The organism is Legionellales bacterium (assembly GCA_026125385.1).
Lineage (GTDB): Bacteria > Pseudomonadota > Gammaproteobacteria > JAHCLG01 > JAHCLG01 > JAHCLG01.
On the sequence record JAHCLG010000008.1, the window covers coordinates 57425 to 102016 of the forward strand.

At 40.3% G+C, this 44592-nt stretch carries 46 protein-coding genes (1 of these 46 running past the window's edge); 13 read left to right on the plus strand and 33 right to left on the minus strand.

Annotated elements, in window-relative coordinates; genetic code table 11:
- Nucleotides 1-946: the 5' portion of a uroporphyrinogen decarboxylase gene (hemE, locus tag KIT27_04740; GenBank protein MCW5588953.1), read on the minus strand. The gene continues 95 nt to the left of window position 1, outside the view; the window shows 946 of its 1041 coding nt (coding positions 1-946); it begins with the start codon at nt 944-946; its stop codon lies beyond the left edge, outside the window.
- 152 nt (nt 947-1098) lie between these two features.
- On the opposite strand from hemE, the gene KIT27_04745 reads away from it, so the two are divergent.
- Nucleotides 1099-2292: a multidrug effflux MFS transporter gene (locus KIT27_04745; GenBank protein MCW5588954.1), complete on the plus strand. Its 1194-nt coding sequence runs from the start codon at nt 1099-1101 to the stop codon at nt 2290-2292.
- Nucleotides 2293-2359: 67 nt separating this feature from the next.
- On the opposite strand, the gene KIT27_04750 is transcribed toward KIT27_04745, so the two are convergent.
- The 4 genes from KIT27_04750 to KIT27_04765 form a co-directional block, all read right to left on the minus strand.
- Nucleotides 2360-3895, minus strand: coding sequence for a hypothetical protein (locus KIT27_04750; GenBank protein MCW5588955.1), 1536 nt, complete (start codon nt 3893-3895; stop codon nt 2360-2362).
- Nucleotides 3896-4123: 228 nt separating this feature from the next.
- Nucleotides 4124-4612 carry a hypothetical protein gene (locus tag KIT27_04755; GenBank protein MCW5588956.1) on the minus strand — a complete coding sequence of 163 codons (489 nt, stop codon included), beginning with the start codon at nt 4610-4612 and terminating at the stop codon, nt 4124-4126.
- 172 nt (nt 4613-4784) lie between these two features.
- Nucleotides 4785-6620, minus strand: a complete 1836-nt coding sequence (locus KIT27_04760) for an AAA family ATPase (GenBank protein ID MCW5588957.1) — start codon at nt 6618-6620, stop codon at nt 4785-4787.
- Between the two features lie 39 nt (nt 6621-6659).
- On the minus strand, nt 6660-6839 hold the full coding sequence (locus tag KIT27_04765; GenBank protein ID MCW5588958.1) for a hypothetical protein: 180 nt from the start codon (nt 6837-6839) through the stop codon (nt 6660-6662).
- 138 nt (nt 6840-6977) lie between these two features.
- Between KIT27_04765 and KIT27_04770 the strand changes: the two genes are divergently transcribed.
- Nucleotides 6978-8117 (plus strand): ATP-binding protein, encoded by a 1140-nt coding sequence (locus tag KIT27_04770; GenBank protein MCW5588959.1) that lies wholly within the window; start codon nt 6978-6980, stop codon nt 8115-8117.
- Here the strand turns inward: KIT27_04770 and KIT27_04775 are convergent.
- From KIT27_04775 to KIT27_04810, 8 genes are all read right to left on the minus strand, one after another.
- Nucleotides 8114-8485, minus strand: a complete 372-nt coding sequence (locus KIT27_04775; protein ID MCW5588960.1) for a nucleoside triphosphate hydrolase — start codon at nt 8483-8485, stop codon at nt 8114-8116. The genes KIT27_04770 and KIT27_04775 overlap by 4 nt on opposite strands.
- A complete protein-coding gene (gene aroB / locus KIT27_04780) occupies nt 8485-9570 on the minus strand; it encodes a 3-dehydroquinate synthase (GenBank protein ID MCW5588961.1) in 1086 nt (361 codons plus the stop codon). Before aroB ends, KIT27_04775 begins: the two co-directional genes overlap by 1 nt.
- Before the next feature lies 1 nt (nt 9571).
- The gene (aroK, locus tag KIT27_04785) at nt 9572-10105 is read right to left on the minus strand and encodes a shikimate kinase AroK (protein MCW5588962.1); all 534 of its coding nucleotides are present in this window, start codon (nt 10103-10105) and stop codon (nt 9572-9574) included.
- Nucleotides 10106-10452: 347 nt separating this feature from the next.
- Nucleotides 10453-12519 (minus strand): type IV pilus secretin PilQ family protein, encoded by a 2067-nt coding sequence (locus tag KIT27_04790; protein MCW5588963.1) that lies wholly within the window; start codon nt 12517-12519, stop codon nt 10453-10455.
- A gap of 50 nt (nt 12520-12569) precedes the next feature.
- The gene (locus KIT27_04795; protein MCW5588964.1) at nt 12570-13124 is read right to left on the minus strand and encodes a pilus assembly protein PilP; all 555 of its coding nucleotides are present in this window, start codon (nt 13122-13124) and stop codon (nt 12570-12572) included.
- A 1-nt stretch (nt 13125) separates the two neighbouring features.
- Nucleotides 13126-13746: a type 4a pilus biogenesis protein PilO gene (locus KIT27_04800; protein MCW5588965.1), complete on the minus strand. Its 621-nt coding sequence runs from the start codon at nt 13744-13746 to the stop codon at nt 13126-13128.
- On the minus strand, nt 13746-14318 hold the full coding sequence (locus KIT27_04805; protein MCW5588966.1) for a PilN domain-containing protein: 573 nt from the start codon (nt 14316-14318) through the stop codon (nt 13746-13748). Before KIT27_04805 ends, KIT27_04800 begins: the two co-directional genes overlap by 1 nt.
- A complete protein-coding gene (locus KIT27_04810) occupies nt 14315-15379 on the minus strand; it encodes a pilus assembly protein PilM (protein ID MCW5588967.1) in 1065 nt (354 codons plus the stop codon). The genes KIT27_04805 and KIT27_04810 overlap by 4 nt, the downstream gene beginning before the upstream one ends.
- A gap of 315 nt (nt 15380-15694) precedes the next feature.
- On the opposite strand from KIT27_04810, the gene KIT27_04815 reads away from it, so the two are divergent.
- Nucleotides 15695-18061, plus strand: a complete 2367-nt coding sequence (locus KIT27_04815; protein ID MCW5588968.1) for a penicillin-binding protein 1A — start codon at nt 15695-15697, stop codon at nt 18059-18061.
- Between the two features lie 52 nt (nt 18062-18113).
- Here KIT27_04815 and KIT27_04820 read toward each other — a convergent pair whose 3' ends face one another.
- Genes KIT27_04820 through KIT27_04830 form a run of 3 tightly spaced genes read right to left on the minus strand, consistent with a single transcriptional unit; the run spans nt 18114 to nt 20691 of the window.
- Nucleotides 18114-18644 carry a chorismate lyase gene (locus tag KIT27_04820; protein ID MCW5588969.1) on the minus strand — a complete coding sequence of 177 codons (531 nt, stop codon included), beginning with the start codon at nt 18642-18644 and terminating at the stop codon, nt 18114-18116.
- A 30-nt stretch (nt 18645-18674) separates the two neighbouring features.
- Nucleotides 18675-19871 (minus strand): ornithine--oxo-acid transaminase, encoded by a 1197-nt coding sequence (gene rocD / locus KIT27_04825; protein MCW5588970.1) that lies wholly within the window; start codon nt 19869-19871, stop codon nt 18675-18677.
- Nucleotides 19872-19878: 7 nt separating this feature from the next.
- A complete protein-coding gene (locus KIT27_04830) occupies nt 19879-20691 on the minus strand; it encodes an amidinotransferase (protein ID MCW5588971.1) in 813 nt (270 codons plus the stop codon).
- Between the two features lie 162 nt (nt 20692-20853).
- On the opposite strand from KIT27_04830, the gene KIT27_04835 reads away from it, so the two are divergent.
- Both KIT27_04835 and KIT27_04840 read left to right on the plus strand, forming a co-directional pair.
- On the plus strand, nt 20854-21129 hold the full coding sequence (locus KIT27_04835) for a hypothetical protein (GenBank protein ID MCW5588972.1): 276 nt from the start codon (nt 20854-20856) through the stop codon (nt 21127-21129).
- Nucleotides 21129-21422 (plus strand): hypothetical protein, encoded by a 294-nt coding sequence (locus KIT27_04840; GenBank protein ID MCW5588973.1) that lies wholly within the window; start codon nt 21129-21131, stop codon nt 21420-21422. The genes KIT27_04835 and KIT27_04840 overlap by 1 nt, the downstream gene beginning before the upstream one ends.
- 156 nt (nt 21423-21578) lie before the next feature.
- Here KIT27_04840 and KIT27_04845 read toward each other — a convergent pair whose 3' ends face one another.
- Nucleotides 21579-23384 carry a hypothetical protein gene (locus KIT27_04845; protein ID MCW5588974.1) on the minus strand — a complete coding sequence of 602 codons (1806 nt, stop codon included), beginning with the start codon at nt 23382-23384 and terminating at the stop codon, nt 21579-21581.
- Nucleotides 23385-23692: 308 nt separating this feature from the next.
- Nucleotides 23693-24037: a dihydroneopterin aldolase gene (folB, locus tag KIT27_04850; protein ID MCW5588975.1), complete on the minus strand. Its 345-nt coding sequence runs from the start codon at nt 24035-24037 to the stop codon at nt 23693-23695.
- Nucleotides 24038-24212: 175 nt separating this feature from the next.
- On the opposite strand from folB, the gene KIT27_04855 reads away from it, so the two are divergent.
- Nucleotides 24213-25007, plus strand: coding sequence for a thymidylate synthase (locus KIT27_04855; protein MCW5588976.1), 795 nt, complete (start codon nt 24213-24215; stop codon nt 25005-25007).
- A gap of 11 nt (nt 25008-25018) precedes the next feature.
- Nucleotides 25019-25444, plus strand: a complete 426-nt coding sequence (locus tag KIT27_04860) for a CBS domain-containing protein (GenBank protein ID MCW5588977.1) — start codon at nt 25019-25021, stop codon at nt 25442-25444.
- A gap of 24 nt (nt 25445-25468) precedes the next feature.
- Here the strand turns inward: KIT27_04860 and lgt are convergent, their stop codons facing one another.
- The 4 genes from lgt to KIT27_04880 are packed head-to-tail and all read right to left on the minus strand — an operon-like array spanning nt 25469 to nt 29867.
- Nucleotides 25469-26263, minus strand: a complete 795-nt coding sequence (gene lgt, locus KIT27_04865) for a prolipoprotein diacylglyceryl transferase (protein ID MCW5588978.1) — start codon at nt 26261-26263, stop codon at nt 25469-25471.
- Nucleotides 26264-26308: 45 nt separating this feature from the next.
- Nucleotides 26309-27103 (minus strand): sulfite exporter TauE/SafE family protein, encoded by a 795-nt coding sequence (locus tag KIT27_04870; GenBank protein ID MCW5588979.1) that lies wholly within the window; start codon nt 27101-27103, stop codon nt 26309-26311.
- Nucleotides 27090-29378, minus strand: a complete 2289-nt coding sequence (gene ptsP, locus KIT27_04875) for a phosphoenolpyruvate--protein phosphotransferase (GenBank protein ID MCW5588980.1) — start codon at nt 29376-29378, stop codon at nt 27090-27092. Before ptsP ends, KIT27_04870 begins: the two co-directional genes overlap by 14 nt.
- Before the next feature lie 9 nt (nt 29379-29387).
- A complete protein-coding gene (locus KIT27_04880; GenBank protein MCW5588981.1) occupies nt 29388-29867 on the minus strand; it encodes an RNA pyrophosphohydrolase in 480 nt (159 codons plus the stop codon).
- A 162-nt stretch (nt 29868-30029) separates the two neighbouring features.
- On the opposite strand from KIT27_04880, the gene KIT27_04885 reads away from it, so the two are divergent.
- The 3 genes from KIT27_04885 to ubiA are packed head-to-tail and all read left to right on the plus strand — an operon-like array spanning nt 30030 to nt 32621.
- Nucleotides 30030-31016, plus strand: a complete 987-nt coding sequence (locus tag KIT27_04885) for an iron ABC transporter permease (GenBank protein ID MCW5588982.1) — start codon at nt 30030-30032, stop codon at nt 31014-31016.
- Nucleotides 31013-31771: an ABC transporter ATP-binding protein gene (locus KIT27_04890; protein MCW5588983.1), complete on the plus strand. Its 759-nt coding sequence runs from the start codon at nt 31013-31015 to the stop codon at nt 31769-31771. The genes KIT27_04885 and KIT27_04890 overlap by 4 nt, the downstream gene beginning before the upstream one ends.
- Before the next feature lie 4 nt (nt 31772-31775).
- On the plus strand, nt 31776-32621 hold the full coding sequence (gene ubiA / locus KIT27_04895; protein MCW5588984.1) for a 4-hydroxybenzoate octaprenyltransferase: 846 nt from the start codon (nt 31776-31778) through the stop codon (nt 32619-32621).
- Here the strand turns inward: ubiA and KIT27_04900 are convergent.
- Nucleotides 32618-34000 carry an amino acid permease gene (locus KIT27_04900; GenBank protein MCW5588985.1) on the minus strand — a complete coding sequence of 461 codons (1383 nt, stop codon included), beginning with the start codon at nt 33998-34000 and terminating at the stop codon, nt 32618-32620. The two genes, ubiA and KIT27_04900, sit on opposite strands and share 4 nt — an antisense overlap.
- 103 nt (nt 34001-34103) lie before the next feature.
- On the opposite strand from KIT27_04900, the gene dapB reads away from it, so the two are divergent.
- The gene (gene dapB / locus KIT27_04905) at nt 34104-34838 is read left to right on the plus strand and encodes a 4-hydroxy-tetrahydrodipicolinate reductase (protein MCW5588986.1); all 735 of its coding nucleotides are present in this window, start codon (nt 34104-34106) and stop codon (nt 34836-34838) included.
- Nucleotides 34839-35051: 213 nt separating this feature from the next.
- Nucleotides 35052-35333 carry a hypothetical protein gene (locus KIT27_04910; GenBank protein MCW5588987.1) on the plus strand — a complete coding sequence of 94 codons (282 nt, stop codon included), beginning with the start codon at nt 35052-35054 and terminating at the stop codon, nt 35331-35333.
- A gap of 46 nt (nt 35334-35379) precedes the next feature.
- On the opposite strand, the gene KIT27_04915 is transcribed toward KIT27_04910, so the two are convergent.
- From KIT27_04915 to KIT27_04960, 10 genes are all read right to left on the minus strand, one after another.
- Entirely contained in the window at nt 35380-36423 is a 1044-nt protein-coding gene (locus KIT27_04915) for an NAD(P)-dependent alcohol dehydrogenase (protein MCW5588988.1), read from the minus strand.
- A gap of 387 nt (nt 36424-36810) precedes the next feature.
- Nucleotides 36811-37662: a lysophospholipid acyltransferase family protein gene (locus KIT27_04920; protein ID MCW5588989.1), complete on the minus strand. Its 852-nt coding sequence runs from the start codon at nt 37660-37662 to the stop codon at nt 36811-36813.
- The gene (locus tag KIT27_04925) at nt 37659-38924 is read right to left on the minus strand and encodes a 3-oxoacyl-ACP synthase (GenBank protein ID MCW5588990.1); all 1266 of its coding nucleotides are present in this window, start codon (nt 38922-38924) and stop codon (nt 37659-37661) included. The genes KIT27_04920 and KIT27_04925 overlap by 4 nt, the downstream gene beginning before the upstream one ends.
- A gap of 3 nt (nt 38925-38927) precedes the next feature.
- A complete protein-coding gene (locus KIT27_04930) occupies nt 38928-40226 on the minus strand; it encodes a beta-ketoacyl-[acyl-carrier-protein] synthase family protein (protein MCW5588991.1) in 1299 nt (432 codons plus the stop codon).
- A 2-nt stretch (nt 40227-40228) separates the two neighbouring features.
- A complete protein-coding gene (locus KIT27_04935) occupies nt 40229-41125 on the minus strand; it encodes a hydroxymyristoyl-ACP dehydratase (GenBank protein ID MCW5588992.1) in 897 nt (298 codons plus the stop codon).
- A complete protein-coding gene (locus KIT27_04940; GenBank protein MCW5588993.1) occupies nt 41125-41514 on the minus strand; it encodes an acyl carrier protein in 390 nt (129 codons plus the stop codon). The genes KIT27_04935 and KIT27_04940 overlap by 1 nt, the downstream gene beginning before the upstream one ends.
- A gap of 19 nt (nt 41515-41533) precedes the next feature.
- Nucleotides 41534-42283 (minus strand): 3-oxoacyl-ACP reductase FabG, encoded by a 750-nt coding sequence (locus KIT27_04945; GenBank protein MCW5588994.1) that lies wholly within the window; start codon nt 42281-42283, stop codon nt 41534-41536.
- Between the two features lie 3 nt (nt 42284-42286).
- On the minus strand, nt 42287-43042 hold the full coding sequence (gene fabL / locus KIT27_04950; GenBank protein MCW5588995.1) for an enoyl-[acyl-carrier-protein] reductase FabL: 756 nt from the start codon (nt 43040-43042) through the stop codon (nt 42287-42289).
- Nucleotides 43043-43231: 189 nt separating this feature from the next.
- A complete protein-coding gene (locus tag KIT27_04955; protein ID MCW5588996.1) occupies nt 43232-43378 on the minus strand; it encodes a hypothetical protein in 147 nt (48 codons plus the stop codon).
- Entirely contained in the window at nt 43371-43658 is a 288-nt protein-coding gene (locus tag KIT27_04960; GenBank protein ID MCW5588997.1) for a hypothetical protein, read from the minus strand. The genes KIT27_04955 and KIT27_04960 overlap by 8 nt, the downstream gene beginning before the upstream one ends.
- A gap of 89 nt (nt 43659-43747) precedes the next feature.
- On the opposite strand from KIT27_04960, the gene KIT27_04965 reads away from it, so the two are divergent.
- Nucleotides 43748-44592, plus strand: an 845-nt coding sequence (locus KIT27_04965) for a class I SAM-dependent methyltransferase (protein MCW5588998.1), incomplete at its 3' end; no start/stop codon positions are given.

Consider the following 44592-nt stretch of genomic DNA (forward strand, 5'->3'; position numbering starts at 1 on the left):
GGCGCTGATAACGTTGAATAATGTCGCGTGCTGCCTGCTGAATAATGCTGGGCTTAGCGTATAACATCGCCGGATCTAAATTGCCTTGTAATGCGACGTGTTCACCGACACGATCACGAGCCTCAGCAATATCGATTGTCCAATCTAAACCTACAGCATCCACACCGGTGGCGGCAATGGACTCTAAATGCAATCCACAATTTTTGCTAAAAATAATTTTAGGAATGCGTTTGCCATTTAATGCCGTAGGCAGGCGCGTTAAAATATCTTGCATATAGTGTAGCGAAAATCCACCGTAATCCTTAGCACTTAATACTCCGCCCCAGGTATCGAAAATCATCATCACATCAACCCCGGCGTTTAATTGCGCCTGACAATATAAAATCGTCGCTTGGGTTATTTTACGAAGTAATTTCTTTAGTAATTCGGGTTCGTTATAGAGAAGCCGTTTTATCGTACTAAAATTTTTACTGCTACCCCCTTCCACCATATACGTGGCTACCGTCCACGGACTGCCGGCAAAACCAATCAGCGGGATTTGCTGATTTAATTCCTGTTTAATTAATTTCACAGCTTGCATGACATAACCCAAATCCAGATCAGGATCGGGGATTGGCAATTCATCAATAGCTTTTGCATCCCGTACAGGTTTTGCAAATACGGGCCCTTCGTGGGTTTTAAATTGTAAGCCCAATTGCATCGCATGAGGGATCATTAAAATATCGGAAAATAAAATCGCTGCATCCAGGGGAAAACGACGGATGGGTTGTAACGTGATTTCTGTAGCAATTTCAGGATGGGTCGCCATAGCTAAAAAACTTCCGGCACGTTCGCGCAAGGCACGATATTCTGGTAGATAACGTCCTGCTTGACGCATTAACCAAATGGGAGTGTAATCTACCGGTTTGCGCAATAAGGCACGGATTAGATTATCATTTTTTAACATCGACGATTCCTACGATTGCTGAAAATTTAACAATATACCGATTTCATCTGCAAAAAGCGATATTAGATATGGAGTGGATACCTTAATAAAATCGCTTGATCACCATTTTACTATCGTTATAATCTCTTTTTTTTAGCCAGCAGCTATCTTCCATGAATAAATCGATTGTCCGTTTGATTTTAATCTTGTCTCCCATGGCGTTGAGTCTGCCCTTGGCCATGGATATTTATGTGCCCGCTGTTCCGCAGATTGCACAACTGTTTGCAGTCAGTGCCGGTAAAATGCAAATCACGCTGACGTTATTTATGTTAACCGCCGGCATCATGCAATTAATTGTTGGCCCCCTCTCTGATCAATGCGGACGAAAAAAAATTAGTTTATTCATGATTGTTTTTTTTGCATTAGGCACATTGTTGTGTTCAACGGCACAATCGCTCACGGCCTTAATGTTTTATCGAATCGTGCAAGCGATTGGATCGTGTGGAATGATGATTTTAGCGTTTGCCATTGTGCGTGATCGTTATCACGGTGAACAAAGCGCACAGATTTATAGTTTTTTAAATGGCATTATTTCATTTTCACCGATGTTTGCACCCTTTATTGGCGGTTATCTTGATGTCCATTTTAGTTGGCCTGCTACCTTTTTAAGTTTATTAGTCATTGCGGTGATTGCATTTATCACTATCCAATGGGGCTTAACAGAAAGCCATCCCATGGAAAAACGCCAGGTATTTGATCATACGATTTTCAAACAGTATTTTACGATTAGCCAAAATCGTATTTTTATTTGTTATACGTTAGCCACCAGTATGGGTTTATCCTATCTTTATTTGTTCTGCTCCATTTCACCGTATATTATTATCCGCCAACTGCATATTCCCATTCTTCATTATGGTTATTATTTTTGTTTTATGGGTATTTCATTTTTCATAGGCAGTTTTTTATCGAGTTATATCGTCACCAAGATTGGAATTTATCAGACCGTAGTAACCGGATTTATACTGTCCTTCATCGGTGGGCTGATGATGACAATATGGTTTTTCATCACGGGATTAACCATTAATAATTTTATTTGGCCGATGATATTAATTGGGATTGGTGGCACATTTTGCATGGGTGCCGGCAATGGCGGCAGCATGGAACCCTTTTCACAGCAAGTAGGACGCGCAGCCGCTCTCGGTGGTGCCTGTCGCTTTATGTTTTCCGCGTTAGTAGGCAGCATCGTTATTACTCAAAATGTCACTTCCACTCTACCACTGGCACTACCTGCAATTGTGTTTAGTATCATTGGCTTAATTTTTTTCATGCGCGGGCACCAATACCTAAATTTTCGCCGTAAGTTATGAAAAATTGCGCTAGTTTTCGGAAAGAACTATCAATTGTAATGTGTATTTCAATTGATGTTTTTATTATCTAAATCTTACACACCGATGACGCTGTGTTCTGGAGATTTTGATTTTCACTTTCGAGGGATTGTCTTTTCTTGAATAATTCCTCTGATTTTTCCGTTAATTTTTTCATTATCTCCAGTACTTGCCATTGCTCCCTTGTTTCTGCCCAATTAGGCAACTCAGCATTGATAAGTTGATTATATTCATCTGATGTAAAAAGCGTAGTTAACATGTTAGATATAAATTGGGGCTGATTTAGCTCAGTAGAAAGTGACAGTGCTGGGACTGCTGTTGGTAAATCTTCCTGACAGATTAATGCTACCGAAGAAATGGAAGGACTAGTATCACTCATCTGGATGTTGCTTGGGGAATGAATTAAACTTACTCCGCTCATAAAATGAATAAGTCTACTCCGTGGCGATAACATCGATTCATTAATAATCTCAGGCAGAATATCCATGCTATCTTTTCGCTTATTTCTCTCTAGGGGTTTAGCAGAGCTTAGAGTTATTCTTCCATCATTTTCAATTACAATAGCTACATTATTGAGTAATTCATTTAATTTTTTCAATGTTGTTCCGCTATTCTCGGTTAGACAGCCTAATAAAAAATTCACCAGTTCATTTTTTTTAACAAGGCTCATCCGATGATTTGACAAAAAAGCTTGTTTCATATTATTAAAGAAGCTTCCACGGGCTTCAGAATTTTTTCTCACTTTTTCACTTATTATAGGAATAGCCTTTGCGACTTTTATTAACGGATTATCATTATTATTATTAAAAATTTGACATGCAGAAAAAATACTATTCGACACTCTAATGGCAATCTCTTGATCGGAGTTATCAACCGTCACTTTTATCACACAATCCTTACCGCCATTGCCAGTGAATCGTTGTTCTTCTTCCTCGAGGATAGATAATCGAATGTGAAAAAGGTCAATTTTTTTCTGAGCATCATTCACGCAATTTTGAAAAAAATCAGGGAAATCATCTAATTGATTTACATCAGCAAATAACCCGCTTTCGATATTTTCTTTGAGTAAAAATTTTTCTTGTAAATAAAGCTGAATTATTTTATTAACTTCCGTAACCCAATCTGCATATTCCAATTTATCTGTAACCACATGACGAATGCTGGCACTAGCGATTGAATATAAATAATAATATCCCAGCCAATTTTTAATTACCGGCGTATCGTTCAATTTAGGATCGCCCTGATATTTTTCACTCATTGTTTTTAAAATTGCTTCCAAGTTGTCTTTAAATATAGTATCTAGCCCAAATTGCCATAACCTTTTTAAGTGAGATAAAATGGCATTAGCATCATCAAGATGGGCATAATCTAGATCTATTTTACCGAAAGTGGATAATTGAATTAGGGCAAGCCAGCGCCTCATGAAGTTATCAACTGCGGTAAAATTTTCTAGACGTGTTGAATCTTCGGTACTAGAAAATGCACTACTGGCCAGTTCAGCGATATTATTGGTGGGAATGGTTTCTTCTAACGCATTAGCGATGGTGGTGAGTACGGTTTCTTTTGAGTTAGATAACATCATCATCTTCCTTACTTATTTCTTTTTATTTCACTATAAGGAAAGCGTTGTGCAAGAGATAGTATAGGATTACTCATTTATGTTTTTAATTGAATGCTCAAATTGCAGAATAATCTTCATTCATACGTAGTGACTGATTGATTTTATTCGTATTCTATTAAATCGCTTTTCGCAGAACTATCTTAATTCTCATTTTATTATTTTACATTCATTACAGAAAAATACAGAAATCACTTACTTGCTTTTGGTATTTTTAACCGTATTCTCCAGTGGGACACTAAGATGAAAATCCATATTAAGATTATTTTTTTCAAGCACGCAGCGGTTGGCATACGCTTGCCAATGTTGTTGATATTTAGTGCAAATATAAGGCGGAACCTGATAAATGATAATGTCTAAAGCAGTGGCATTTCGCCGATAAAAAAATTCGTGATCTTGCACAGCATTACATAACGTTAAAGGCAATTGCTTTTTTTGGCAAAGATCTTCACTCGCCGCCCACGACGATGATTGACTTTTTTCGATGAGCATCCCAATCCACTGATTTTTTTCTCGCCAAATTTGCGCCTGCTCATATGCTTGCCAATGACGAATGATCATGACTCCAATTACGACTAACATGGCCATCACTAATAAAAACTGGATGGTACTAAATCCGTGTTGTGTGGTGGGATCTTTTTCTGCAATAGGTGAGGATAAGACCGTCAAGTTTGTTATTATCATTCTACAATTACCCATATTCTTCTTATTACATTAAGTATAGACGCATTTAAAAATTTGCTGAGCTATTTAGCGTAGCATCCTAAAATTGAAAACCCAGGAAAATAGTCTATTTTTCTCCTGGGTTAACGTAATTTACCTTTTCTCTGCCAACTGACCGAATTCGAATACGCTATTAGCGGCTTTTAATCGCTTCATGAACACTTGCCATGGAGCGTATCCACGGTTTTTGTTGGCGTACCACTTGCGGCAAAGTTTTGATAGCGCGCTCTGCGGCAGCGCGAGTGGGATAAGTGCCATAAACTAACACATACCAATCGCCTCCCGCGTGATGCGTTACAAAATATTTAGCATTTTTCAACCCTGCGCGTTGTGAGTAGCGTTTTAATTTGTCCAAATTGCGCAAGCCAACGAGTTGCAACGTATACTCTTTGGCAGGCGCTTTCAATAATTCGCGCTCGTCTAAGGTATAGCGTGTGGCATGGCTTAATTTGCTCGCATGATGGAGATTTGTAGAGGATGCTTTTTTAGCAACAACTGCATGATTTTTGTGTGTCGTTTTTTGCTGAGAAGATTGCACGACTGCTTTTTCTTCGGAGTGAGGAGCAGCACTAGGTTGCGGTTGAGGCGCGGCTATTTGTTTCTCTGCAACTGTTGCGGGTTTTTTGTTATCTTGATGAGCAGGCGTTAGCTTTGCCTCTGCTGGTGCAGGAAGCGATGGGGCAACATGCGCTGGCTTTGCGGTATCATCCGTCGTGGTTGCCGGAGAGGATTGAGTTTCCGCATAATTTTGCAACGTTGAATTATTCTCTGCCACTTGCTTAGCGACAGGGGGTGGATTTTGCAAGGCTTGAGTCATCTGCTGCTGAGCTTGCGTGACTTGTGCCAAACTTTCTTGTTTTAACGCGCCCGTGGTGACTTCATGATCCATGACTGGTTTAATTGCTGCAACCGTTTTAACAGGTGTCGTGGTGGGTGCAGGAGTAGTGGAGGCGCTATTTTCAGCCACATTGCCTAATTGATTCGATGCCTCAGAGTTATTGTTTTGAACGTTCGCGGAAGGTGGTATCGCCAGTGTTTGCGATGGTGAATAATTAAAATTTTGTTGGGTATTCCAGATATAAAATCCTGCAATCAATACGGCGAATAACACCGCACCACCAATAAATTTAGCCTGATGTTGTTGCCAAAATGGCAGGGTCTGCTCGGCGAATTCATCGTGAGTTTGTAAATCCACCATCACTTTGCGAGCAACATTATTAATACGTCCTGGTAATCCTCCCGACCATTGTTGAATGTGGATAACATCTTCACGTTCCATGGGTAAATTACCTTGCAAACCGGCTTGATGAAAACGATGTTGCAAATAGGCTTCGGATTCAGCCAATTCCAATGGCATTACCCGAATGATTTTAAGATGAGAACGATCTAAATACTGATTCATTAACGCTTGCACGCGTTCTTCATTTTGTGTGTCTAAAGCCCAAACCATGGCAAGGGGTACTTGCTTTTCGAGACGCTGTTGTTGCAAATAAAACAAGGCAGATAACGTATCGTTATTGAATTTATGGGCGTCATCGATCACTAACATGCTACGTTCATTGCGTTGATTGATGGCATCCACTAAGGCATTGACCATCACGCGCACAGTTTGCTGTTCATCGAAATGAATATTCAATCCCAGTGAAACGTTTATCGTTTCCAATAATTCCAGCATATTCAAATGCGGAGTGGCTTTAATGCGACAAACGGTGAGTGAATCATCGAGTTGCTCGAGGAAATAGTTGAGTAATGTGGTTTTACCACTGCCAATATCGCCATATACTAATAATAATTCGAAGCTATGACGCACGAGTAATTGCATTAAATCGACATATTGTTCCCAACTATTGGGAAGATAAATCGCATTATGCGGAATATCAGCAGCAAATGGGTCGTGACTTAAACCATAATTTTCCCACCAAGAATTATTATCTACGAAAATTCCAGTATCAGTTGTTGCATCCGCCATCGTTGCCTCCCGCATATTGGCTTATCAAATAAGCTTCGATTATACCGTTGAAAATAGAAATTTGGAAATATCCAGGCGTTTCGCACCAGTACGAAATTCTGATATACCCAGCACATGGCCAAATGCCGTGAGCCGCTTAAAGTGCCACTCATCGCGATGGAAGTTTCCACTGGAGGAAATCGCAATTTTTCCGCTGGGTAAAGAATGATATCTTGCCATGCTTCACCACTTTCATAACGTTAAGCTGGCCGTGATGCAACCTGCGTGACGCAAGTTGCGTCACGCAGGTTGCATCACGCAGTAAACTATGGTAATTTTAATCATGAGGCAATTTCATGTGATAATTAGGATAATTTTGTGTCGCAAAAAATAGAAGTTTACTTCCCCACTGGGATTGTTACCGGCAGTGCATTTTGTAATAGAGAGGAAGAACGTGCGTATTTAAAAAAACGTTTAGATCAAAATGCTCATGTCGTCTTGATGTCACCTAGGCGATACGGAAAAAGTAGCCTGATTGCTCAATTCACCTCCGAGCATAACACACCTTTTAGCGCAGTTGATCTCTTGCCAGCGACCTCTGGAAAATACGTTAAAAATGCAATTATCGATGGTGTTACACAATTGCTTGATAACATCATGCCTAGCTCTAAAAAAGCAAAGCAAAAAATCATGGGCTATTTTGCTAAAATGAATCCTACCATTGAACTTTCTGCATTTGGTCAAAAAATTAAATTAGCACCAGAAGAAAAAACACCGGAAGAAACTATTATGAAACTTCTGATTGATCTCGATCATGCAGCTAAAGAAATAAACAAAAAACTTATTTTTGTTATGGATGAATTTCAGCAAATTGCCACTTTAGAACACTCTCATGCTTTAGAAGCAAGTATCAGGCATGCCGTTGAACGAAGCCGACATGTATTCTATATATTTTCTGGCAGTAACCGAACACTACTCGAAGAAATGTTTAGCAATAAAGATCGACCATTGTATCATCTCTGTGATGAGATGAAACTCAACCGAATTGATCCATTACATTATCGGCCATTTATCGAAAAAGCATCAAAAAAAACTTGGAAATCTCCAATCAGCAAAATGAGTATTGATAAAATCCTGAGTTTAACTGAATGTCATCCGTATTATGTGAATCGTCTTTGTCGTGCACTGTGGGATCTCAATCAAGCCCCTGTTGAAACACAAATAGAAGCGACCTGGCAACATTATGTAAATAGTCAAAAGTCGGATTGGATATTAGACATGCTCAGTCGACTCACGGCAAATCAACGTGCAATTTTAACAGGTTTAGCGAAATCTCCAGAAAAAAAACCAAGAGGTAAAGATTTTTCAACCCGTATTGGGCTTTCACCATCCAGTATTCAACGAACGCTGAGCACCTTGCTAAAACAAGATTTAATTTACTCCGATCGCCACGGGGATTATCATGTATTAAATCCTGTCATAAAATCCGTTTTGGCCAAAGATAAGTATTTTGATTAATCGCTATTGCGCTTAGCTTCATCCCAAAATTTCATGAGTGTATTGAAAGGTTGATCTTTTAAGTCAGTCAATCCGGCTTGTTGCACTAAGCGTTTAACTTCGCGTAAACGCCGCTGAAATTTTTTAAGGCTAATTTCCAGTGTCGCTTGTGGATCGTAGTGGCAAAACACACATAATGAGAGTGCGGCATGAATTAAATCACTGATTTCATTTTGGAGTTTTGCTTGATTATCAGCAGCATTTAACTCTGCTTTAATTTCCTGACACTCGCTTTCAATTTGACTGAGTATTTGCCAGGGATCAGACCAGCTAAATCCAAATGCGTCGGCTTCTTTTTCAAGTAATTTAAATTCCTCAAATACATTCATTATTCACCTAGCATAATTTCTTTTAATACGGTTAAGACGTCAATTTCTGGGATATTTTCTTGAATAACACAAGTTTGCTGATCCGTTGGGAGAATATAGCGCAGAGATTGGCGCAAGATTTTTTTATCCATCAACATAAATTGCAGGATTTCCTCGGGATTTTTATGACTTTTTAATTGGGTGGGTAATTTATAGCGTTTAATAATGTTGTGTATTCGATCGTGTTTTTCACGATGTAAAAGTCCCAATCGATGAGCTAACTTTGCGGCACAGATGATCCCTAATCCCACGGCTTCGCCATGTAAATAACGACGATACCGATGAGCAGCTTCAATACCATGGGCAAAGGTATGACCTAAATTTAATAGTGCACGCTCGGCATGTTCGCGTTCATCGTGTTCGACGAGTTTAATTTTAATCTGACAACTGCGCGTAATGGCGTGAGTTAATGCGTCGGTGTCGCGCGCTAGCAGCAAAGTAGCATTAAGCTCAAGCCATTGAAAAAATTCAGGGGAAGCAATCAATGCGGCTTTAATAATTTCAGCAAACCCCGAGCGCAGGTGACGATCGGGTAATGAGGATAACACGGTTATATCGCAAATTACCGCTTGCGGCTGATGAAAAGCACCCAACATATTTTTGTGTTCATGGAAATTAATGGCGGTTTTTCCGCCAATGGCCGCATCCACTTGCGCGAGTAAAGTCGTAGGGATTTGAATATAGTTGACGCCGCGTTGGTAACACGCCGCAGCAAAACCTGTCATATCTCCAATCACACCACCCCCTAAAGCGATTAAAGTCGTATCACGATGGTGGCGCTGATTAATCAGCGTTTCCATAATTCTTGACACACTCGACCAAGTCTTATGCGCTTCACCATCCGGCAAAATCACGGTATCGCCGCTATAATCGCGCAATTGCTGTTTTAAAAAATCTAAATATAACGGCGCAACGGTTTCATTGCTCACCATCACAAGTTGTTGACCGTGAATATGAGCGGTGAATAAATGGGTCTCTGACAACAAACCTTGACCAATATAAACAGGATATTGCCTCTGTGGTGTTTGCAGCGTCAGCGAATTCACGTTAAATTGCATCATCCTTGCATAAAGCATTCAATACTTCAGTGGCGACAGCACGAACATTGCGCTCATTGGTATCGAAGACTAAATCCGCAATTTCTTCGTAGAGAGGTTGACGCTCATCACGCAATTTATGCAAAACTTCGGCACGATCCCCGTCATGAATTAAGGGACGTTTACGATCATGTTCGACACGTTGCATTTGTTGATCCAGCGTTGCGGTTAAATAGATGACCAAACCGCGAGCAGCCAAATGTTGACGATTAAGCGGCTCTAAAATTGAGCCCCCTCCGGTTGCTAAAACAATTCCGCGCATAGATGTCAGTTCATCGATCACTTCAATTTCTCGACGCCGAAAACCTTCTTCGCCTTCTACATCAAAAATCCAGGGAATATCCACCCCGGTTCGCTCTTCGATGACCTGATCGCTATCGTAGAATTTCTTTTTTAGTTCTCTGGCAAGATAGGTGCCTATGGTGGTTTTACCAGCACCCATCGGACCGATGAGAAATATATTCTGATGATCTAATATTCTCATGGTTGATTTGAACTCTCTTGCTTAAAAATTAACAAACTTATCTAGACCGTTATCCAGATAATCTGTATAAAATGTTTACGGATCTACTATACCCAACGTATCTCGTTGATTTTTTACTTCGCTACCTATTAACTCCAGGCAACCTGTTTAATGCTTTTTCTAAAATCAATGAGTTACACCGAAACATTGCGAATTGTAAACGTGCCTAACTCTTCTTTCAATGATTATGCCACTTCGTGCGCTAGCCGCGCTGGCAAACGCGTTGCCGATTTTAATATGCGTTCGCACAAAATTCCACTCTTGATTAACAGAAAATCAAAAGAATTCACTGATTGGCTGTTTTACTCTTAGTGAAGATACGTCAAAGACTGCTTAATTATCTTCGGCGTAATAAAAATCAAGAGCTCACGACGATCATCTTGCTTGGTGGTATGACGGAATAACCGTCCAACCACCGGCAAATCGCCCAAGAAGGGAACCCGTGAGACTTGATTACGAGTTGTTTGCTCATAAATACCACCCAACACGATGGTTTCGCCATTATTCACCAAAACTTGCGTTTGCACTTCTCGCGTATTCACCGCCGGAACTCCCAGCACTTCTTCACCAGGGGTATCTTGATTCACTTGTAAAGTTAAGATGATCCGATTATCGGGCGTAATTTGTGGCGTCACGTTTAAACTCAACACCGCTTTTTTGAACGCCACTACAGTCGCACCACTGGAGGATGCTTGTTGATAGGGAATTTCCACACCTTGTTCAATCGTGGCATCTTTTTGATTGGAGGTAATCAAGGTTGGGCTGGAAATAATTTCACCACCACCTTCGCTCTCGAGTGCGGATAATTCTAGATCGAGTAAGGTGTTACTTCCCAACCGCGCTAAGGCAACACCAATCGACGCAGCACCTCCTGGTGTTCCCACACCTGCTGAAGGTAAATTAAGATTTAAGCGCTGAGAAATCGGCACTTCTTGCGTTCCAACCGCATCGTCTCCCGTTTGTTGCATGGCGTTTGAGCCCGCCAGCGTTCCCGTTACCGGACGACGCGTAATTCCAAATTGCACACCAATATCACGACTGAAGGTCGATTCGACATTCACCACGCGCGCTTTAATCATCACTTGACGAACAGGGACATCGAGACGACGAATAAAATCGCGCACTTCTGAAAGTTTTGCTGAGGTATCTTGCACCCACAGCGTATTAGTGCGTTCATCTACACTCACCGTGCCACGATCTGATAAAATAGAAGCCCCTTCAGATTGTAATAATTTCGCAATCTCATCGGCTTTGGCATAATTAATTTGAATCAATTCACCATGCAGTGGCGCTAAATCGGCGACTTGCTGATTGGTTTCTAATTCTTGGCGCTCTCTTGCCGCTAATTCTTCCGCAGGTGCAATTAAAATCACATTACCCATGCGACGTTCCGCTAACCCTTGTGTTTTTAAAATAATATCGAGTGCCTGATCCCAAGGCACATCTTTTAAGCGTAAAGTAATATTACCATTCACCGTATCACTCACAACGACATTTAATCCGGTGAATTCAGCTAATAATTGTAATACGGATCGCACGGGAATATTTTGGAAATTTAACGAAATACGTTCGCCGGTATAATTACGATTTTTTTCCTGCATTTTTTGTTTTTGTTCAGGCGTTAATGGTGTCACCGTAATAATGAATTGTTTGCCAAGTTGATAAACCAAATGTTGATACAATCCTTTATTTTCAATCGTGATCCGCGCATCACTGCCTAATGGATTTAAACTAATATCTTGTACGGGAGTATTAAAATCGGTAACGTCTAAACGTCGTTGCAAACGGTGGGGAATTGAAGTTTTGAGAAAGGTTAAAATAATACGTCCTGCTTGATCTTCAACATTTAAATTAACACCAGCATTTGAAGCATCAATTACAATTTTACCACCGCCATTTTCTGCGCGACGAAAATCAATTCCGTTTAAGGCAAAAGGTTGTACGACGGGTGGAATTTTTCCGCGATAACGGATACTAGATTTAGTTTCTTCAGGAAGAATGCCATTAATCGTTAATGCAATTTTACGATCGCTTAGGCGTTTAATTTGATAATCGCTTTTACTTAATAATTTATTGAGTGCTACTACCACTCGTGTACGACCATCGGCTTGCACAATGCTAAAATCGTCTACCGCACCCTTAGCTACTGTAACATTCGAATTTTTTAAACTATTTGTAGCCGCAGGAAAATCCATGACTATACTCGGATTTTTCCCTTGTAAAATAAAACTCGCAGGTTCTGCAACTTTAGCATTAAAATCGAAAATTAAACGCACATTTGAATTCGCTTTGGCTTCAACTTCTGTGTTAATTAATGCTGCTGCTTGTGCGATCCCCAGCAGGAATATACTGCATAGGCAACACAATTTAATCATGATATTTCGCCCCATTGTTGGCATAGTGCTCTCCGCTATTTTGCAATCATCTATTCTCGGGATTCTAGCTTCAACTCACGTTGGCGATGAATCCATCCCCCTTGGCCATCTGATATCGTTTCGATGATGACCATTTTTTTAGATTCTATGCTTTGAATTTTCCCATAATCTTTACCTAAATAATTTCCGGCACGCACTCGATAAATAGTGCCATTGGGTGCTGAAATTAATGCCCAGGTTTGATTGTTTTGTGAAAACGTTCCCACCATTGCCATTGAATCGAGTGAAAATTGTTCTAACTCTTCTTTAGGACGATTAACATCGGGCCGAATTTCACTGGCATTTTTATCGTTGACTTTAGGTTTGGGTGGTTGAAAAGGACTGCGTTTACTGCTGGAAGAATATTCGTGGGCTTGATAATCATCCATTTTTGGTAAAGGTTCAATTTTAGTACCCGGACGTGCTAAGGTGTCGTTGACATATTTTTTTAAATCTTTATGTTCGTGATCGGCGCATGCCGATAATAAACCACATAATACTAAGCAGGATAACATCACTATCCATTGATAATTGCGAATGAATGTAAATTGTTTGCCCCTGCTCAATTTAATCACCTTCTTCTAAATAGCGATAAGTTTTTGCAATTAGCACCATCGTGAGATCTTCATTTTGAATATTTTTGTCTTTATCTTTACTGTCCACGGGCGGTACTGTAATGCGAAAATCGTGTACGGTGACGATGCGATCTAAGGCGGATAATTTACTAACAAATTCACCTAATTGATGAAATGATCCTGAAACGGTCATTTCAATGGGTAATTCAGCATAAAACCCTAATTCTTTTTCTGGTAACGGCTTGAAATTAATGACCCGTAAGCCACTGGTACGACCAGCGGCAGAAATATCTTCGAGTAATCCAGGAACTTCGGTTTTATTTGGTAATTTTCGTAATAATGTTCCAAAACGTTTTTTAATTTCGACAATCTGATCGCGATAGGCTTGCACATTTGCCGCTTTAATTTGTTTACTGTCTAATTCTGTTTTTAATTCACGTTCTTTGCGTTGTTCTTGTTTTAATTGATCTAGCTGCGGCAGATTTAAAAAATAAAATCCTAGGCCAATAATCAGTGCAAAAATAATGGCTAAGATGCCACCTTTTATGGGTAATGGCCAATCTCCGATATTATTGATGTCTAAATTATTTAAATCATTAATATTCAGCGCCATTAAAAATCACTCCCACTGTCTTGCACGGCGGTGATTATCCGTTGAAACATTTGAATATCAAAGTGGTGAGAACTCACACCCGCGGTTTGCTTAGAATCGATGTTAACCAAAACGGCGTGAGCAAGCCAGGTGGAATTATCAATTTTTCTTAACATTTCAGAGATACTTTGATTCGCATCGGCCACACCTATGACCGCAAATTTAGGTCCTGTTTTTTCAATTTTAGTAATATAAACTCCTGCGGGAATAACGTTGACAATTTCATCGAAAATATGAACGGTCATTGTGCGACTTTCTTGCAATTGCCGGATCACATTCATGCGGGCGATTAAATCTTCACGTTGACGTTGTAGCTGTTTAATTTCCGCAATTTGCGCATCAAGCTTAGTAATTTCACTTTGCAAATAGGTGTTACGACTTTTTTGTGTTTCTACTAAACTGTGAATAATTAAATACACTGGGATTAATACTAATACGGCAACACTAGCGCTGACAGCTAAAGCAATTAAAAAGTGGCGTAAGCGTTCTTTTCGCGCGGCTACACGCCAGGGTAGTAAGTTAATTGAGGTCATGCTTCAAAACTCCGCATGGCTAAACCACAACACACTAACAAAGAAGATGCGTCACTGGTTAATATTTCCTGATTAATGCGTTTACCCACATCCATATTGCTAAAGGGATTGGCAAGACTGGTTTCGATCCCAGTACGATCGCGAATTAAATCGATTACACCTGGAATAGAAGCGACTCCTCCCGCTAATAACAAATGATCAATGTTTTCTTCGTCTGTAGAAGAATAATAAAATTGCAACGCATTAAATACTTGCATCGCAATAGTTTCTTTAAAAGGTTGTAACACGTCAGTTTCGTATTCTGGCGGTAATGTGCCAGATGATTTGGCGCGTTCTGCTTGTTCATAATCCATATCATAATGATTACGAATACTTTCGGTTAATTGCCGCCCGCCAAAAGCTTCTTCGCGCGTATACACCAATTGTAAATTTTCAAACACAGAAAGTGAGCTTACCGAACCGCCAATATTGACCATTGCAATTAACCTATCTTCGCCGCCATCTGGTAATTGTGGTGCTAATAATTTTAAAGAGCGTTCCAGCGCATAGGATTCAACATCGACCACATCTACAATTAGACTTGCATCCTGTACGGCATCGACTCGCGCATCAACTTGTTCTTTGCGTGAGGCTGCTAATAAAATATCGTTTTTAGTGTTATCTTTTGCATTCAACCCTAACACGGTAAAATCCAGGCTGACTTCTTCCAGCGGATAGGGAATATAGCGATTGGCATCTAGTTCGATTTGTGGTTCAAGATCAATTTCACTAAGACTTGCGTCCATTTGAATGATTTTAGTGATGACCAAAGAACTGGGCATTGCTAATGCTGTATGATTCGTGGAAAAGCGTCCGTGGGCAAATGCGGTTTTGATGGCTTCTGTAACCCCTTCGATATCACGAATTTCTTTTTCTAATACCGCATCTTCAGGAAAGGGAGCTACCGCATAATTTTCTAAGCAATAACGGGAATTACTATAGCTCAACTCGACTATTTTCACCGAGCTAGTGCCGATATCTAAACCCAATAATTTTTTCTTGCGTTTGAATTTCGTGAACACGAGTTTAATTCCCTTTAAGTACAGATGTTAAGTATATGATATTCATCATAAAACAACAAACACATTTAATCGTATCTATGCTATAACTACTAAAACAAGAAATGCAAGAAGTTTACTTTGGCCGTGGCATTAAAATTTAGCGCGATCTATCGCGCTCACCAATGAAGTTACGAGATAAAATGATGGCAAGCGGCACGAGCAAAGCTCATGCTCGCACACTGAAAATGTGTATGCCGCGAAAGTTTTGATTATGCGTAAAAATTCAGGGATAATGCGTAAACATTCAGCCTTTAATCAACTGGCAATACAGACATCATGAAATATTTTCAAATACTCATCGTTAATTTATTCCGACTCGCCATGGTGGTATTTGTTCTTGGCGTTATTTTAGTGTGCTATTGTTATTTTTACATGCAATATAAATTACCCGATGTTGCTGTTTTAAAAGACATGCATTTGCAAGTTCCCATGAAAATATACACTTCCGATGGAAAATTAATTGCAGAATTCGGTGAAAAACGTCGTATTCCAGTTGAACTTCCCCAAATCCCTAAATTATTACAAGAAGCATTTTTATCTACCGAAGATCAACGTTTTTATGAACACAGTGGCGTCGATTTTATTGGATTAATTCGTGCGGCCAAACAATTATTTTTAACCGGACGCAAAGAACAAGGTGCTAGCACCATCACTATGCAAGTCGCACGAAATTTCTTTTTATCACGCGAAAAAACTTACAGCCGTAAATTTAATGAAATTTTATTGGCTTTGCGAATTGATCATGAATTTTCCAAAGAAAAAATTTTAGAACTTTACTTAAATAAAATTTATCTTGGTAATCGCGCGTATGGCGTGGGCGCTGCCGCGAAAGTGTATTACAACAAAACTCTCGATCAACTCACTCTTGCCGAAATGGCCATGATTGGCGGACTCGCACAAGCACCTTCTGCCAATAATCCCGTGTCCAATCCTGTCAGTGCCAAGAATCGTCGTGATCATGTTTTAAAACGCATGTATGAATTACATTACATCGATAAAAAAGCTTATGAACAAGCTATTCTCGAACCCATCAAGGCACGTTATCACGGGCCTCAAATCCAAGTAGAAGCTATGTATCTCGCTGAAATGGTGCGCCAAGCATTATTCGCTAAATACGGAGAAGACGCTTATACCGAAGGTTTTAGTGTGTATACGACCGTGAGCAGTAAAAATCAAACGGCTGCCATCAAGGCCGTGCAAAAGGGTTTGTTGGCCTACACCATTCGTCGCGCCTACCCCTATCCTCTACCAACCAAAAATCTCGGGAATTATTCTCCCGACCAAAAAGAAACGTGGATTAAAGCATTACGAAAAACATCGCGAATTGGTGCTTTATTACCTGGCGCGGTAATCCATTCTGAAAAACAAACTTCGCAAATTTTATTAGCCAATGGCAAAATCGTAACGATTTCATGGAAAGGCTTGGCGTGGACAAGACGTCCACTCCAAAAGATTTTTACTGAAGGCAACGTGGTAAGAGTTTGGGAAAAATCTCCCGATGAATGGACGTTAGGCGAAGTTCCACGCGCCGAAAGTGCTTTAGTTTCATTAAATCCTGGTAATGGTGCTATTCTCGCTATTATTGGTGGCTACGATTATTATAAAAGTAAATTTAATCGCGCGACTCAAGGTGAGTTACAACCAGGATCTAGCTTTAAACCGTTTATTTATTCCGCCGCCCTAGCACAAGGCTTTACTCTGGCAAGCATTGTCAATGACGCCCCCATTGTTATCACCATTCCAGGCCAAAAACCCTGGCGTCCACAAAACTCCGATCGCAAATTTTACGGCCCGATGCGCTTGCGCGTGGCATTAATGCAATCGCGAAATTTAGTCTCTATTCGTTTGTTAGAGGCGATTGGTATCCCCAATGCCATCGATTATATTTCTCGGTTTGGATTTGATCCAAAACGTTTACCTCCTAATCTAACCTTAGCCTTAGGCACCGCCCAGGTTACGCCGTTAGAATTAGCCACAGGTTATGCCACTTTTGCGAATGGGGGTTACCGAATTACGCCTTATTTTATCGATAGAATTGATGATCTCGATGGTAAAACAATTTATCAAGCTCATCCTAAAATCGCTTGCACGGCCTGCAATGATATCGATGCACTTTCACCGAATTTACCACCACCCGATCAAATCGCCCCACAAGTTATTTCTCCACAAAATGCTTTTATTATTAATTCTGCGCTACAAGACGTTATAAAACGAGGAACTGCGCGACGCGCCTTGGACATGAAACGCAGTGATATTGCCGGAAAAACGGGAACCACTAACGATAAATTCGACGCGTGGTTTTCAGGATTTAATGCCGATGTGATCACGACTGTGTGGGTGGGGTTTGATAATCCGCAATCATTGCGTGAATATGGCGCGCAAGCAGCTTTACCTATCTGGATTGATTACATGTCGGTGGCATTAAAAGATAAACCGGAGCACACACTACCTGAACCTCCTGGGTTAGTCTACGTACGAATTGATCCGCGAACTGGTCAACGCACAGCGCCGGGATCAAATTATGGTGAATTTGAAGTATTCCGCAAACAATATGAGCCACAATTTGAACCCTATTCCGATCAATTTAATTACGATAATAATCCGTCTTATCAGGAGCAACAAACGGATCAACATATTTTCTAATGAGTGTTTAGAGCCTTTTCAAAATCTCACGAATGAATATTCTTATGAGGGTTTAACGACAACATTTCAATTTAAGACTTGGCAAAAATATTTCGTATAATGCCAACGGTTTTTTATCCAAATAAAACTGCGAACGCCGCGCCCAAATGGACTGGGTTTTATCGATCGCCATGAACTCTAATGAACTGCGCTGCATACTGGGATGTTGAAATAAATAGTAGCCTAACGGCGTATCACCGAGTTTTCCTAACGCATTATTATTATCATCCCACGTTGGCAAAGGGATCACCGTGCGAGCATACATGAAAATGATATTTTCAGAGTATAATTTCACTTCGCGCACATGAGCGGTAGCATGATGGGGTAAATTAAGATAATTTGCTTCAGCCGCCGCGATGATAGCTTGTTTTTCAGTTAACACTTCCACTTGCAGCGGATAATTAAATAACTGATTAAACGCTTGCGTGAAAGAACCCGCGTGAGTTAGCCATGAGAATAAATTGTTATCATGGCATTCGGCTGCAAGCGCTTCGGCATTTATCCAACGGTTTGTTGTTAATAATCTATGTTTGAAACCTTGCATGGCTCACTTAATGATAATATTGTTTTTAACCTAAAAGCTCTCGATGACCTCACGAATGAGGTTTATCGCTTCATCAATTTGTGGTTCATTAATAATTAATGGTGGCGCCAAACGCACCACCGTATCGTGCGTTTCTTTGCTTAAAATGCCTTTCTCTAGCAGACGTAAACAAAATTCACGACCACTCGCAATGTGCGGATCAATTTCCAAACCAATCAGTAATCCTTTGCCGCGAATCTGTGTTATCGGTGATCGAGAAATGCTGTGTAACCGCGCAATAAAATAATCCCCCATGATTTGCGCATTTTCACATAACTGGCATTCTTCAATTAATTCGAGTGCTCGCAGGGCGACGGCAGAGGCTAAAGGATTACCTCCAAACGTACTACCATGATCGCCGGGCGTAAACACATTCATCACTTCTCGTTTAGCTAAAAATAACGAGACAGGCAACATGCCTCCTCCTAACGCTTTACCTAAAATAACCGCATCGGGAATAATATTTTCATGTTGGCACGCTAATACTTTTCCGGTACGGCCTAATCCCGTTTGAATTTCATCGCAGATTAATAATACATTATTTTCCCGACAAATTTGCTGGGCGGCTTGTAAAAATCCCGGAGGGGGTAAAATAATTCCGCCTTCACCTTGAATAGGCTCCACTAAAAATGCCGCGGTGTTGGGCGTGATAGCTTGACGCAACGCTTCCGCATCGCCATAGGGAATTAATTTAAAGCCACTGGGAAAAGGGCCAAATCCGGCTTGGTATTGTGGCTCAGAAGACATTGCCACAATACTAATTGTGCGACCATGAAAATTGCCCTGACAAGCAATAATTTCAGCCGTATTTCCTGGAATTTTTTTGACGGTATAGGCCCATTTTCGTGCGGCTTTTAAAGCAGTTTCTACCGCTTCTGCCCCCGAATTCATCGGCAATGCCATATCAAACCCCATCATGGTGCAGGCTTTTTGCAAAAACGGAGCTAGTTTATCGCTGTAATACGCGCGTGAAATAACATTTAATTGGTGTGCTTGCGCGGTTAACGTTTTAATTAATTCTTCATTACAATGCCCGTGACTCACGGCTGAATACGCACTCATCATATCGATATAACGTTTACCCTGAACATCCCAGGCAAAAATTCCTTGCGCTTTCGTTAAAACAACCGGTAAAGGTTTGTAGTGATGCGCCCCAAATTGATTTTCTATTTCGATAAAATTCATCATTCACCTTTTATAACGCTAAGGTTAAACATTTACACGCGCCACCCGCTTTAATAAATTCACTCATATCACAAAAATAAACTTCACAGCCTAATTGCTCGAGTATTTTCTGGGTTTCTACGCAACCACTGGGAATAATCACCTTGTTTGCTATCACTACCGCATTACAAGCAAATAATTTTGCCTCGTGTTCTGGCACACTGAACAATTCCATTTGATGTTGCATCATTTCTTGAGATTCTAAACTAAACGCCTGCGGCCACCAAATCGCTTGACGATCGTTAAGTGGGCAAAAACAGGTATCGAGATGATAATAATAGGAGTCAATTAATTCGCATAATACCATTTTTTTAATGTTCATTTTTTCAAGAATATCTTGATACACTTTTTTATCGCTACGAAAGCCATGGGCTACAAATAAAATCTCACCCGCAAATAACGCATCACCTGCCCCTTCAAAATAGGATCCTTGAAAATTCTTTTCATGATAAAAAGATAAATCGTCACCTAAGATTTCATAGCCCTGCGCTAAAAACCATTCTTTAAAAAAACCGCGTTCACCTTGACGTTCTGGAAATCGAAAATGGGTTAAATACACTTGACGATGATGAACTAACGCTGCATTGGCAGTGAACACCATATCCGGCCATTGTGGTTGCGGCGGGATTAATTCCACACGCGCACCACATTGTTGAATAGTTTCGTACAACGCTTGCCATTGTTGTTGAGCTAAGGTGCGATTAACCTGCGTGGTTTTTTTCATCCAAGGATTAATTTCATAGACAACATCGTAATAATCCGGTTGACACATTAAAATTTGCATTGAGTTTCCTATTGTTAACTAGGTCTTGTTTCAAAAAGACAGTGATAACGCAAAATTGGCAAAACTGCAACTATTTCGGTCGGGTGGGAAAATAAGCAATTATAGATGTTCCCACTTTGTGCTATACTTTTATCATGTACTCAAACAATAACAGGTGAAATTATGGTCCGCCCGCTAAAAACACTTAAACCCGACGCCAAAGGCAGGATCTATCTCGGAGAATTAGCCGAAGGTATTAGCAGCTTTGCCGTGCACGTTGATAAACATCACCGCATTATTTTAGATCCGCTGGTAGAAATTCCTGCTCGCGAAAAGTGGCTATTTGATAATAAATCTGCATTACAAGCAGTAAAACAAGGTCTTGAGGAAGCCAAAGAGGGAAAGCTGCATGACTTGGGTAGTTTTGCAAAATATGCTAACAAAGATGAAACGGAATAATGTTTAAGCTGCAATTTACGCCTGTTGCAAAATCACAACTAGCACTGCTACAACAAGATAAAAGCTTAGCAAAACGATTAAAAGCCGTCTTAAAAGCGCTCGATTACTTGGAAAAAAATCCGCGACACCCAGGTTTAAATACCCATAAATATACTGCAATTACTGGCCACAATGGCGAGGAAGTGTTTGAGGCTTACGCAGAAAATAACACACCTGCTGCTTATCGCATATTCTGGTGCTATGGCCCTGGAAAAGAAAAAATCACTATCATTGCCATCACCCCTCATCCATAAAATAACAATAAATCCAACCATAGTCGGATCATAACTCACAAAGGCTTAACCATTTTAGCGGTTTAATCGATCAAGTTTCTTATTATTAACTAACTCTTATTTCAAACAGACAGTGATAACGCAAAACTCACAAAACTGCAACTATGTCGTTGGCGATTACGGTCGCAAAAATAGGCCTAACGTACTATTAGAAACAGTATAATCTGTGGGGAAACCATCCTCGGAAGGTAACCCCGTATTATTATCATCAGGCTTGGGTTGCTGCTGCATAAGTTGAGCTAATTGATACATTTGTTGGTCAGTCATTGCAATAGTTGATGCTGGATTAGTATGAATAACATGTTGCGGATCTGGAGTAGCGGGCTTTGGAGGTAATGGTTTTGCTTGTGCTGCTGGTGCGCTATCAGCTGTTATTACTATTGGATTTCCAGCATTATTTCCAGAAAATAGAGAATAGGGGGACGGAAATACATTGGTTGATTCCGAGCAAGGTGGTTGTGAAGAAGTATTACTTGTCACAGCCGAGGATGATATTAAATGCAGGCAAGACGCTTGTGAAGAAGTAGCCCCTAAGACTGCGCTAGCTTGTGAGTTTGATGATGAGGGTAATAATTGATCTGAAGTTGCTAAATGCGGACAATCTGATTGACCCACTGCGGTAACAACCTCACAATCAACTGCTGAGTAATTAGTTTGCTTCGCCGATTTAGGGTCACGTGGATTGGGTATTTCAGTCGTTGCTGCACGCTTTTGTCTGGATGAATGCTTTACTGATGACTGGGTGATTGCAGAGAAACGTAAATCAACGGCTGATTTTAACAACGAACTTTCATTTTTCTTTAATTCCGCTTGATGAGATTCCTCATCATAATCTTGCTCCTCAACGTCATCATCATCATCGTCATCATCATCGTCATCATCATCGTCATCATCATCGTCATCATCATCGTCATCATCAAAATCACTATCTGAAAAACTCAAATCATCATTTGATTGAGAAGCTTTCTTTAATTCCGCTTGATAATTCTGATTAAAGCTCATGAGAAATTTTCTTAATGCAATAGATGCGTTTTCAAACCAGTTCATAGAGTACAGTGATTCCAAAAAGATAACTGTATCACCATCGTTTATAAAAAACTGTGAAAACCAATAACAGATATGAAAAAATTCATTCATTGTGTAGTCGCTGGCGTTTGGTGTAAAAATTTTTTTATACCAAGTCTTAATGAAACTTCCAGAAATTTCACTGATATTTTTTAAGATAGATTTTAACGGAGCATAAAATGATTGATAAATTAAGTTTGATAAAATTTCGGCGTACGATTCTGAAGGTATTCCAGAAAAAAATGCTTTTACAGCGTTAATATCATCTTTCGAAAAATGATCTTCCGCGATATTAGATGTTTCAATATTGATTTCCGCTATTTTTTTGAGCAAAGATTCTGGGAGAGAATTATCTGGAATATATTTTTGGCATGCCAAATAAAAACCATAAAATTCCATTATGTCTTTTGGTAAAACGGGGTTGCTTATAATAAGCTCGCTCTTGTCACTCTCCATTTTCGCCAAAAAATTATTTTGATAATTTTTGATAACCGCATCCGTTAACTTGCCCAAGAAACTTCTTTGAAACTTATCGCACTTATCTATAAATTCTAACCGATATTTCCGTATTGTTTGAGGTGAGCTACTGCTGGATGTGGTTCCAGTATTTCTAATGATTTGATTTCTAAATTGAAATAAAACATACCTTGAAATTTTAACATGGTTTTCAAAAAAAACATTCTGGTTTCTTAGCGGATAATTAATGCAACCAACAATCAAAGCCAGCATTAAATGCTGAGGCCAACTGAATTTATTGCTATCACGGTTCGAATTATTTATAAGATTTTCATACTGCTTGTAAATATGCTGAGCTGTGCTATTTAAATCTCTTAGCCTGTTAACTTCTTCGCTAAACATCCTCTTACCTTTTTATTATTGGTGAACTGCCAAGGATTATAATATCGTATTATTAACACATTATGTAAATATACCGCTCGCCAATGAAGATGCGGGATAAAAAGATGGCGAGCGGTATATCTTTTTATTGATGAGCGGCACGAGCAAAGCTCGTGCTCGCTCACCAAGGGGGAAAATCGCGATTTTCCCCCTTGGAAACCCCCATCGCGATGAGTGGCGCTTCAAGATGCTCACCGCATCTTGAAGCTCGTTGGGTATATACTCAAAACGATGGGATTTTGGGCATGAAGAGTATATTCGTTTAATCGCTATCGCTCCAAAATCACCCCCACTTCTTGCACATTACTCAGCACATGAGGTTTGCGTAAATAAAGTTTGTAATGTGTCACAGCATATTTTTCTTCTAATACTTGCCCTAGAATTAGGATCAACCGCTCTAATAATTGGGTTTGGTGGTTTTCAATAGTAGTGGTTAAGGATTCTGCGATACTGGCATAATCTAACGACTGAGTGAGATCATCACTCTGCGCGGCATTACCAATGTCCCACTCCATTTCAACATCTAACACCACAGTTTGTTTAATCTTGCGTTCAAACGCATGCACGCCAATTGTAGTTTGTGCTTTCAATTCTTTAATCACGATTTTTGCCATAACATTTCCTCGATCCGGCATCCTACTCTTTTATTAGCGTGCATTGTACTGGAATTACCCTTTCACGAAAATGAACTTATAGCACTTTCGCTACTCCAATTTAAGATAAACAATCAGTTTGTTTACCGAATGACTTCGAGTAGAATAATCTTTATTTAGCTTACGGGACATCAACATGCGCCAGTATTTAGATTTTTTGCGTCACATTTTAAATTATGGAGTGGAAAAAGCTGATCGGACAAATACGGGCACGTTGGCCTATTTTGGCTACCAAATGCGCTTTAATTTACAAGAAGGTTTTCCCTTAGTGACCACGAAACAATTGCATTTGCGCAGTATTATCCATGAATTACTGTGGTTTTTGCGTGGCGACACCAATATTCGCTATTTAAACGATAATAAAGTCACCATTTGGAATGAATGGGCAGATGATAAAGGCAATTTAGGTCCGATTTATGGAAAACAATGGCGCGCGTGGGAAGGTGCAAATGGAGAAATTATCGATCAAATCGAACAAGTCATTCATTCCATTCAGCGCAACCCCGATTCCAGACGCCACATTGTTTCTGCCTGGAATGTTGGACAACTCGATAAAATGGCGCTGCCACCTTGCCATTTATTATTTCAATTTTTTGTTTCTGGTAAACAATTATCATGTTTACTCACCCAACGTTCTGCCGATGCCTTTTTAGGCGTGCCCTTTAATATTGCTTCTTACGCCTTGCTGACGCATCTGATCGCACACATTTGTCGTTTGGAGGTGGGTGAATTTATTTGGAGTGGTGGGGATTGCCATATTTATAGTAATCATATCGAACAAGTGCTTACCCAATTATCCCGCGAGCCATTACCTTTACCCACATTAAATATTAAACGTCAACTGACTGATATTAACGAAGTTAAATTCGACGACATTGAAATTCTTAATTATCAATTCCATCCCAAAATCGATGCCCCCATTGCTGTTTAAGGAGAAACATCATGAGTCATATTCGTTCATTATTAAAACCCCAAACCGTACAGATTTTATCGAGTGAGGATACGGTGGCAAAAGCGGCTGAAGTCATGGCTGCTAAAAAAATTGGTAGTGTAGTGATTATGGAAAATAATCAACTCGCTGGCATTTTTACCGAGCGTGACTTATTAACCAAGATTATCGCGAATAAACAAGATCCCGATGTCGTGAAATTATGCGATGTGATGACGCGTCGGGTAAAAACGGTGACTCCAGATACCACAGTGGGTGAATGTTTTGAATTAATGCGCGATATTGGTTGCCGTCATTTACCGGTGATGAATGAGGATAATACAGTTTATGCAATTGTCTCGATCCGCCATGTCTTAGGCTGGACGATTGATGAATTACAATACGAACGCGATCAACTAGCTCGCTACATTCAAAGTTAATGATAGCGCGTATCTTAACCCGATTCAAAATGATGGGCGTCGATCGCAACGATAACTAAAATAAAATAATCCACCCCCCAGCAAAATCATGGGAATTGATAATAATTGCCCTTGAGTCAGCCAGCCAAACGCAATAAAGCCCAGTTGCGGATCGGGTTGACGGAAAAATTCGCATAAAAATCGCAAGCAACCGTAGCCTACTAAAAATAATGCGGAAGTCGCCATGCGTGGACGTGGTTGACGTTGAAACAACCAGAGAATAATAAATAATAAAACGCCCTCCAATAAAAATTCATAAATTTCTGAAGGATGACGCGGTAACATTCCTGCTTGTGGATAGATCATGCCCCAAGGCACAGTGGTTACTCGCCCCCATAATTCACCATTAATAAAATTGCCAATTCGGCCAGCGCCCAAACCAATCGGCACCACGGGAGCAATGAAATCCGTCAAGGCGAAAAAAGCGATACCATGACGTTTAGCAAACCAATACATTGTCAAAATCACACCGATTAATCCACCATGAAATGACATGCCGCCATCCCATACGCGAATAATGATCCAGGGTTGATGAATAAATTGCGTAAAATCGTAAAATAGCATGTAGCCAATGCGACCGCCCAATACCACGCCTAAGGCACCATAAAAAATTAAATCCCCCACTTGTTCCGTCGATAATCCCAAACGTTCGCGTCGATACGCTGGCAAACATAATAACCAGGCACCTAAAAAGCCAATCAAATACATAATGCCATACCAATGAATTTTAAATTCGCCAATTTGTAAAGCAACTGGATTAATTTGAGGATACATCAACATCGTGTTATTCCTAATGTTAGCCATTAATTGAATTTTCAATATGCCCTAGTAAATAATTAAACGGAGTGCGACAAATAATAATAAAACCGCAAAAATACGTTTGGTGATATTAACAGGTAATACTTGTGCTAAATACGTTCCTAAAGGCGTGCTGAGTAAACTGCCCAGCGCCACACCAAAAAATGCCGGCCAATAAATATATCCGGTGAAACCCGCTTGCTGCGCTGGATGACGCAACCCCGAAATAATAAAGCCCAGTGTTCCAACGAGAGCGATGGTAAAACTACAAATAGTAGAAGTACCCGAGGCTTGTCGCATGGGAACATTACAACGCGTTAAAAAAGGCACTGTCAGTGTGCCACCGCCCACACCAAACATGCCGGATTTTAATCCCACCCCATAACCAAACAAACTTAATCCTAAGCGTCCAGGTAACGTGCGAGTGGGTTTAGGTTGAATTAATAACGACATGCGCACGGCGACAAATAATAAAAAGAATCCGAAGAGAATTTTAATGATTGAGCCCTCTAAAAAATTAGCGATCACAACACCACTGAGAGTGCCCAATACCATAGCGGGTAATAATTTTTGATATAAGGGCCAAATCACACCACCGTATCGTTGATGATGCCACGTCGATGAAATAGAGGTAATGATCATAATCGCAAATGACGTGCCAGCGGCCATGTGAACGGGATACGCTAATTGAGGAGTAAAATGTTGAAAAAGAAAGAGTAATGCTGGAACCACAATCAGCCCACCACCAATGCCAAGTAAACCCGATAAAAGTCCGGTTAAAATTCCCGTGAGAAAAAAACATAATAATTCAATGAAGGTCACTTTTTCTTCCCATATTAATTAAATTACCTAAGCCCATTTCATCTAAAAATAATTCTAAATGGCAACGTATTATAGCAGGATCGTCCATAGTCAAAACTTCTTCTAATAATTGTTTGGCACGCGCAAGAGTTAATTTACGAATAACCCATTTTATTCGCGGTAAATTACTGGAATTCATACTTAAACTATCGTAACCCATCGCTAATAATAAAATGGCGCAAACGGGATCGCCCGCCATTTCACCACACACACTCGCCACTTTCCCTTCTTTATGAGCGCTTTCCGCAATATATAATAAAGCGCGCAAAACGGCTGGGTGCAATGAATCGTATAAATTTGCCACTCGAGGATTATTGCGATCGACCGCTAATAAATATTGAGTTAAGTCGTTAGAACCTACCGATAAAAAATCCACACGTTGCGCTAATTGTCTGGCCTGATAAACGGCAGCAGGGACTTCAATCATAGCACCGACGGGAGGCAATTCAATATCAATGCCCTCTTCTAAAACTTCTTGATGCGCCTGATGCAATAACCGTAACGCATCGGTAACTTCCGTTAAATTGGTGATCATGGGAAATAAAATGCGTAAATTACGGTGGCGCTGATTGGCGCGTAACATCGCGCGCAATTGCACTAAAAATACTTCGGGATGATCGAGCGTTAAGCGAATACCGCGCCATCCTAGAAAGGGATTATCTTCCTCAATCGGCATATAAGGCAACGCTTTATCACCGCCCACATCAAGGGTGCGCATGATCACTGGGCGAGGTGAAAATGCCGCGAGTAATTGTTGGTAAATAATACTTTGTTCTTTTTCAGTGGGAAAGCGCTCACGGATCATAAAAGGAATTTCTGTGCGATATAAACCCACACCTTCTGCTCCCACCGATAATGATTGACTGATATCGGCGACTAATCCGGTGTTAACAGATAATGCGAGATGATAGCCATCCAAGGTTTGCGCTGGCAGATCGGTTAATTCGGCTAATTCTTCATCGAGCGCGCGCGTTTGCGTGAGTAAGGCTAAAAATTCATTTTTTACTGTCGCAGAAGGCGCAACATGAACTTGCCCCATGAAGCCATTCACAATCATTTCTTGATTGTCTAATTGTTGAGGTTTTAAACCCGTGACACCCATGACCGTTGGAATATTCAATGCCCGCGCTAAAATCGCCACGTGTGAATTACGCGAGCCACGCCCTGAAATAATCCCAACAATTTTTTCTTGTGGGGCTTCTGCAATATTAGCCGCCGTAATTTCTTCGCCAATTAAAATGGTGTGATCGGGATAATCTTGTTGTTCTTGTTCGTCGCTTTGCAAATGCGATAACACGCGCTTGCCTAAATCTTCAATATCATCCGCGCGTTCTTTTAAATAATTATCTTCCATACTTGAAAATTGACGAATATGTCGATTAATAACTTGGCATAACGCCGATTGTGCCCAAATATTTTTTTCTTGAATAAGTTTTATGACTTCAGCGCCGAGACTGGCATTATCTAAAATACGTTCATAGACATCGAATAAGGCTTGTTCTTCAGGAGGCAAAGTGGTGGCTAAACGTTTTGCTAATTGACGAATTTCTTGCCGCGAACGTTCAAGTGCCGCGTTAAATAATTCAATCTCTTCTCCAATATTTTGCGCGGGACGTTCTGGCACAGCATCTAAATCGGCAGCGGGATACACTACTAATCCTTGCCCAATCCCGATGCCATCGCAACCACTCACACCGATTAAGGTGCTTTCATGCAGAGTGGCTAATCCTGTTTTAGAGTGAGTGTCTGCTTCGATGGCGACATCCGCTTGAATAATAACACCCGCTAATTGCGTGGCGAGCGTAATTAAAAATGCTTCTTCTGCTTCATCAAAGCGACGTTGTTCTTCTTGTTGAACAGTCAACACCCCTAACACTTTGCGTTGGCGGATAATGGGTACACCTAGAAAAGCACGCATGCGCTCTTCACCTAACTCTGGCACCACTCGAAATTGAGGATGTTCTCCGGCGTCGTCTAAATTAATCGGTTCGCCGCGTTTAGCAACTAAACCCACCAAACTATCATCGACATTAATTTTTAATAAACCGATTAAGTTAGGATTTAAGCCATCAGTTGCCATTAAAATAAAATTATCCGTCGTGCGTTCGCGTAAAAAAATACTACAGGCATCGGCTTCAATGGCTTCACAAATGCGTTCTGCCATCAAACGCAATGCATCAGCTAGCGTTTCTACGCTACTGACTTCTTGCACGATGCGACGCAATAATTCCAACATGGCCTGGCCCTATCGATAAATTACGGGTGAAAATTCTTCTAACACTTGGCGGTAAACTTCACGTTTAAATTTAATAACGTGATTGACGGGGTACCAATATTTTACCCAACGCCAACTATCAAACTCGGGTGAATCGTTTAAATCTAAACGGAGTTTTTGATCGCTGGTAATTAAGCGTAGTAAAAACCATCGTTGTTTTTGTCCGATACATAAGGGCTTGTGATAATGTCTTAACATGTGCTGAGGAATACGATAATAATGCCAATCGGCAGAACTGGCGAGAATATCCACATCATTGGGCTCTAAACCAATTTCTTCAGCGAGTTCGCGATACAAGGTATCTTCGAACGATTCGCCCTCATGCATTCCACCTTGAGGAAATTGCCAGGCATCTTGTCCAATACGACGTGCCCAAAATAAACGACGACGTTTATCGCTTAACACAATCCCTATATTTGCTCGAAATCCCTCTTCATCGATGATTGCCATGCTTAAAACTATCAATTAGCGCTAGATAGGCTCATTGTTCCATAAAAAAATCAGACACGCAAAAAAATTATTTAATGCTTAACCATGAGGAGAAAAACTTGATTTCGTTTCTGAATTTACGAGTGGTATATTATCCCTAACCGTATTCTAAGCCTATCCAACATGACTAACTATTCATATTCACCTCAAAAACTAACTGGGCTATTGCTGATTGGCAGCTTACTCAGTTGCGCGAGTTTGCTCAATGCGCTGGTCAATGGCGATGTTTATTTATCCTGGCAAGAAATAATCACTGCGTTAATTTCTCCAAAACCGAGTTTAGCTCACACCATTATTTGGCAATTGCGTTTACCCACCGCACTCAGCGCATTTTGCGTAGGAGGGTTATTAGCGTTATGCGGCGCATTATTGCAAATTATTTTAAGTAATCCACTCGCCGATCCCTATATTCTTGGTATTTCCAGTGGCGCTGCTTGTGGTGTGCTTATTAGTATCTTATTCGATTTATCCCTAGCCACCATGCACTGTTTAGGCTGGTGCGGGGCAATGATCACGCTAGCGATTATTTTACTGTTTAATCGCAAGCAGTGGCATAGCCAACGCTTATTATTATGTGGAGTGATCATGGCAAGTGGCTTAAGTGCTGTGGTGAGTTTTATGTTGAGCATTAGCCAACAACACCAAACTGAAAGCATGTTATTTTGGTTGTTAGGCAGAATTGATCAAACTCACATTCCGTATTTTTCCTTAAGCATTTTATGTTTGAGTTTGATCTTAACCTTTATTCTGGCTGAACCTTTGAACATTTTACAACGGGGTGAATGGACGGCACGCAGTTTAGGCATGAACGCCACACTGTTCTATTATTTTTTAATAATACTCTGTGCTATTTTAACCACGACTGCCACACTCTTAGCAGGCCCAATTGGCTTTATCGGTTTAATTATTCCACATTTATTAAGATTACTGGGCCTGCGTAATTATCGTTTATTATTACCTGGCTGCGTCTTGGGAGGCGGGAGCTTTTTATGTTTTGCTAACACTTTTTCTCAAACTATCTTATCGCCCCAACAAATTCCCGTGGGAGTTGTTACTGCACTCATCGGCGTTCCCTTATTTTTAATTTTATTGCTGCGGAAAATTCCATGATTACGCTCGAATTAAATCATTTAACTATTTTTCGTCAAAAAAAAATGATTTGTCAAAATTTAAATATCACTATGCGAGCACCAGAGCGTTGGGCAATTTTGGGTTGTAATGGCAGTGGTAAAACATCGCTACTATTAAGTTTAGCGAATTTATTAAAATATCAAGGCGATATTACCTTTAATCATCGTAATAGTAGTGATTATTCACAACAAGAATTCGCCCAATTGTTTGCTATATTATTCCAAGATCAACCGCGAGAATTTCCGCTCACTGTCGGTGAATTTATTGCCCAATCGCGCTTTCCTTATCACACGCTTTGGCAAGCATTAACAAGACAGGATCAACATATTCTTGAGACTATCATCCATGAATTGGATTTAGAGAAATTAATTCATCGCAATATTCAAACGTTATCGGGTGGAGAATTTCAGCGCGTGGCCATTGCCGCCACTCTGGCACAAACCACGCCTATTATCGCGTTAGATGAAATCTGTAATCATCTCGATTTTCATCATCAGCATTTTATTTTAACTTATTTGCTCCAACGTTGCGCTGATAAATTAATTATTATGAGCCTGCACGATCTTTATCAAGTTTCGCGCTATTGCACACATGCGTTATTATTATATGATGATTATTCTTATGAGGCTGGCGCTCTCGAAAATGTGTTAACCGCTGAGAATTTATCGCGCTTATACCATCATCCTTTAAAAAAACTCAACGTCGATAATCAAACTTTTTGGATCAGTGAGTAAAACTATGTTCAATCGCTTCTACTATTACGCGCAACTCATCCGCCTCGATAAACCCATTGGCATTTTATTATTATTATGGCCAACGCTGGCGGCATTATGGCTAGCCACACCAAGCACACCCTCCTTGAAATTGATCCTAATTTTTTCACTGGGAGTTATATTCACTCGCTCTGCGGGGTGCGCTATCAATGACTATGCTGATCGTAATATCGATCGCCACGTCTCGCGTACTCAAATGCGCCCTCTCGCTGCGAAGTTAATTCAGCCGCGCGAAGCACTGTTTATATTTATAGGACTCTTAATACTCTCTCTATTACTCGTCGTCATGTTAAATAGCTTATGTTTTATCATCGCCGTGATTGCGGCACCGTTAATAATCCTTTACCCTTTTTGTAAACGTTATACTTATTTACCACAATTTGTCTTAGGGGTTGTTTTTAATTTAGGTATTTTAATGGCGTTTGCCAGTGTGCAAAATACTCTAACCTTGACGGCATGGCTATTTTATAATGCAGGATTAATGTGGACAATTGCCTACGATACCATTTATGCCCTCAGCGATAAAATAGAAGATGAAAAAATTGGCGTAAAATCTACCGCTATTTTATTTGGATCTTATGATCAAATCATCATTGGTATTCTACAAGGAATATTTTTAATTTTACTGTTGATAATAGGTTATCTTCAGTCACTAAAACTCATTTATTACGGTGGTTTAATTATCATTGGATTATTATTTGTTTATCAACAGCGTTTAATTGCAAAACGAAAACCTGAAAGTTATCACCAAGCATTTTTAAATAATCATTGGATAGGTTTAGTACTATGGTTAAGTATAGCGCTGAATTAATTTTTTTTGCGGCGAAATAAAGCCAGTGGCAATAAAATCATGATGATTAATGAAATAATAATAATTTCATCATAGCGCGCTAAACTACCTACATTTAAAGTGTCTGGTGGAAAAAATCCTAGGGCAATGGTTAATAGGCAAGTAAAAATACCTAATGTACTAATCAAGGTGTGTGTCCATTTACCCCCGGGTATTTGAAAAGAGGGTTTGAGATCAGGGCGTAGAAATTTAATGTAAATTCCTGTCGCAAACATTAGCAAATACATCACCATATATAATTGCGCAGCTAATGCGGTTAACAGCCAATAGGAGGCATTGACTCCTGGCAGTAATAAAAAAACCATCGTGAACAAGGTGGTGATCACTGCTTGAGAAATTAATAAGGAAGTCGGCGCACCATAGCGATTTTCTTTGGCAAGCCACTGCGGTAAATGATTATCCTTCGCCGCGACTAACAAGCCTTTGCACGGAGCCATAATCCAATTACTCACACTACCCATCCCACCTAAAATTAACATCGCAGCGACACAGGGCACTAACCACGCCGCATGATACGCCACAAAAAAATCTTCGAAGGCTTCAATTAAACCGGCCACTAAACTGATTTGATTTTTGGGAATAACCATCGCGATGGCTAACGAACCTAACGTCAGCGTTGAAATTAAAATTAACGTGGAAATAAAGAGTGCTTTAGGATAATCGCGCTGTGGATTTTCCACTTCTTGCGCATAAACCGTGGTAATTTCCATGCCACAAAACGCCAATATTATTCCAGTTAGCGCAACTACCACACCCGATTGCGAAAAATCGGGTAACATGGTGTGATAATTTAAGGTAACTTGTAACGGTTTACCCAAAATTAACCAACTTAACCCTAGGCCAATAATTAATAGCATGGGTAAAATTAATCCAAAAATACCACACCATTCGCTAAATTTTGCCGATAAACGCATACCAAATAAATTTAAAATTGTCGCACCCCAAAATGCCAACAAAACAATGGTGATAATAAAATAGCGGTTATCTGCTAGATGGGGATTGATTAAATATGCCAGCGTGCCAGCAATGAACGATAAAATTGTCGGGTACCAAATGACATTTTCAATCCATTGAAACCATATCGCTAAAAATCCAGCGCGATCGCCAAAGGCAGTTTTTACCCAAATATAAACCCCACCTTGTTTAGGCAAGGCGGTAGATAATTCTGCTGAAATTAATGCTGTGGGAATTAAAAATAAAATGGCGGCAATAAGAAAATAAGCAATGATTTGACTGCCAAACAAAGAGGCTGCGGGCAAATTCCGTACGCTATCGACAGAGGTTACCGTGATCATTACTAAACTAAAAACACTTAATACTCTTTTTTTAGCGATGCTCATGTTTGCTTTTTGAAACAATAACCAGTATGGTTGAAAATAGTTTCTTACTATAGAATAAGCATTTTAGTTTAGCAAATATTTTGTGGTTATACTGGGAGAGGATATTGCGGTGAAAAAAATTATTGTCAATGGTGCCAAGGGTCGCATGGGAAAAATCACCTGCGACACAATAGAAAAACACTCAGAATTTAATCTCGTTGCCAAGGCAGAACAAGGTGATGATTTAGCTCAATTAATTAAACAACATCACGCCGATATCGTCGTTGATTTTACTCAACCCAAAGCGGTATTTAATAATATTAATATTATTTTGGATGAAGGTGCATCTCCCGTAGTTGGCACCAGCGGCTTATTGCCCCCACAAATCGCAACACTTCAAGCTCGTTGCCAGCAATTACAACGTGGTGCCATCATTGCACCCAATTTTTCGTTAGGTGCCATTTTAATGATGAAATACGCGCAAGACGCGGCGAAATATTTTCGTTATGCCGAAATTATCGAATTACATCATGAAAATAAATTAGATGCGCCTTCTGGTACGGCGATTAAAACAGCAGAACTCATGGCACCTGCTTTAGGGACAATTCCCCATCACCCCGATACCCAAGAAACCATAGTTGGTGCGCGCGGCGCTTTATATGAAACCATTCCTATTCACTCGGTGCGTTTGCCGGGGCTGGTTGCTCATCAAGAAGTGATATTCGGTGGGCGCAGTGAAACACTGACCATCAAACACGACTCCATCGGACGCGAAGCCTTCATGCCGGGTGTGATCCTCGCTTGCCTAAAAGTCACCGAATTAAGCGAGTTGGTTTATGGCTTAGAAAACCTTTTGTAAATGGATTGTAAACAGATCGTAAACTAATATTATCTAAACATTTTTTTTTCTAGTTTTTAATGATTTTTTACGAGTAGATCTATTCAAACCCTATAAGCTCTGCTAAGCTTCCGCGTACCTAGGTTCGATTGAACTAATCAACGAGCCACAACTCGATTCTGATGTTGCAATAAACCTAGTTTTTTCGTTCATCAATTTAATGAGGATTTGAACATGTCTATTAAAAAAGCTTTGTTAATTGCGGCAATTTCCGCTCCTTTATGCTTATTAGGCGTTGCTAGCGCTGCTACTGATGCTGCTAATGCTCCTGCTGGTGCACAAGCTGCTGCTCAACAAACAGTTGCTACTAATGCAAAACATCATGCTAAGCATCATGCTAATAAAGATCATAAAAAATCTAAGCATCACAGCAAAAAAGAAAAAGCTGCTAAAAAAGATGCGGACAATAAAGCTGCAGACAACCAAGACAACGCTGCTGCTCCTGCCGCAGAATAAGCTTGTTGCTAATAAAAAAGAGCCAGTTTTACTGGCTCTTTTTTTTTCATAAGGATTTCATATCAATCACAAAACGATATTTCACATCACTTTTTAAAATACGATCAAATGCATGATTAATTTGATCGATATTAATCATTTCAATTTCAGGCAGAATATTGTGTTGAGCACAATAATCTAACATTTCTTGGGTTTCGCGGATCCCACCGATTAATGAACCTGCCATTTGGCGACGGGTAAAAATTAATGGCATTAACGAGACATTTTGGGGTTGCTCCGGCACACCGACAAATACCAAACTCCCTTCCAATGTTAACGCATTCAAATACGGACTTATTTCATGCGTTGCTGAAACGGTATCTAAAATAAAATCCAGTGAATTTGCGGCTTTTGCCATTTGTGAGCGGTCATTCGAAAGAATGACATGATGTGCGCCTAATTCCATCGCATCGTTTGCTTTGTCGGAACTGCGCGTAAATAAAGTCACTTCGGCACCCATGCTGTGGGCAAGTTTAATCGCCATGTGACCTAAGCCACCTAAACCCACCACGCCCACTTTGCTGCCTTTACCCACATTCCAACGACGTAAAGGAGAATAGGTGGTGATCCCGGCACATAATAAAGGAGCCACATGACTTAATGATAAATTATCAGCAATTTTCAATACGAATTCTTCGCGCACCACGATATTATTGGAATATCCACCTTGAGTCAGAGTATTGGTAGCCGCTTCTTTCGAGCCATATGTCATGGTCATACCTTTTTCGCAATATTGTTCTAAATGCTCATGGCAATAATGGCACTGCTGACAAGAATCGACCATGCAACCCACGCCAACGTGATCGCCTACTTTAAATTTATGGACTCGCGATCCCACCTTCACAACTTTACCAACAATTTCATGGCCTGGCACCATGGGATAAAGTGACATTCCCCATTCATTGCGAGCCATGTGAATATCGGAATGACAGACGCCGCAATGAGTAATTTCAATTAGCACGTCATTATCGCGGACATCGCGACGGGTGAAACTAAACGGTTGTAATGGACTTTTAGCATTTTGCGCAGCATAACCTTTGCATTCGATCATGATAATATCTCCTGTCAATGAGCGGTTGATTATTTTAGGTCAGTGTGTCAATTCGTCGTGAGAGCGAGTCAACCTAAGGATTTGATTATAGATCCATCTAAAATGAAGCGGTAACTTATTTTTTAATCTTTCATGAGCGGTACGAGCAAAGCTCGTGTTCGCTCATCGCATCTTGAAGGGCATTGAGTATATACCCAACGCACTTCAAGATGCGGCTGATGTCAAAATTTAGGGTTAGAAGTTTTCACTGATTGTCGAAGTGAGTTATCCTAATAAACACCTATTTTTCCTCTTTTTTTGCGAAAGCTTAGCGAACGCACTTATTACCTAACGCCTGCGATTTAATCTCCGACTCCCCTGCATCTTCATTGGCGAGCTATAGTACTATTAAACGTCACCTTTCCAACGACGATGTAACCACAGCCATTGTTCAGGATGAGCTAAAATCATTTTTTCAAGGGTTTGATTATATAACAACGTATTTTGATAAATTTCTTCCGTATCAGTTTGTGCTTGTTGCCAAATTAATTTAGGCAAAAATTCTAATACGTGTTGCCCGTGCTTATCGCGATAAGTCAATGCAGGAACAACGGGAGCTTGGGTATGTTTGGCCAGCATGGCCAGCGAACGAAATGTTCCTGCTTTTTCACCAAAAAATTCTACCATAATTCCATCTTTGGATTTGATACTGGCGTGTTGATCGAGAATAAATACTACGGCGTCTTCCCGATCGAGCGCATCACACACTTGCATCAAGGAATTTTTTTTAGGAATAACATTCAGGCCTGCTTGATAATAGCGACGAAATAATATTTTTTCGATCCATTTTGCACCCAGTGTTTTACGAATAAAATGAAAACGATGTTGATATTGGGTAAAGTTTAAAATACCCGCAATGGGGGATAACTCCCAGTTACCAAAATGTCCCGATAAAATTAGCAGCCCTTTTCCTTCTGCGGCCGCGTTTAAAATATGATCTAAGCCTTCAATACGTGCCAGTGTTTTTATTGTTGCTAAGGATTGAAAGCGCATTTTAATATTTTCATAGACTGATCGAGCTAGATGAGAATAAAAACACTGTGCTAATTTTTTTATGTCAGCTTCACTAAGTTCATCGGAAAATACCCGACGCAAATTAGCGAAAATAATTTTTCGCCGGTATGGCATGAGATAATAAAAAATTTTTCCGCTCAAGGTCGGAGTGATAGTTTGCAAATACGTTCGAATAGAATAAGTCATGATGCCGTAATAATTAAACTAGAGGCAATACCACCAAATCCTCGAGCAATGATCATAGCAGTATTGGCATGCACTGGCTGGTGTTGCGTGCTGAGGTTTAAATTCGCACATTCTTTGGCAACACGCGTTAATGTTGCTATCGCTGGCACGCAAGATTCTTGTAACGCTTTTATGGAAAAAATAGTATCTAAGATTCCCGCACTGGCTAGCGTGTGTCCGCATGACCATTTAAATCCGGTGACAGGAGTCGGCTTATTGTCAAATACCGCGTGAATGGCTTTGGCTTCACTATTATCTGATTGCGGTGTGCCATTGGCATGTGCTGTGATCATCCCAATATCATGGCTGGTGAGTTTCGCGTGTTTTAATGCAACTTCGAGACTCCGTTTTACCGCATCCCCATTATCGCCAATGGCAAATACGCCAGAAGCTTCTGTGGCAGTAGCAGCCGCTAATACCGAACCATAAATTTTAGCATGGCGTTGTTGCGCGCTGATTTTTGACTCTAATAAAATCGCAGCGCCTGCTTCTGCTAAGACAGTGCCATTATGGCGTTCGTCGAAAGAATAAATGCCTTCTGCTGATAAAATACCCATAGAACCATAATAGAGATTACCTTGCGGTTCTGCCGCGCAATCGTAGGCGACGACTAATGCCCGATCAATTTGCCCTTGTTGAATTGCATGCATGGCTTCGGCCAGAGCTTGTGATCCTGAGACGGCATGATTAGTAATATTTTGATTGGGTCCTTTAAATTGATGTTGCATGCCGACATAAGCTAAGACATTATTAGGTAAAATTTTTAAGAGCCACATTGGATGAATTTCTTCAAATAATTTTTTACCAAATTCTTGCAAATTATTTTTAGCATGTGCGAGCAATGGCATGAAATCGTATTGTTGATAAAATTTATTGCCAGGTGATCCTACATAAATTCCGCTACGATCGTTAAAATCTGTCGCATCAGTTAAACTATTGCGATAGTCAATTAGACCACTGTGTTCAATCGCTTGATTAGCCGCATAAATGCCTAATACATCTTGTTTAGAAATTAATTTTAATAATTTACGATCGGCAATTAATTGTTGAGGCTTAGCATTTTTTATTTCGCCAGCTAACCGATACGGCGTATCGCCTAATTCCCACTGGGTAATTTCAGCAATACCCGATTCACCCGCAATAATCGCATTCCACATCGTTTCGACATCGTGACCTGTAGCCCCGATGGCACCATAACCCGTAATAACCACTTCATTTTGCATAACTTATTCCCCTTGCCATTCAGGGTGTTTGAAAACCACACAGCTATTCGAGCCGCCAAAACCAAATGAATCCGATAATGCGACGCGGATCGCGCGATCGCGCACGCCTTCGCGCACAAAATCCAAATCGCATTCTGGATCGGGTGTGGTTAAATTGCGGGTAGCTGGAATTTTACTGTGATAAATGGCTAATGCCGAAAACGCCGCTTCAATACTGCCGGCCGCAGCAATTAAATGTCCCGTTTGCGATTTCGTGGAACTCACTGCGATCGATTTCGCACGCGAACCAAATACTGCTTGAATCGCATTGGATTCAGATAAATCATTCATTTTAGTGGAGGTGCCGTGAGCATTAATATAATCTACGTGTTGAGGTTCAACGTTGGCATCTTGTAACGCGCTTTGTAAGGCTTGAATGGCGCCATCGCCAGAAGGGTGGGAATCGGTAATACGATAAGCGCTGAGTGAATTGCCTTCTCCTGCTAATTCTGCATAAATCGTAGCACCGCGTTGCTGCGCACGTTGATAGTTTTCGACAATTAAAAATGCGGCACCTTCGCCCAAGACAAAACCATTGCGTGTTAAATCAAACGGACGTGATGCGGTTTCTGGGGTATCGTTGTAGGTGGATAATGCGCCTAATAAACAAAAACTCGCGACACCAATCGGATTAATCATCGAATCAAATCCACCTACCAACATGCGATCAGCATCACCGCGCCGCAATGCTTGCAACGCTAAGCCTAATGCTTGGCCTCCTGATGCGCAGGCAGTATGAACAGAATTGGTGTAACCGCGAATATTAAACTGTTGTAATAATAAACTCAAACCGCTATTAGAAAGTGTTTTAGCAAATTCGCGTACATTTAAAAAATCGCGTGCGGAATTATCCATAAGTCTAGTGTTAACTGAACCATCTTCAGCAAAACGTTGTTGGAAGCGTTGCCAATAGTCAAATTCGGCGGTCATCATGCCGCTCCCCACCACACATCCCCAGCGTTCGGCGTTTTGATCGGTGGGACGAATGCCGGCATCGGCAAAGGCTTGTGTTGCCGCCGCGAAAGCGAATCTCACAAAATTGGTGCTTTGACGCAGGAATTTATGATCAGGTAAATACTCTTTTATATTAAATTGTTTTACTTCCGCCGCAATATGAGTGGGAAATTCACTGGCATCGAAGGATTGTAATTGGCTAATACCACTTTTTCCCAATAATAAATTTTTCCACGTTGATTGCGTATCGTTACCGAGAGGAGAAACAATTCCAATGCCGGTAATAACAAATTTATTGGAGTGGGTCATAATCACCTCGCTGGTGAAGGAGTGCGTTGAAATTCAATTTCTGAAACACACACACGTTTTTCGTGAAGTTCACAATGAAAGCGGAAAACACAATGTGATTCGGTTTGTTCTTTTAATTCCATACGCGCAAGAAGCTGATCGCCAGGTTGCACGAATTCTTTCATTTTGATCCGACGAATTTTGCTCGGGAAATAGGTCTGAGCATTTTCTTCGTCCATTAAATTAGCAATAAAATCACGTGCCAGATTGACTTGGCATTGTAATAATACACTTAAAGGTAACACGGGTTTACGCGGAAAATGATCGACAAAATACGGCGCAAGACCATTTACTTTTTTGATGGCGGTAACAGACTGACCTTTATTCCACTCGACAATACTATCAAAGTGGATTGGGAAAATCGTCGGTGGAATTAAATTAGGATTTGCGGTGTGAGAAATAAATTCAATCGACTCAGTAGGACGATAAATTTTTTGATATTGCGCCGTTAAGGTTTCGTGATCGATGAATTGTTCTGCGGGTAAAAAAGGCCCTAAGGCATGATGCAATTTTAAAATGGCGTGGTCTTTCACGCTAGCAACACTGTGATAGTGAATCACGTTTTCATCAACACTATCGATAACACTTTCTAATAAAATACTGTCACCCAGCGCGGCTTGACCCAAAATTTCGACTTCACCCACTACCCCCGCCACAGGACGTCGCTGAAATTGATAATAGGCGATAACATTCCACGCCGCGAGTTGACCTAATGCTTCACCAACGATGCAAGACATTAATTCATAATTACCTGCTGCGGTTTTTTCTAGGTAAATATCGTCCGCGGTCACGTGTTTAATGCCGCGGATTTCTTGTGCGGGAATGGATTTTAAAATTTGATCAACAAATAAAAAATTCATTACTGTGCTTGCGCTTTTAAAACAACTTTACAAAAAGTTTCCACCGTGAATAAACGGGGAATATTATTCACTTTCAATCCGGTTTTAATGCGATCGGCGGGCACCTCGGTTAAATACGAGCGCAACGCTGCTAAGCCCGCATCGGTAACAACACCATTTTTTTCAAATTCTTCATCGCTTAAATTACCACGCACTTCTTTTTCGATTTGTCCACGGGGAATTTTGACTTTGAATTCACGTTCTAAACGAAAGACTAAATCTAAAAAATCAATCGATTCCGCATCGAGATCGTCAATTAAACTGCTGGTTAATTTTATATCGTCTTCATCGATAGCTAATACATCGGCTAAAATTTCTTTTACTTTTGGAAATACATCGTTTAATTCCATCGGGTTGCCTCTCCTATTCTTAACCCATTTTAAATCCGCCATCCACATGCAAAATTTCACCTGTGATGTAATTTGCATAAGGTGACGCTAAAAATACCACAGCGTGAGCAATATCATCGACTTGCCCATACCGATTTAATAAAATATGTTCGAGCACTTGGTTGCCCGCCAGATCACGCACCGATTCGCTCATGGAAGTTTCAATCACTCCAGGTGCCACCGCATTGACCGTGATATTACGTTTTGCCAATTCTACCGCAAGTGATTTAGTAAATGCATTAATTGCGCCTTTACTTGCGGCATAATTTGTTTGCCCACGCCCACCTTTTTCCGCGGCGACTGAACTAATATTAATAATTTTTCCACTGCGTTTTCGCATCATATGAGGTACCACTGCTTGTGTTACTTGCAGGGTACCGATTAAATTAGTATCAATCACCGCTTTGATATCGTCGATTGGCAGCGCTGCGAATAAACCATCGCGAATGATACCACTATTATTAACTAAAATATCAATTTTATCGGTTTTTTGCAGGATTTCATCGATAGCGGCTTGAACTTGTTGCGGGTTGGTAATATCGACCGCGTAACCCTGTACTTGCTGCGGATACTGCTCCATCAATTCTTGTGCTAACATTTGGCTCGACTGATAAAAAAAATGAACTTGCGCCGATAACCTCGCAAAATGTTCAACGATGGCTCGACCAATGCCTTTCGCGCCACCCGTAATTAAAATTACTTTATCTTGAAAAAGCGTTGTCTCAAACATTGTTCATCCTATGATGGAATAGCCAGCATCCACAAATATGGTTTGTCCACGGATCATGGCGGCTTCTGGTAAACATAATAAATAAATGGTATCAGCCACATCTTCTGGTGTTAATTGGCGTCCCGCTAGTGAACGTTCAGCAAATTGTTTTAATAATAATTCGCGATTGGGAAAATGTTTTAAGGCATCAGTGTCGACAACGCCCGCCGAAACCGTATTAATCGCAATGTCATCGGGCGCAAGTTCGATACTAAGCGCTCGCACCATCGATTCTAATGCCGCTTTTGACGCGCCAATAAACGCATATTCAGGAATTGCGCGAATCGCACCTAAGCTTGATAAAGCAATGACTCGCGAACCTCGCGGCATCATAGCTTTGGCGTGTTGCAAAATTAATACTAAGGCAAATGCATTGGTATCCATGCACCAGTGCCAGTGCTTTAATTTCATTTTCATCGCCGAGCGTAATACGCCACTGGCTGCATTGTTAATCAGAAAATCAATGTGATCAAAGTGTTGTTTAATGGTAGCAAACATGTCGCTCACAGAATCTGCATCCGCCACATTGCCAGAAACGGCTAGTGCTTTCACGCCAAACTGTTCTGCTTCCACGCATAAGGTTTCTGCCTCATCGGAGCTATTAAAATAATTGATGATGACATGACAACCTGCCATGGCCAATTTGCGCACGGTAGCTTTACCAATACCCCGCGCACCGCCTGTGATTAAGGCTACTTTATCGTTTAAATTTTTGGTCATGCTAAATCCACGAGTTTCAATCAAGCGTGAGAGTATATCACACTGCTTACTCAAAATTTTGCGAACTTAAACTTTTTTTGGGGGTTTGTCAATTAGTAGTTTAGGACTTAGTTATAAAAACATCATCGATCTTGGTATCTATAAATTCTCGCCATTCAGGATGTTTATCATTCAACTCATCCTATCTTTTTATCGACATAACTGGCGATCGACACAAAGCTTGATAAGCCATGAAACATCATCCATCAATCTTGTTTCTGCTAGCACTTCTTCTATAGTTTGATAATAACGCGGTTGTCCTTCAAAACACCCTGTAATACTGTTTTGCTTATTCATTGAGTTTTGCCAGTAATTCAAGCTGATGTATTGCTGTGCTAGTGGATTTATTCCCTAGTTGTTTAATTCTCTCGGTGATTTTTAGGAGAGTATTTTCGATGGTTTCAGGCGAAATAATGTGAGATATTAATCGTTGCTGTGCCATTAAATTAGCCATTACAATAAATCCTGATGCTTCATAGAGATGCGAGATAGGGTAACAATCATATTCACCGAAAATTCCTGTGATGACTTCAGTAGACTTCGTTTTTGTAACCCAGTATATTAAATTGAAACTCATCCTCTTGTCACCGTTTATCGCTAAGCATTAGGGTGCAAAAAAAGGGTCGTTATTATGGATTTCGCTATTATTAAATTCTTGAGGGAATAATGTTTGCTGCTGAAGAGTATATGTATGGTGGCGATGAGGTTCGTTTGGATGAACTCCATAAACAACCAAACCTAGACAGCCTTGAAAATTACTGCTTGTTATTAATTTCTATATTATATTTTAATAAAAAACTTAAAATTGTCGAATTTGGCTCTGGTCATGGACACTTTGCACTGAAAGCATGCCAATTCTTTTCATATAAAAATCAATTTACCTATCATGGATTTGATCAGGATCATACTAGTGTAGCATCGGCAAATCGTAAACTGGAAAAATTTAATAATGCGAGCACATCAATAAAAATAATTTCAGAAAAAACGCTACCACAATTAGAAGATTTCTCAGACATATTTTTTTTGCAATTTTTTCTAGAGCACTTACCTAAAGTCTTAATTGTTCCATTTTTATCAACGTTGAGAGATAAACTTAAGCCAAATGGCAAAATTATTTGTATTGAACCTATCATAAGTAAAGTAGAATGCTTACCGCGTATAAATCATGATGAAGACGCATCCGCTTTAGCTTTTTTAAGCAAGTGGAAACTCATACACAAAAACGATAATTGTGATCATGATATTGGCAATAGAATGGCTGAATATGCAAAAATGAGCAAACTAAGTATAGTAGGTCAAAAATCGTCAGCTATTATTCTCTCAGGTCAAGCTGCATCTGACTTTTTATTACGTGAGTTTAATGATCTTAATGGCAACTATAAATCATCTTTTTCCGAGGTTTCAACTGAAAAATTAAAACATTTTAATGGAACAATAAGGATCCCTATTACTTGTTCAGTTTTGGAGGAAGCTCAGCAATCTCCCTCGACATCACGATTAGCTTGTCGATT

Excerpts from the sequence above, each read along its gene's own strand:
- KIT27_04860 (MCW5588977.1), top strand. The coding sequence starts at position 25,019 with ATGAGTCATATTCGTTCATTATTAAAACCCCAAACCGTACAGATTTTA.
- KIT27_04830 (MCW5588971.1), bottom strand. The coding sequence starts at position 20,691 with ATGCAAATTTTAATGTGTCAACCGGATTATTACGATGTTGTCTATGAA.
- lgt (MCW5588978.1), bottom strand. The coding sequence starts at position 26,263 with ATGTTGATGTATCCTCAAATTAATCCAGTTGCTTTACAAATTGGCGAA.
- KIT27_04925 (MCW5588990.1), bottom strand. The coding sequence starts at position 38,924 with ATGCAAAATGAAGTGGTTATTACGGGTTATGGTGCCATCGGGGCTACA.
- ubiA (MCW5588984.1), top strand. The coding sequence starts at position 31,776 with ATGTTCAATCGCTTCTACTATTACGCGCAACTCATCCGCCTCGATAAA.
- KIT27_04945 (MCW5588994.1), bottom strand. The coding sequence starts at position 42,283 with ATGTTTGAGACAACGCTTTTTCAAGATAAAGTAATTTTAATTACGGGT.
- KIT27_04955 (MCW5588996.1), bottom strand. The coding sequence starts at position 43,378 with ATGAATAAGCAAAACAGTATTACAGGGTGTTTTGAAGGACAACCGCGT.
- KIT27_04930 (MCW5588991.1), bottom strand. The coding sequence starts at position 40,226 with ATGACCCACTCCAATAAATTTGTTATTACCGGCATTGGAATTGTTTCT.
- ptsP (MCW5588980.1), bottom strand. The coding sequence starts at position 29,378 with ATGTTGGAATTATTGCGTCGCATCGTGCAAGAAGTCAGTAGCGTAGAA.
- aroK (MCW5588962.1), bottom strand. The coding sequence starts at position 10,105 with ATGAGAATATTAGATCATCAGAATATATTTCTCATCGGTCCGATGGGT.
- KIT27_04960 (MCW5588997.1), bottom strand. The coding sequence starts at position 43,658 with ATGAGTTTCAATTTAATATACTGGGTTACAAAAACGAAGTCTACTGAA.
- KIT27_04790 (MCW5588963.1), bottom strand. The coding sequence starts at position 12,519 with ATGATTAAATTGTGTTGCCTATGCAGTATATTCCTGCTGGGGATCGCA.
- KIT27_04755 (MCW5588956.1), bottom strand. The coding sequence starts at position 4,612 with ATGATAATAACAAACTTGACGGTCTTATCCTCACCTATTGCAGAAAAA.
- KIT27_04820 (MCW5588969.1), bottom strand. The coding sequence starts at position 18,644 with ATGCAAGGTTTCAAACATAGATTATTAACAACAAACCGTTGGATAAAT.
- KIT27_04940 (MCW5588993.1), bottom strand. The coding sequence starts at position 41,514 with ATGGAATTAAACGATGTATTTCCAAAAGTAAAAGAAATTTTAGCCGAT.
- KIT27_04800 (MCW5588965.1), bottom strand. The coding sequence starts at position 13,746 with ATGGCGCTGAATATTAATGATTTAAATAATTTAGACATCAATAATATC.
- rocD (MCW5588970.1), bottom strand. The coding sequence starts at position 19,871 with ATGATGAATTTTATCGAAATAGAAAATCAATTTGGGGCGCATCACTAC.
- KIT27_04890 (MCW5588983.1), top strand. The coding sequence starts at position 31,013 with ATGATTACGCTCGAATTAAATCATTTAACTATTTTTCGTCAAAAAAAA.
- KIT27_04760 (MCW5588957.1), bottom strand. The coding sequence starts at position 6,620 with ATGGCGGATGCAACAACTGATACTGGAATTTTCGTAGATAATAATTCT.
- KIT27_04775 (MCW5588960.1), bottom strand. The coding sequence starts at position 8,485 with ATGAATGTATTTGAGGAATTTAAATTACTTGAAAAAGAAGCCGACGCA.
- KIT27_04835 (MCW5588972.1), top strand. The coding sequence starts at position 20,854 with ATGGTCCGCCCGCTAAAAACACTTAAACCCGACGCCAAAGGCAGGATC.
- KIT27_04915 (MCW5588988.1), bottom strand. The coding sequence starts at position 36,423 with ATGATCGAATGCAAAGGTTATGCTGCGCAAAATGCTAAAAGTCCATTA.
- folB (MCW5588975.1), bottom strand. The coding sequence starts at position 24,037 with ATGGCAAAAATCGTGATTAAAGAATTGAAAGCACAAACTACAATTGGC.
- KIT27_04815 (MCW5588968.1), top strand. The coding sequence starts at position 15,695 with ATGAAATATTTTCAAATACTCATCGTTAATTTATTCCGACTCGCCATG.
- KIT27_04745 (MCW5588954.1), top strand. The coding sequence starts at position 1,099 with ATGAATAAATCGATTGTCCGTTTGATTTTAATCTTGTCTCCCATGGCG.
- KIT27_04900 (MCW5588985.1), bottom strand. The coding sequence starts at position 34,000 with ATGAGCATCGCTAAAAAAAGAGTATTAAGTGTTTTTAGTTTAGTAATG.
- KIT27_04920 (MCW5588989.1), bottom strand. The coding sequence starts at position 37,662 with ATGACTTATTCTATTCGAACGTATTTGCAAACTATCACTCCGACCTTG.
- KIT27_04935 (MCW5588992.1), bottom strand. The coding sequence starts at position 41,125 with ATGAATTTTTTATTTGTTGATCAAATTTTAAAATCCATTCCCGCACAA.
- KIT27_04805 (MCW5588966.1), bottom strand. The coding sequence starts at position 14,318 with ATGACCTCAATTAACTTACTACCCTGGCGTGTAGCCGCGCGAAAAGAA.
- KIT27_04880 (MCW5588981.1), bottom strand. The coding sequence starts at position 29,867 with ATGGCAATCATCGATGAAGAGGGATTTCGAGCAAATATAGGGATTGTG.
- KIT27_04765 (MCW5588958.1), bottom strand. The coding sequence starts at position 6,839 with ATGGCAAGATATCATTCTTTACCCAGCGGAAAAATTGCGATTTCCTCC.
- KIT27_04885 (MCW5588982.1), top strand. The coding sequence starts at position 30,030 with ATGACTAACTATTCATATTCACCTCAAAAACTAACTGGGCTATTGCTG.
- KIT27_04845 (MCW5588974.1), bottom strand. The coding sequence starts at position 23,384 with ATGTTTAGCGAAGAAGTTAACAGGCTAAGAGATTTAAATAGCACAGCT.
- KIT27_04750 (MCW5588955.1), bottom strand. The coding sequence starts at position 3,895 with ATGATGATGTTATCTAACTCAAAAGAAACCGTACTCACCACCATCGCT.
- KIT27_04840 (MCW5588973.1), top strand. The coding sequence starts at position 21,129 with ATGTTTAAGCTGCAATTTACGCCTGTTGCAAAATCACAACTAGCACTG.
- KIT27_04855 (MCW5588976.1), top strand. The coding sequence starts at position 24,213 with ATGCGCCAGTATTTAGATTTTTTGCGTCACATTTTAAATTATGGAGTG.
- fabL (MCW5588995.1), bottom strand. The coding sequence starts at position 43,042 with ATGACCAAAAATTTAAACGATAAAGTAGCCTTAATCACAGGCGGTGCG.
- KIT27_04910 (MCW5588987.1), top strand. The coding sequence starts at position 35,052 with ATGTCTATTAAAAAAGCTTTGTTAATTGCGGCAATTTCCGCTCCTTTA.